The sequence below is a fragment of the Streptomyces sp. NPDC088097 genome, assembly GCF_044741845.1.
Lineage (GTDB): Bacteria > Actinomycetota > Actinomycetes > Streptomycetales > Streptomycetaceae > Streptomyces.
The window spans coordinates 818,255-872,798 of the sequence record NZ_JBIUTJ010000002.1 but is presented as its reverse complement, the minus strand read 5'-3'; the positions used below and the strand labels follow the sequence as shown (position 1 = coordinate 872,798).

Annotated in this window: 57 protein-coding genes and 2 pseudogenes (2 of these 59 cut by a window edge); 36 read left to right on the top strand and 23 right to left on the bottom strand. The window is 72.8% G+C overall.

Annotation, left to right across the window (positions count from 1 at the left end):
- Positions 1-580, bottom strand: partial view of an MFS transporter gene (locus ACIOD1_RS10010; RefSeq protein WP_401901410.1) — the beginning only. Its footprint begins 662 nt before the window's first position; only the first 580 of its 1,242 coding nucleotides appear in the window; it begins with the start codon at positions 578-580; the stop codon falls past the left edge of the window.
- Between the two features lie 271 nt (positions 581-851).
- Here ACIOD1_RS10010 and ACIOD1_RS10005 point away from each other — a divergent pair, with 271 nt between their 5' ends.
- From ACIOD1_RS10005 to ACIOD1_RS09970, 8 genes are all read left to right on the top strand, one after another.
- A complete protein-coding gene (locus ACIOD1_RS10005; RefSeq protein ID WP_365629095.1) occupies positions 852-1,787 on the top strand; it encodes a LysR family transcriptional regulator in 936 nt (311 codons plus the stop codon).
- Positions 1,788-2,004: 217 nt separating this feature from the next.
- Positions 2,005-2,616: a hypothetical protein gene (locus ACIOD1_RS10000; RefSeq protein WP_401901369.1), complete on the top strand. Its 612-nt coding sequence runs from the start codon at positions 2,005-2,007 to the stop codon at positions 2,614-2,616.
- A 107-nt stretch (positions 2,617-2,723) separates the two neighbouring features.
- Complete coding sequence (locus ACIOD1_RS09995; RefSeq protein WP_401901367.1) at positions 2,724-3,398, top strand: toxin-antitoxin system, toxin component; 675 nt, start codon at positions 2,724-2,726, stop codon at positions 3,396-3,398.
- Positions 3,395-4,726 (top strand): MAB_1171c family putative transporter, encoded by a 1,332-nt coding sequence (locus ACIOD1_RS09990; RefSeq protein WP_401901366.1) that lies wholly within the window; start codon positions 3,395-3,397, stop codon positions 4,724-4,726. Before ACIOD1_RS09995 ends, ACIOD1_RS09990 begins: the two co-directional genes overlap by 4 nt.
- A 40-nt stretch (positions 4,727-4,766) precedes the next feature.
- Positions 4,767-5,948: an MAB_1171c family putative transporter gene (locus ACIOD1_RS09985; protein WP_365629106.1), complete on the top strand. Its 1,182-nt coding sequence runs from the start codon at positions 4,767-4,769 to the stop codon at positions 5,946-5,948.
- A 67-nt stretch (positions 5,949-6,015) separates the two neighbouring features.
- A complete protein-coding gene (locus ACIOD1_RS09980; RefSeq protein WP_401901364.1) occupies positions 6,016-7,227 on the top strand; it encodes an FAD-dependent oxidoreductase in 1,212 nt (403 codons plus the stop codon).
- Positions 7,228-7,404: 177 nt separating this feature from the next.
- Complete coding sequence (locus ACIOD1_RS09975) at positions 7,405-8,667, top strand: NADH:flavin oxidoreductase/NADH oxidase family protein (protein WP_365629112.1); 1,263 nt, start codon at positions 7,405-7,407, stop codon at positions 8,665-8,667.
- A gap of 199 nt (positions 8,668-8,866) precedes the next feature.
- Complete coding sequence (locus ACIOD1_RS09970; RefSeq protein ID WP_401901362.1) at positions 8,867-10,297, top strand: NAD(P)/FAD-dependent oxidoreductase; 1,431 nt, start codon at positions 8,867-8,869, stop codon at positions 10,295-10,297.
- A gap of 444 nt (positions 10,298-10,741) precedes the next feature.
- On the opposite strand, the gene ACIOD1_RS09965 is transcribed toward ACIOD1_RS09970, so the two are convergent.
- From ACIOD1_RS09965 to ACIOD1_RS09955, 3 genes are all read right to left on the bottom strand, one after another.
- Complete coding sequence (locus tag ACIOD1_RS09965) at positions 10,742-11,074, bottom strand: hypothetical protein (RefSeq protein WP_401901360.1); 333 nt, start codon at positions 11,072-11,074, stop codon at positions 10,742-10,744.
- A gap of 27 nt (positions 11,075-11,101) precedes the next feature.
- Positions 11,102-11,875 (bottom strand): polysaccharide deacetylase family protein, encoded by a 774-nt coding sequence (locus ACIOD1_RS09960; protein ID WP_401901358.1) that lies wholly within the window; start codon positions 11,873-11,875, stop codon positions 11,102-11,104.
- A gap of 121 nt (positions 11,876-11,996) precedes the next feature.
- A complete protein-coding gene (locus ACIOD1_RS09955) occupies positions 11,997-12,998 on the bottom strand; it encodes an ROK family protein (protein WP_401901356.1) in 1,002 nt (333 codons plus the stop codon).
- Here ACIOD1_RS09955 and ACIOD1_RS09950 point away from each other — a divergent pair.
- The 3 genes from ACIOD1_RS09950 to ACIOD1_RS09940 all read left to right on the top strand — a co-directional run bounded on the left by ACIOD1_RS09950 (position 12,973) and on the right by ACIOD1_RS09940 (position 14,159).
- Positions 12,973-13,236, top strand: a complete 264-nt coding sequence (locus ACIOD1_RS09950; RefSeq protein WP_365629127.1) for a hypothetical protein — start codon at positions 12,973-12,975, stop codon at positions 13,234-13,236. The two genes, ACIOD1_RS09955 and ACIOD1_RS09950, sit on opposite strands and share 26 nt — an antisense overlap.
- 26 nt (positions 13,237-13,262) lie before the next feature.
- The gene (locus ACIOD1_RS09945) at positions 13,263-13,544 is read left to right on the top strand and encodes a DeoR family transcriptional regulator (RefSeq protein ID WP_365629130.1); all 282 of its coding nucleotides are present in this window, start codon (positions 13,263-13,265) and stop codon (positions 13,542-13,544) included.
- Positions 13,545-13,769: 225 nt separating this feature from the next.
- A complete protein-coding gene (locus tag ACIOD1_RS09940; protein WP_365629133.1) occupies positions 13,770-14,159 on the top strand; it encodes an ATP-binding protein in 390 nt (129 codons plus the stop codon).
- Between the two features lie 89 nt (positions 14,160-14,248).
- On the opposite strand, the gene ACIOD1_RS09935 is transcribed toward ACIOD1_RS09940, so the two are convergent.
- Positions 14,249-14,587: a hypothetical protein gene (locus tag ACIOD1_RS09935; RefSeq protein WP_365629136.1), complete on the bottom strand. Its 339-nt coding sequence runs from the start codon at positions 14,585-14,587 to the stop codon at positions 14,249-14,251.
- Positions 14,588-14,848: 261 nt separating this feature from the next.
- On the opposite strand from ACIOD1_RS09935, the gene ACIOD1_RS09930 reads away from it, so the two are divergent.
- Positions 14,849-15,202 carry a hypothetical protein gene (locus tag ACIOD1_RS09930; protein WP_365629139.1) on the top strand — a complete coding sequence of 118 codons (354 nt, stop codon included), beginning with the start codon at positions 14,849-14,851 and terminating at the stop codon, positions 15,200-15,202.
- Positions 15,203-15,254: 52 nt separating this feature from the next.
- Here the strand turns inward: ACIOD1_RS09930 and ACIOD1_RS09925 are convergent, their stop codons facing one another.
- Complete coding sequence (locus ACIOD1_RS09925; protein ID WP_401901352.1) at positions 15,255-15,695, bottom strand: hypothetical protein; 441 nt, start codon at positions 15,693-15,695, stop codon at positions 15,255-15,257.
- Between the two features lie 221 nt (positions 15,696-15,916).
- Here ACIOD1_RS09925 and hemC point away from each other — a divergent pair, with 221 nt between their 5' ends.
- Entirely contained in the window at positions 15,917-16,849 is a 933-nt protein-coding gene (gene hemC, locus ACIOD1_RS09920; protein ID WP_401901350.1) for a hydroxymethylbilane synthase, read from the top strand.
- A 58-nt stretch (positions 16,850-16,907) separates the two neighbouring features.
- The gene (locus ACIOD1_RS09915; protein ID WP_401901349.1) at positions 16,908-17,912 is read left to right on the top strand and encodes a hypothetical protein; all 1,005 of its coding nucleotides are present in this window, start codon (positions 16,908-16,910) and stop codon (positions 17,910-17,912) included.
- Between the two features lie 42 nt (positions 17,913-17,954).
- Here ACIOD1_RS09915 and ACIOD1_RS09910 read toward each other — a convergent pair whose 3' ends face one another.
- A complete protein-coding gene (locus ACIOD1_RS09910; RefSeq protein WP_401901347.1) occupies positions 17,955-18,527 on the bottom strand; it encodes a dihydrofolate reductase family protein in 573 nt (190 codons plus the stop codon).
- Between the two features lie 233 nt (positions 18,528-18,760).
- Here ACIOD1_RS09910 and ACIOD1_RS09905 point away from each other — a divergent pair, with 233 nt between their 5' ends.
- The 5 genes from ACIOD1_RS09905 to ACIOD1_RS09885 all read left to right on the top strand — a co-directional run bounded on the left by ACIOD1_RS09905 (position 18,761) and on the right by ACIOD1_RS09885 (position 26,738).
- Positions 18,761-20,050, top strand: coding sequence for a TerD family protein (locus ACIOD1_RS09905; protein ID WP_401901346.1), 1,290 nt, complete (start codon positions 18,761-18,763; stop codon positions 20,048-20,050).
- A gap of 206 nt (positions 20,051-20,256) precedes the next feature.
- A complete protein-coding gene (gene lanKC / locus ACIOD1_RS09900; RefSeq protein ID WP_401901409.1) occupies positions 20,257-22,941 on the top strand; it encodes a class III lanthionine synthetase LanKC in 2,685 nt (894 codons plus the stop codon).
- Positions 22,938-23,084, top strand: a complete 147-nt coding sequence (locus ACIOD1_RS09895) for a SapB/AmfS family lanthipeptide (RefSeq protein ID WP_365629157.1) — start codon at positions 22,938-22,940, stop codon at positions 23,082-23,084. The genes lanKC and ACIOD1_RS09895 overlap by 4 nt, the downstream gene beginning before the upstream one ends.
- Positions 23,085-23,151: 67 nt before the next feature.
- Complete coding sequence (locus ACIOD1_RS09890) at positions 23,152-24,945, top strand: ATP-binding cassette domain-containing protein (protein ID WP_401901344.1); 1,794 nt, start codon at positions 23,152-23,154, stop codon at positions 24,943-24,945.
- Complete coding sequence (locus ACIOD1_RS09885) at positions 24,942-26,738, top strand: ATP-binding cassette domain-containing protein (RefSeq protein ID WP_401901342.1); 1,797 nt, start codon at positions 24,942-24,944, stop codon at positions 26,736-26,738. Before ACIOD1_RS09890 ends, ACIOD1_RS09885 begins: the two co-directional genes overlap by 4 nt.
- Before the next feature lie 111 nt (positions 26,739-26,849).
- Here ACIOD1_RS09885 and ACIOD1_RS09880 read toward each other — a convergent pair whose 3' ends face one another.
- Positions 26,850-27,458 carry a response regulator transcription factor gene (locus ACIOD1_RS09880; RefSeq protein WP_365629166.1) on the bottom strand — a complete coding sequence of 203 codons (609 nt, stop codon included), beginning with the start codon at positions 27,456-27,458 and terminating at the stop codon, positions 26,850-26,852.
- Between the two features lie 371 nt (positions 27,459-27,829).
- Between ACIOD1_RS09880 and ACIOD1_RS09875 the strand changes: the two genes are divergently transcribed.
- The gene (locus ACIOD1_RS09875) at positions 27,830-28,576 is read left to right on the top strand and encodes a class I SAM-dependent methyltransferase (protein WP_365629169.1); all 747 of its coding nucleotides are present in this window, start codon (positions 27,830-27,832) and stop codon (positions 28,574-28,576) included.
- 417 nt (positions 28,577-28,993) lie between these two features.
- Here the strand turns inward: ACIOD1_RS09875 and ACIOD1_RS09870 are convergent, their stop codons facing one another.
- Entirely contained in the window at positions 28,994-29,893 is a 900-nt protein-coding gene (locus tag ACIOD1_RS09870) for a PIG-L family deacetylase (protein WP_365629172.1), read from the bottom strand.
- Positions 29,894-30,133: 240 nt separating this feature from the next.
- Here ACIOD1_RS09870 and ACIOD1_RS09865 point away from each other — a divergent pair, with 240 nt between their 5' ends.
- Genes ACIOD1_RS09865 through ACIOD1_RS09855 form a run of 3 tightly spaced genes read left to right on the top strand, consistent with a single transcriptional unit; the run spans position 30,134 to position 32,552 of the window.
- The gene (locus ACIOD1_RS09865; RefSeq protein WP_365629175.1) at positions 30,134-30,667 is read left to right on the top strand and encodes a hypothetical protein; all 534 of its coding nucleotides are present in this window, start codon (positions 30,134-30,136) and stop codon (positions 30,665-30,667) included.
- Positions 30,668-30,669: 2 nt separating this feature from the next.
- The gene (locus tag ACIOD1_RS09860; RefSeq protein WP_401901339.1) at positions 30,670-31,881 is read left to right on the top strand and encodes a sensor histidine kinase; all 1,212 of its coding nucleotides are present in this window, start codon (positions 30,670-30,672) and stop codon (positions 31,879-31,881) included.
- Positions 31,878-32,552, top strand: coding sequence for a response regulator (locus ACIOD1_RS09855; RefSeq protein ID WP_401901338.1), 675 nt, complete (start codon positions 31,878-31,880; stop codon positions 32,550-32,552). Before ACIOD1_RS09860 ends, ACIOD1_RS09855 begins: the two co-directional genes overlap by 4 nt.
- 40 nt (positions 32,553-32,592) lie before the next feature.
- Here the strand turns inward: ACIOD1_RS09855 and ACIOD1_RS09850 are convergent, their stop codons facing one another.
- A complete protein-coding gene (locus ACIOD1_RS09850) occupies positions 32,593-33,795 on the bottom strand; it encodes an erythromycin esterase family protein (protein WP_401901336.1) in 1,203 nt (400 codons plus the stop codon).
- A gap of 58 nt (positions 33,796-33,853) precedes the next feature.
- On the opposite strand from ACIOD1_RS09850, the gene ACIOD1_RS09845 reads away from it, so the two are divergent.
- Positions 33,854-34,585 (top strand): TioE family transcriptional regulator, encoded by a 732-nt coding sequence (locus ACIOD1_RS09845; protein WP_365629186.1) that lies wholly within the window; start codon positions 33,854-33,856, stop codon positions 34,583-34,585.
- A gap of 59 nt (positions 34,586-34,644) precedes the next feature.
- Here ACIOD1_RS09845 and ACIOD1_RS09840 read toward each other — a convergent pair whose 3' ends face one another.
- From ACIOD1_RS09840 to ACIOD1_RS09830, 3 genes are all read right to left on the bottom strand, one after another.
- Positions 34,645-35,256 carry a hypothetical protein gene (locus tag ACIOD1_RS09840; RefSeq protein WP_401901334.1) on the bottom strand — a complete coding sequence of 204 codons (612 nt, stop codon included), beginning with the start codon at positions 35,254-35,256 and terminating at the stop codon, positions 34,645-34,647.
- Between the two features lie 286 nt (positions 35,257-35,542).
- Positions 35,543-36,547: a HEAT repeat domain-containing protein gene (locus ACIOD1_RS09835; RefSeq protein ID WP_401901333.1), complete on the bottom strand. Its 1,005-nt coding sequence runs from the start codon at positions 36,545-36,547 to the stop codon at positions 35,543-35,545.
- An 18-nt stretch (positions 36,548-36,565) separates the two neighbouring features.
- Entirely contained in the window at positions 36,566-37,234 is a 669-nt protein-coding gene (locus ACIOD1_RS09830; RefSeq protein ID WP_401901331.1) for a HEAT repeat domain-containing protein, read from the bottom strand.
- Positions 37,235-37,372: 138 nt separating this feature from the next.
- Here ACIOD1_RS09830 and ACIOD1_RS09825 point away from each other — a divergent pair, with 138 nt between their 5' ends.
- The 4 genes from ACIOD1_RS09825 (at position 37,373) to ACIOD1_RS09810 (ending at position 40,188) form a co-directional block, all read left to right on the top strand.
- A complete protein-coding gene (locus ACIOD1_RS09825) occupies positions 37,373-38,182 on the top strand; it encodes an alpha/beta hydrolase (protein ID WP_365629198.1) in 810 nt (269 codons plus the stop codon).
- Positions 38,182-39,441 carry a SpoIIE family protein phosphatase gene (locus ACIOD1_RS09820; RefSeq protein ID WP_365629201.1) on the top strand — a complete coding sequence of 420 codons (1,260 nt, stop codon included), beginning with the start codon at positions 38,182-38,184 and terminating at the stop codon, positions 39,439-39,441. Before ACIOD1_RS09825 ends, ACIOD1_RS09820 begins: the two co-directional genes overlap by 1 nt.
- Before the next feature lie 154 nt (positions 39,442-39,595).
- A complete protein-coding gene (locus tag ACIOD1_RS09815; RefSeq protein ID WP_401901329.1) occupies positions 39,596-40,000 on the top strand; it encodes an STAS domain-containing protein in 405 nt (134 codons plus the stop codon).
- A complete protein-coding gene (locus ACIOD1_RS09810) occupies positions 39,997-40,188 on the top strand; it encodes a hypothetical protein (protein ID WP_365629207.1) in 192 nt (63 codons plus the stop codon). The genes ACIOD1_RS09815 and ACIOD1_RS09810 overlap by 4 nt, the downstream gene beginning before the upstream one ends.
- Before the next feature lie 76 nt (positions 40,189-40,264).
- On the opposite strand, the gene ACIOD1_RS09805 is transcribed toward ACIOD1_RS09810, so the two are convergent.
- The gene (locus ACIOD1_RS09805; RefSeq protein ID WP_365629210.1) at positions 40,265-41,116 is read right to left on the bottom strand and encodes a LysR substrate-binding domain-containing protein; all 852 of its coding nucleotides are present in this window, start codon (positions 41,114-41,116) and stop codon (positions 40,265-40,267) included.
- Positions 41,117-41,244: 128 nt separating this feature from the next.
- On the opposite strand from ACIOD1_RS09805, the gene ACIOD1_RS09800 reads away from it, so the two are divergent.
- A complete protein-coding gene (locus ACIOD1_RS09800) occupies positions 41,245-41,607 on the top strand; it encodes a DoxX family protein (RefSeq protein ID WP_401901327.1) in 363 nt (120 codons plus the stop codon).
- Positions 41,608-41,849: 242 nt separating this feature from the next.
- Positions 41,850-43,061, top strand: coding sequence for an alpha/beta hydrolase family protein (locus tag ACIOD1_RS09795; RefSeq protein ID WP_401901325.1), 1,212 nt, complete (start codon positions 41,850-41,852; stop codon positions 43,059-43,061).
- Between the two features lie 6 nt (positions 43,062-43,067).
- Here the strand turns inward: ACIOD1_RS09795 and ACIOD1_RS09790 are convergent, their stop codons facing one another.
- Together ACIOD1_RS09790 and ACIOD1_RS09785 are read right to left on the bottom strand one after the other, a co-directional pair.
- Positions 43,068-43,913, bottom strand: coding sequence for an NAD(P)H-binding protein (locus ACIOD1_RS09790; protein WP_401901324.1), 846 nt, complete (start codon positions 43,911-43,913; stop codon positions 43,068-43,070).
- A gap of 71 nt (positions 43,914-43,984) precedes the next feature.
- Positions 43,985-44,449, bottom strand: a pseudogene (locus tag ACIOD1_RS09785) (nuclear transport factor 2 family protein); the annotation flags it as partial.
- A 95-nt stretch (positions 44,450-44,544) separates the two neighbouring features.
- On the opposite strand from ACIOD1_RS09785, the gene ACIOD1_RS09780 reads away from it, so the two are divergent.
- A complete protein-coding gene (locus ACIOD1_RS09780) occupies positions 44,545-45,156 on the top strand; it encodes a TetR/AcrR family transcriptional regulator (protein WP_401901322.1) in 612 nt (203 codons plus the stop codon).
- Between the two features lie 80 nt (positions 45,157-45,236).
- Here the strand turns inward: ACIOD1_RS09780 and ACIOD1_RS09775 are convergent, their stop codons facing one another.
- Entirely contained in the window at positions 45,237-45,893 is a 657-nt protein-coding gene (locus ACIOD1_RS09775; RefSeq protein WP_365629261.1) for a helix-turn-helix domain-containing protein, read from the bottom strand.
- A 203-nt stretch (positions 45,894-46,096) separates the two neighbouring features.
- Here ACIOD1_RS09775 and ACIOD1_RS09770 point away from each other — a divergent pair, with 203 nt between their 5' ends.
- Entirely contained in the window at positions 46,097-46,972 is an 876-nt protein-coding gene (locus ACIOD1_RS09770; RefSeq protein WP_401901320.1) for an NAD(P)H-binding protein, read from the top strand.
- Between the two features lie 98 nt (positions 46,973-47,070).
- On the opposite strand, the gene ACIOD1_RS09765 is transcribed toward ACIOD1_RS09770, so the two are convergent.
- Complete coding sequence (locus tag ACIOD1_RS09765) at positions 47,071-47,772, bottom strand: DUF4232 domain-containing protein (protein ID WP_401901318.1); 702 nt, start codon at positions 47,770-47,772, stop codon at positions 47,071-47,073.
- Between the two features lie 224 nt (positions 47,773-47,996).
- Here ACIOD1_RS09765 and ACIOD1_RS09760 point away from each other — a divergent pair, with 224 nt between their 5' ends.
- On the top strand, positions 47,997-48,338 hold the full coding sequence (locus tag ACIOD1_RS09760) for a hypothetical protein (RefSeq protein WP_365629229.1): 342 nt from the start codon (positions 47,997-47,999) through the stop codon (positions 48,336-48,338).
- Between the two features lie 155 nt (positions 48,339-48,493).
- On the opposite strand, the gene ACIOD1_RS09755 is transcribed toward ACIOD1_RS09760, so the two are convergent.
- Positions 48,494-48,715 carry a ferredoxin gene (locus tag ACIOD1_RS09755; RefSeq protein ID WP_401901316.1) on the bottom strand — a complete coding sequence of 74 codons (222 nt, stop codon included), beginning with the start codon at positions 48,713-48,715 and terminating at the stop codon, positions 48,494-48,496.
- Between the two features lie 5 nt (positions 48,716-48,720).
- The gene (locus ACIOD1_RS09750) at positions 48,721-49,950 is read right to left on the bottom strand and encodes a cytochrome P450 (protein ID WP_401901315.1); all 1,230 of its coding nucleotides are present in this window, start codon (positions 49,948-49,950) and stop codon (positions 48,721-48,723) included.
- Positions 49,951-50,158: 208 nt separating this feature from the next.
- Here ACIOD1_RS09750 and ACIOD1_RS09745 point away from each other — a divergent pair, with 208 nt between their 5' ends.
- Positions 50,159-50,761, top strand: coding sequence for a TetR family transcriptional regulator (locus ACIOD1_RS09745; RefSeq protein WP_365629238.1), 603 nt, complete (start codon positions 50,159-50,161; stop codon positions 50,759-50,761).
- Positions 50,762-51,147: 386 nt separating this feature from the next.
- A complete protein-coding gene (locus ACIOD1_RS09740; protein ID WP_401901313.1) occupies positions 51,148-51,615 on the top strand; it encodes an SRPBCC family protein in 468 nt (155 codons plus the stop codon).
- 196 nt (positions 51,616-51,811) lie between these two features.
- On the opposite strand, the gene ACIOD1_RS09735 is transcribed toward ACIOD1_RS09740, so the two are convergent.
- Complete coding sequence (locus ACIOD1_RS09735) at positions 51,812-52,381, bottom strand: TetR/AcrR family transcriptional regulator (protein ID WP_365629244.1); 570 nt, start codon at positions 52,379-52,381, stop codon at positions 51,812-51,814.
- 104 nt (positions 52,382-52,485) lie between these two features.
- On the opposite strand from ACIOD1_RS09735, the gene ACIOD1_RS09730 reads away from it, so the two are divergent.
- Entirely contained in the window at positions 52,486-53,397 is a 912-nt protein-coding gene (locus tag ACIOD1_RS09730) for a chlorophyllase/cutinase-like alpha/beta fold protein (protein WP_365629247.1), read from the top strand.
- Positions 53,398-53,584: 187 nt separating this feature from the next.
- Here ACIOD1_RS09730 and ACIOD1_RS09725 read toward each other — a convergent pair whose 3' ends face one another.
- Entirely contained in the window at positions 53,585-54,070 is a 486-nt protein-coding gene (locus tag ACIOD1_RS09725; RefSeq protein WP_401901311.1) for a hypothetical protein, read from the bottom strand.
- Between the two features lie 88 nt (positions 54,071-54,158).
- A pseudogene (locus ACIOD1_RS09720) lies at positions 54,159-54,544 on the bottom strand (carotenoid oxygenase family protein) (it continues 842 nt past the right edge of the window).

The following is a 54,544-nucleotide window of genomic DNA, read 5'->3' as shown; positions in this document are numbered from 1 at the left end:
GCGGCTCGGGCCCGCCCGTCGCGCGGATGCCTAGGGCCGAGAGCAGGTAGCTGACCGCGTCGGCCACCACCGTCGCCACCGGGCCGAGGAGACCGATCGCCGCGCCGCCCAGCGGCGGTCCGACGATCGTGGTCGTCCAGGCCGTGGACTCGAACCGGGCGTTGGCGACGAGCAGATCCGCGGCCGGCAGCAGGGTCTTCAGGTACGCGCCGGAGGCGGCCCGGAACGTGATGTCGGCGGCCGCGACGACGACCGAGACCAGCAGGAGTTGGAGGAAGGTGAGCACGCCGAGCGCGAACGCGGCGGGGATCGTGAGCAGCGCCGCGAACCGGAGCAGGTCCGTCGCGATCAGCACCTGCCGCTTGCGGCGGAACTCCACCCACGGGCCGAGCGGCACCGCCACGGCCGCGCCCACCGCGGCCCCCACGGAGGAGAGGGCGGCGACCTCGGCCGGCCCGGCGTGCAGCACCTGGATGGCGATCAGCGGGAAGGCGCCGAAGGCGAGCCACGTGCCGAGCGCGCTGGTCCCGTACGCCGCCCACAGCCATCCGAACCGCCGCCCCAACCGGGGACCGAGCAGACGTCCGAGCGGACGCCTGCGGCGAGGCCCGCGAGGTCCGAGCCGAGGCCCGCGCCGAGGCCCGAGCAGGCCTCCGCGCCGAAGGCCGATCGGACGACGTCCCGGCCGGTCTCCGCCGCCCATGCCCGACACCCCCTCACCCCTCACCGTTCACCACTCACCCGTACAACCGATCCGCGACCGGAACCATCAAAGCGAGCGACAGTCCCTGGGCGCAAACAACCCAGCGGCCATCGAGCACAACCAATGGTTGTGGGCCTAGGGTGGCCGCATGGACTTGGACACCGTTCGGACCTTCGTCGCCGCCGCCGACGCGGGGCAGTTCCAGGAGGCCGCCGCCGAGTTGGGGGTCACTCAGCAGGCCGTCTCCAAACGGATCGCCGCGCTGGAGCGCAAGCTCGGGGTACGACTGTTCACCCGCACCGCGCGCGGCGCCGAGCTGACCATCGACGGGCAGGCGTTCCTGCCCCACGCGCGCGAGCTGCTGCGTGTCGCCGAGCGCGCGGTCGCGTCCGTACGGCCCGACCGCCGTCCGCTGCGCGTCGACATCCTCGCCTCACGCGGGGCGGCGTCGGGCCTGATGCGCGGCTTCCACCGCGCCCACCCCGAGGTCGAACTCGACGTCCTGATGCTGTTCGAGATCGAGACGGCCGTCGCCGCCATCCGTTCCGGCACGATCGACGCGTCCTTCCGCGCCGTCTCCGTGCCCGGCCGGCCGCTTCCCGAGGACATCGAGTCCGTCCGGGTTCTCGACGAGCGGCTCCAGCTCCTCACCGGCCCCGCCCACGCCCTGGCGGGTGCCCGGTCGGTGACCGTCGCGCAGCTCGTCGGGCATCGGATCTGGATGCCCGGCATCGTCCCGGGTACCGAGTGGGCCGCCTACTACGAGGACCTCGTCGCCGCGTTCGGCCTCACCCTGGAGGCGACCGGCCCCAACTTCGGCTCCGACGCGCTCCTCGACACGGTCGCCGACACCCCGGCCCTGGCCACCTTCATGGGCGAGCAGACCCGCCTGGTCTGGCCCGCCGACCACGGCCTTCGCCGCATCCCGGTGACCGACCCGACGCCCGTCTACCCGCACTCCCTCCTGTGGCACCGCGACAACCCCCACCCGGCGCTCGCCACCCTCCGCGCCCACCTCGCCGCCACCACGACCGGCCACGACGCCCCCGGTACCTGGCGGCCGGACTGGGTGGGTCCGCACTGAACACCGGGTGGGTCCGCACTGAACCCGGGCCGGGCGCGGGGGGCCCCGCGTAACGCCCCGCCTCCCGTTCCCACCGTCCGGCCACATCGCCTGTCGGGCGTCGCCCGCCGACCGCCGTCTCATGAAACGATCGTTTCATTGCACATCCGACCGCTTCCATGATCTAGTGACGGCGCAGGTCCCGGGCTGTGCGGACCCCAGACTTCCCGGAGGGTCCGTGGGCGACGCGTACGAGCAACTCGCCGATACCGTGAGGGCCGTCGAGGCGCTGCGCTCGCAAGCGGGGCTCGACAGGGCGTCGGTCTTCCACCCGACGGACCTCGCCTTCCACACCTCCCTCCCGGAGGCAGACATCCGGCGGCTGCTCGACGGCGGGCCAGTCGAAGCGCCGACCAGCGGTCCGGCCGAACTCGCCCGCCGCATCGCGTTCCTCCGGGAAACCCGTCTGACGGTGGACAAGGACACGGGCGGACGACGTCGGTACACGACCGCCGAAATCGCCGCCGGCAGCGGGATGACCACGCAGTGGCACGGGAAGTTGCTGAACCGGAGCACGCCGAACATCTGGCACGGCGCGGGCCTGGCCAGGTTCTTCGACGTCCCCATGGAGTACTTCACCCACACGCCGGCCGAGGCCGTGAAACGAGTCCTGGACAGCAAGGTCATTCCGGACCTCACGGCGTTCCTCAAGAACCCCTCCGAGGCCGTGACGAACCGTCACGCCCTGCAGATCCAGCTCCGCCTCAACGGCAAGCAGTTGTCGCCGGACCTGGAGAGGGCTCTGATGGCCTTCGTGGACGCGATCGCGCGCGAGAGCTCCGGCCCCTAAGGTCAGGCGGGGCGCGGGGAACCGACCCGACCCCGGGTCACTGGAAGCGGCACGGCGGGCCGAGGTTTCACCGCCCATCGGACGGAACGCAGAGTGGGGACATTCGGATGAACGAGCGGCAGAGGACCGACCTTCGCGAGGGGGTGCTCGCGGCTCTCGGCAGGCTGATGCCTCCCGAGGCCCTGCTCGCCGTGCCGAAGGCCCACCTGGCGCGGCGGTCCACCGGCCGGAGGATCGCGAAGTTCTGCGACGAGGTGCTGGCGGGCCTCGACCGGCCGATCCCCTCGGACCCGGACACCCTGTTCGAGGTCTTGAGGTCCGAGCTGGAGCGGCGTTTCAACGAGGACCGCGGGACGCTCCCGTTCCGCCCGGTCCACCTGTACTTCCGCGAGTTCCCCGAGGAGACCGCCAGCGGCCTCACCGCGAGGTTCGACGACCGGCTCGTCATCATCGTCGAGGCCCAGACGACCACGCTCCACCAGTTCGTGATCTTCGCGCACGAGATGTGGCACGCCCTGAGGGGCGAGTGCCTGGCGCACGAGTCGCACGGGGGTGTGGCCGCGGCGGCCGCCCGGTCGCTCGGTGGTGAGCTGGCGAGCGACGAACTCGTCGCCCTGGCCGCGCGGACCCACGTCAACACCCAGGAGGAGAGCGACGCGGAGGAGTTCGGGCTGCGGTTGGGAGCCCGCCTGCGGGAGTACCTGAGTGGTGGCGGCGCCGTCCCGATCACCGGCTTGGCGGGCCGGATCCAGTCCAGCATGGGCAGAGGCCACCGCGCATGAACGGATCGGACTACTACATACCCGCCGTCGCGCTGGCCGTCGCCCTGGTGGTGAAGTCGCCCTCGTTCTGGCGCACCTGGCACTCCCCGATGTCGAAGTCGATCTTCGTGATCCTCGCGGCCTCGGCCGCGGGCTTCGTGTTCGGTGCTCCGCCGACGATCGAGCGGGTCAACCGGATCACCGGCGTCCCGAACATTTCGGCGCTCATCGTCTACTGCATCCTGTCGTGCCTGTCGTGCGGCTCGCTGGTGCTCCTCATGCACTGGCGCGGCGGCCCCGAGGAAAGCGTCCGACGCCACACCAGGATGTGGATCGCTGCGACCGTCGCGGTGATCGCCACGTTCTGTGTCCTCTTCTCGCTCAGCGACGTGCCCGTCGAGCAGCAGCGCGACTTCGACACCTTCTACGCGACCACCCCGTACGTGCGGGAGATGATCGTGCTCTACCTGACCGCGCACACCGCGATGAGCCTGGTGGTGGTGACGAAGTGCTGGCGGTGGGCCCGTGAACTCCGCGCGCTCCGGGCGGCCTGGACCCATTGGGGCCTGCTCATCCTGGTGGCCGCGTTCGGCCTGACCCTGTCGTTCGCCCTGGTCAAGTTCGTCGCCGTCTGCGCCCGCTGGTCGGGTACGGACGCCTGGGACTCCCTCAGTACCGACGTCGCCCCTGGCCTGGCGGGCTTGGGGGCGGGGCTGACCACGGTCGGCTTCCTGGTGCCGGTCGTCGGGCCGCGGCTGGGGTCGATGTGGGTGTCCTGGCGGGCCTATCGGGCGATGGAGCCCCTCTTGCGCGCACTCGAACCGTTCGCGGGTCCCGGGACGCCGATGCGGATCCGCTCCACCTCGTCGCCGGAGATCCGGGCGATGGCCCGGTCCACCGAGATCGCCGACCGGCTGCTGAACCTGGCGCCCCACCTGGACAGCGGCCGGCGCGAGGCGGCCGAGCGGTACGCCTCCTCGCGGGGCTGTGAGCCGGAGGCCGCCGTCATCTTCGCCGAGGCGAGCGCGATCCACGCGGCGCTGGTCACCGCGCGGGCCGCCCGGACACCGGCGCCCGCGCCCGTGGCCGTGCCCGCCGTGCGACCCTCATCCGTGCCGGCCATCCGACCGGCGTCGGCGCCCGCGCCCGTGGCCGTCCCCATCCCCGCCTCCGCTTCCGTCCCCGTCCCCGTCCCCGTCCCCGTCCCCGTCCCCGTCCCCGACGGAGCGAGCGCCACGACCCCCACCCGCGTCTCCGGGACGACCGGCCTGGCCCGTCTGAGCATCCAGTTCTCCAAGATCCACGCCTCCGAGGTGCCCGTCGTCACCGCCCGGTCGGCGAGCGATTGATCATGCGCATCTCCGCCCGGCCGGCGCGCGGGAGCCGGCGGTGAACGCGGGAACGGCGTTCCTGTCCTCGGCCGCCGGCCTGTTCTTCGCCGCCCTCATCAAGCTGTGGGCGCTGCGCAAGGACCCGCGGGACCCGCTCCTGAGGGCCGTCACCGCGACCCTCTTCGTGGCCACGCTGCTGTTCGCCACCGCCGCTCCCCCGAGCCTCGCGGCCATCAACGCGCTGCTCGGCGTACCGAACATCGCGGCGCCCATCGTGTACTCGATCCTGACCGCGTTCGACGGCGTGAGCATCGTGCTGCTGATCCACTGGCGGGGGAACGACGACCCGCGCGTCACCCGGCGGCAGACCCGCGTGTGCCTGACCGCCTACGCCGCGGTGATCGTGGCCATCCACGTGCTGTTCGCCCTGGGCGACGCTTCGGTCGAGCGGCTCCGTGACCTGGACACCTACTACTCCGGTACGCCCTGGATCCGCGAGATGATCCTCCTCTACCTCGCGGCGCACAGTGTCGCGGCCGTGACCATGATGGTCCTCTGTTGGCGTTGGGCGAGGAAGGTCCCGGGCACCCTGAAGGTCGGGCTGCTGCTGATCACCGCCGGCGCGGCGTGCACGTTCGCCTACGACCTCTTCAAGTACACGGCGATCGTCGCGCGTTGGCTCGGCCACGACTGGGACTGGCTGAGCACCCACCTCGCCTTCGCCCTGGCCAGCGTCAGTGCCTTCCTGGTGTCCGCCGGTTTTCTGCTCCCGCCCATCGGACAGGGCATCGGCTCCCGGTGGCGGGCCCTTCGCCGCTTTCGACGGCTACGGCCGCTGTGGCGGGAGATCCGCCCGGAGATACCGGCCACCAGTCCACCGCCGATGCCCTGGTGGCAGCCCGTGGAGCACCGACTCATGCAACGCGAGAGGGACATCTTCGACGCCGTACTGCGGCTGACGCCCTGGCTGGACGCGACGACCGGTGCGCAGGCCTACGCCCGCGCCCTGGCCGAGCACTCCGTGCACCGCCGGGCCCGCGGCGAAGCCGACGCCTGCGTGCTGGCCGGCGCGGTCGTCCGCAAGGGTCGCTCCGCGCCGGCGCTCGCGCCCGAGCACCGATGGGCGGTCAGCTCCATCGAGGACTCCGACGACCTCGTCGACATGTCGACCGCCATGCTGCACTCCCCGCGCGTGGAGGTGGCACGGCGGTCCACGGGACCCGCCGAGCACGGTGCATGACCGCGGAAGGCCGGCAGAGCCCCCGCTTCCCGTCCGCCGCACAGAGGCCCCTCGCAGAGAGACGACCATGACCACCACACGCCCGAAGCACGTCGAAGCCCTGATCATCGGCGGGGGGTACGCGGGCCTGCTGGCCGCATCCGTGGTCGCCCTGGCCGGCTACGACGTACTCGTGCTCGCGGGCGGCCGGCCCGCCGCCCTCCCCCGGGACGCGGCCTGCGAACCCGCCGGGCACGGTGAGGTCCTCCACGTCGGCGGCATGTGGGACGTCAACGACCTGGCGTACGGCTCGGGCCCGATGCTGCGACGCCGCGGCGCCCGCACCTTCCCGCTGCCGGACGGCGATCCCCTGTCCCTGACCCGCTCGCAGAGCTGGGGGACGCACGAGCTGCTGACGTGCAGTCGGGGCCTCCTGACGGCCGTGCTGCGCGAGATCGTCCTCGCCAACCCCGCCCGCGAGCGCGGCACCACCATCGTGGACGGCGCCCGGGCCGTCGGGCTCATCGGCGACGAGTCGGCGGTGCTCGGCGCGCGCGTGCGCTGCGACGACGGGACGGAGCGGGAGGTCACCGCCCAGCTCGTCGTCGACGCGAGCGGCGCGGACGCGCGTACCGCGACCTGGCTGGGGGAGCTCGGCGTTGCCGCCGCGCAGGTCACCACGCGCGGCGCGGCCGGATTCTCGGCGGGCTGTCTGTTCCGGGCACCGCACGGACTGGCGGACGTCCCGCGCACCACGGTCACGGACGGCCCGCGCGGCGCGACGCTCGTCCCGGTCGAGGGCGGACTGTGGGCCGTCACCCAAACCGGCCCGGATCGCGAGCGGATCGCCGGCGCGGACGCCTTCGCCGCCGCCGCGCTGACCCTGTCGGACCCCGCCGTCGGACGGCTCATCGCCGTGGCGGAACCGGCGGGCGAGGTGATCGTCTCACCCGCCCCGGCTCTGCGCTGGCACCGCTACGAGCACGTCCGAGGGCCTCGGGGCATCGTCGTCATCGGGGACGCCCTGGCGACCTTCGGCCCTCTGGACCCGCGAGGAGCCCTGGCGGCCGAGGCCGCCGTACGGGCGCTGCGCGTGGCACTGGGACGGGGCATCAGCCACCCGACGGTGTCCCGCAGGTCTCAGCAGGCCATAGCCGAGGAGATCGGCCGGCTCTGGTCCGATCCCGGGACGGACCCGACGGCCGACGAGCACCTCGAACCCGTCGCCCCCGGCCCCTCCACCCGTCTCTCGCGCGCCCGGGCCGCGGCGGGCCGGGTGCTGAGACCACGCGCCCGCTGACCGGAACACCCGCCGAGGCCGGCCGGGCACGACGGGGCGCGACACAGCGACACAGCGACACAGCACGGCACGGCACGGCACGGCACAGCACGGACCGCGCACCGCACCGTTGCCCACGGCCCACGCGCACGGGCCACGCCCCGACTTCACTTGACGCATTCCAGAGGGGAAACCTCCATGCACCTGTCCACACCTCTCGTCCTGCGCAACGGCAGCCGCATTGCGAACCGGATCGCGAAGGCCGCGATGGAGGAGAGCCTCGCCCGCCAGCCCGGACAGTCGCCCGGGCCCGAGATCGAGCAGCTCTACCGCAGTTGGGCCCAGGGCGGGAGCGGACTGATCATCACGGGGAACGTGATGGTGGACCGACGGGCCCTCACCTCTCCGGGCACGATCGTGCTGGACGCCGACACCGATCTGGCCCCCTTCCGGCGCTGGGCCGAGGCGGCCGGATCGGCGGGCGGCCAGGTGTGGATGCAGATCAACCATCCCGGGCGGCAGGTCCGTTCGTACCTGCCCGGTGTCGCGTGGGCGCCGTCCGACATCGGTGTCAGCCTCGGGAAGCACACGAGCGCCTTCGCCCGCCCCACCGCGATGACCGAGGCGGACATCCTGGCCACGATCGGCCGGTTCGCCACGACGGCCCGCCTCGCGGAGGAGAGCGGCTTCCACGGCGTCCAGATCCACGCGGCCCACGGTTACCTCCTCAGTCAGTTCCTCTCTCCCCTGGTCAACCGCCGCACCGACCGGTGGGGCGGGAGCCTGGAGAACCGGGCGAGGCTCCTCCTGGACGTGGTCCGCGCCGTCCGCGCCGTGGTGTCCGAGGGCTTCACCGTGAGCATCAAGATCAACACGGCCGACTTCCAACGCGGCGGCTTCGACGTCGACGAGGTGGCGCGGGTACTCGGCTTCCTGACGGACCTCGGCGTGGACCTGGTCGAGCTCTCCGGCGGAAGCATCGAGAGCGCCGCGACCATGGGCCGTACGGCCGACGACAGGAAGCTCGAACGGGAGGCCTACTTCCTGGCCATCGCCGAGCGGCTCGTCGCCGCCGCGCCCATGCCGCTCATGCTGACGGGGGGCATCGGTCGGCGGGCGTCCGCCGAGCGGGTCCTCGCGAGCGGATTCGCGATGGTCGGGCTGGCCACCGCCCTCGCCCTCCGGCCCGATCTGCCCACGCGGTGGCAGGAGGGTGAGGACGTCGACGTCACGCCGCCACGGGTCGACTGGCGGGACACGGACATCGCCAGCGCGGCCGTCCTGGCCGTCGTCCGGGCCCACATCAGCCGCATATCCCGCGGCCTCCGGCCGCGTGCCCGGACCTCGGCGCGCCTCGCCCTCGTCCTCGACGACCTGCGGAACCGGGGAATGACCCGGGCCTACGGGCGGTGGCTCGCCCGCAACCCGGCGCCGGAGGCGCCCACACCTCCGCGCGGCTGAGGGACCGGACCAGGGCGGAGCGGCTCAGGAGGATCCGGCTCGGGACGACTCGGCTCGGGACGGCTCGGCGGGCCTCCATGCCCTCAAGAGGCTCTCCAACGAACCGCGGGATGATCATGATCCAATCCTGGAGTTCACCATCCGCGCACCACTCGACTTCCGCCCTGCCGGTCACCGCCGGGGCAGAGAGCAGACCCGCATGGCCACCACCCCCCGAACTCGTCCCCGAGTACTGGTCCTCGGAGGCGGGCTGAGCGGCACCCTGGCCGCAGCAGCCCTCGCTCCGCACAGCGAGAGTGTCGACATCGTCGAACGGCACGCCCTGCCGGACACCCCGCGACCCCGGCGCGGACTTCCCCAGGCCGGCCACGCGCACATGCTCTGGGCGGGCGGGGCCGACGCGATCGAATCGCTCCTACCCGGAACCACGCGGATGTGGCTGGGCGCCGGCGCGCACCGGGTGTCCATTCCCAACGGGATGGTCTCGCTCTCCCCCGGCGGCTGGTACCGGCGGTGCTGGCCCGAGGCGCAGTACCTCATCAGCGCCGGCCGCGACCTCGTCGACTGGGCGGTGCGCAGCCAGGCCCTGGCCCTCGCGGGGGTCCGTCTGCGGGCCGAGACGGAGCCGGTCCGTCTCCTCGGCACCCGCGCCCGGGTCACGGGCGCGGTCGTCCGGCACCGGGACGGCACGGAGGAGGCACTCGAAGCCGACCTGGTCGTGGATGCGACGGGCCGCTCCTCGCGCGCCCCCGACTGGTTGGCCGAGCTGGGCGCCCCCGCCGTAACCGAGACCGTCGTCGACGCGGGAGTGACCTACGCGAGCCGCCGTTACAAGGCCCCCATCGACACCGCCGGTTGGCCCGTCATCAACGTCCAGGCCGACGCCCGACTGGAGGGGGCCGGCACGGCCGGCACCATTCTCCCCGTCGAGGGCGGTGAGTGGATGGTCAGCCTCTCCGGTACCCGGGGCGGGGAACCCACCAGCGACGACGACCGGTTCACGGAGTTCGCCCGCGGGCTGCGAAGCCCCCTCATAGCCGAGTACCTGGACCGGGCCGAGCCCCTCGGCCCCGTGACGGTCGCCCGGAACACGGCCAACCGTCGTCGCCACTACGAGAAGAGCCGCGTCGACGGCTTCATCGCGCTCGGGGACTCCGCCACCGCCCTCAACCCGCTCTACGGACACGGCATGTCCGCGGCCGCCCAGGGCGCGCTGGCCCTGCGCGACCTGGCGGCGAGCGGCGACATCACCGCGCCCGGGTTCGCGCGGCGCGCACAGCGCGCGATCTCCCGCCCCGCGGCCGCCGCCTGGCTCCTCGCGGTGGGCCAGGACGCCCTCTTCCCCGGGGCGATCGCCAGGAAGCCCCGCTTCGCCGACCGCCTCACCTCCCGGTACGTCAACCGCCTGATCACGACGGCCTGCTCGGACTTCACCGTCGTCGCGGCCCTCACCGACGTCATGACCCTCCAGACGACCGGCGCGGCCCTCGCACACCCCCGGGTCCTCCTCGCCGCGCTCCGCGGCCCGAAGCTGCCGCCCCTGGACGGACCCGCCCTCAATCCCGCCGAGGAGGCGGTGCTGCTAGACGGCCCGTCGCCCCGCGCCGACGACGCCGGCCGTCGCCCGTGATGTGCCGCCGCCTCGCCGGACGGCCCGTACCCGGGCCTCCGGCAGGGCCCCACGTTCCCATCGAACCTCAACCTCACCTTTAGCTTTAGTCTTGGCCTCGGACGGTCGGCGGTTCGCGGTGCCGGCGGATCCGACGGCGCACCCGGCGATCGACGGCGCCGGCTGGGTGCGGGCGGCCGTGGACCCGGCGCCGCTGGTCGGGGTGGGGCAGGTCTTCCGGATGGACATGTGCCACCCCGACCATCCGGACGGGGACCACCAGGTGGTCAACAAGGTCCAGCTCCTCGAAGCTCCGAGTGCCCTCGGCTGCCGGGCTGCCGCGCCGACGAGGGTCACCTGGAGTTCGGCGGCTGGACCGGGCGTGACGACCTGGAAACTCGCCGCAGCACCCGGCCGTGATCCGGCCCCGATCCGGGCCTTGATCCCAACCCTGCCCCTGCGGTCTCAGAACCGGTCCACCCTCACCCGGCCGTCGGGCTCCACGGACAGTGCGACCCGCTCCGTCGTGCGGGTCACCGCGAAGGTGATCCAGACAAGGGCCCAGAACCACGTGAAGACGGTCAGGATCGCGTGCAGGGCGTGGTTCACGTCCTTGGGCCGGACCATGACCACCTGCCCGGGTGATCGCGACCGGAGCCTCCAACCGTGGTGTTCGTACTGCGCGATGGCCCAGTCCAGGATCGCCACGCGCTCGGCCTCTCCGGGAGCGCCCGCGTCCGGCGAGCGGACCGGCTCGGGGCCGGTGGCCGCGTTCCACCGTTCGGTGGTGGTCGTCACGAGGATCCCCTTACGTGCGCGAGCCGGCTAGCCGGTGGTGCGTACGGGGAAGGTGAACGCGTAGCCGTGCTGCGCGAACCAGGGCAGGAGCGTGCGCAGGGCCTCCACCGTCTCATCGCGGTTGCCGCCCCCGTCGTGGAAGAGGACGGTCGGCTCGCTCGGCAGCGCGCCCTCCACCGCGGACACGATCGACTGCGTGCCGGGGCGACTCCAGTCCTTGGGGTCCACGCTCCAGCCAAGCGGGCGCATGCCGTGCTCACCGGCGATCTGTCGGCTCGCGGGGGTGAAGGCGCCGCCGGGCGCTCGGTAGTAGTCGACGTCCGCTCCCGGCACCGCCCGCTCGATCATGGTCTGCGCGTCGAGGATCTGCTGCGCCTGGTACGCGACGGGCTTCTTGTCCATGGTCATGTCGTGGTCGACGGAGTGGTCGCAGAGCCGGTGCCCGCCGGCCACGACGTCCCGGACGAGTCCGGGGTACCTCTGGGCGTTGGTGCCGATCATGCAGAAGGTCGCCTTGACCCCGTACGTCTTGAGTACGTCGAGGACCTTCGGGGTCCAGACCGGGTCCGGGCCGTCGTCGATGGTGATGGCGACGTCGTGGGCGCCTCCGGAGGCCGTACGGGCGATGCCGAACGGCACCGTCGAGGCGGCCGGGGCGGCCGGGCCCGCGCCGGGCGAAGCCGGTGGGGTGGCGGCGGAGGCCGTGGTCGCGCCGAGGACGGAGGCGAGGCCGAGTGCCGCCGCGGTGAGCGCGGCCCGGGTCGTACGGCGCCTGAACTGCCTGCTGGTGGTGGTGCTCATGGGACCCGCTCTCCGGTGGTGATGAGCCGGTGCCCCTGCGGACCAGGGGCACGCGCTCAGGCTAGGAAGCGGAAGGCGCGGCCCTCTTCCTCCCTTCGGTCATTCCCCGCCCGGGCCGGCCTCAGGAGTCCGCGGCGGCCGGTGCGGCGTCCCCCGCTTTCCCGCGCCAGGTTCCCGGGTCGTCGAGGAGCGGTTGGAGGGCGAGCTGCGCGGCTCCCGCCCGGCAGGCGTCGCCCACGCTGCCGGTACGCCAGCGGGTCCCCCGTACCCGGGCCACGACCGAGGCGTCCAGGGCCGCGTCGATGTGCGCGGGCGCCGCGCGGGCCAGCAGCCCGAGCAGGCCGGTGAGCACCACCTCGTCGGGCCCGAGCGCGTTGACGGTGCCGGTGATCGCGACCCCCAGGAGGTCGGCGAGCCTGCCGGTCTCCTCGGACGTGGCGAGCGCGTCCGCGAGGGCCCGGTGGAGTGCGGGTTCCTCCAGGCGGTCGACCGCGTCCACGCCGAGCGCGGCGGTCAGCGCCGGGCCGCCGAGATACAGCTCCAGGCAACCCCGCGACCCGCAGGGGCAGCGCGGACCGTCGGGAGCCACGCTCAGGTGCCCGATCTCCAGGGCTTGGGCGCGGCCGGCGCCGCCGATGAGCGCCGCGCCCAGACCGTGCCGTTCGCCGCTGATCGCGAGCAGGCTGTGCGGGCGTACGGAGTCCTCGAACGGGTCCTCGCCGCGGCCCCCTGGGAGGTATTCGCCGAGCCCGATGGCGGTGGCGTCGCGCACCAGGCGGACGTGGAGGCGGTCCGTGCGCGCGGCGAGTCCGGGAAGGCGGCGGACCAGAACCTCGTGCAGCGCGGTGGTCACCTCCAGCGGTTCGGTCCGGTCCAGCACGAGCGAGGCCAAGACCGTGCCGCGACTCTCGTCCAACATGCCGGGGTACGCCACGGCGACGCCCACGCACCGCACGGCGTCCGCTCCCAGGACGTCCGCGACGACCTGGGCGACCTCCTCGAAGAGGACCTCGGGAGCGACACCGACCAGCCGGCCGCGGCGATCCGCGGTGGCGTGGCGCCGGTTGCCCAGCCCGTACGCCCCGGCGGAAAGGCCGGTGGGCTGCGGCCACCTTCCGGGCACGCACGCGGCGGCCCTACGGATCATCGGCGCACGCCCCGGGGACCGCGTCGTCCTGACCTGCGAGGCCGAGGTCGCGGCAGCGGCGGCGGAAGCGGACCTCGCCCCGATCACGCTGCGCCGGATCCCCTCCGCCCCCGCCCTGCCGGCCGCCGCAGCCCTGGCCTCCTTCGACGGTTTCACTCCCTGCCCCTCGACGTGGCGCACCCCGTTCACCGGGCCCGCGCCGGCCGCCGCATGACGTGCCCCGTACCCAGCGGGGAGGCCGTGACCGGGGGGCCGGACGTACGCGGTCCTGCGGGAGCGATCAGTCTGGCCACCGGCAAACTCACGGCGGACGCCCGGCGCGCCCACATCCTGGCCCGAGCACTACGGCACGGTCACGTCTCTCGTACCGAACTGGCACGTGACCTGGAGGTCAGCGTGATGACCATCCACCGCGACCTGGGCCTGCTGTCCGAACAGGGCCGTGTGCGGCGCGTACGCGGCGGAGCGGTCATCCGGCACGAGAGCGGCCTCTGGCCCACCGCCGTCGCCATCGCTCGGTGAGGCGGGGGCGCGGGGCCGCCGGGGCCCACCGGCGGGGTGGCCCACGGCCGCCCTCGACCCGGCGGCGGCCGTGCGCGGCCCGCCTCCACCGAACGGCCGACACCTTTCGACTCTTCGGCCGTGGTGGGACCGGGCCCGCCTTTCCTACCGTGGGAAGTGAATCCAGGCGCCGGGCTCGAACCGCCCGCCCTCGGTGACCCCCACACAGCCGGAGGAGATCCCGCCATGCCCGCCCAGCTGATCGACATCTCGCTTCCCGGCACCCTCCAGGCCGCCGGCCAGGCCCGCCGTGCCCTCGGCGCGTGCGTCACCGACCCCGCGATGTCGGACGACGGACAGCTCCTGCTGTCCGAGGCCGTCGCCAACGCGGTCGAGCACACCGACAGCGACCGGCTCCGCCTCGTCATCCGTTACGAGGCGGAAACCGGCACCCTGATGTGCGCCCTGCACGACGAGGGCGCCGACTTCCGGTCACCCACGGCCTCCGACGCCCCGCACGACACGGCCGAGTCCGGCCGTGGCCTGGCGATCACCGCCGCGCTCAGCACGCGGTGGGGGTTCAGCACCGACGGCTTCGGCAAGTGGCTGTGGTTCTCCCTCAGCGCCACCACCTGAGCCGGCCCGCTCCGGCCGCCACCTGAGGTGGCGGCGACGGCGCGCACCGCCCGGCTCTCCGGACGGTCTCGCGCCCACGGGGATCGGCCCTACCGCGCGCTGCTCTGCCCCGCCGCCGGGTCCGCGCTGCTCTTCCCCGCAGCCGGGTCCGCCTCGGAGCGAGGCGCCGGTACGGGCACTCGGGCCGCGCCTCCCGCCCGCAGCGCGTCGAGGGCGCGCTCGTGGAGGCCGGCCAAGGCCGCTTCGGGAAGGGGGACGGGGCTGCCGGTGAGCGTGTACCACTCCTCCGCGCCGGTGTACTGGACGGTGAGGGCGGCCGTGCCGTCGCCGAGGTCTTCCGTGGCGAGGCTGAGGTCGCCGGTGATGACGCCGACCTCGTCCGTCATCGCGCCTCCCGGACCGGCCGTGACGAATCCGACCAGCTTCACACCCCCCTCCCCGACCCCGGGCGCCTGCACGGCGCGGGACGCACCATCGGGCTGGAACGGCGGAAAGGGCTGGGGCTGCTGGTATGTGGTCATGAACGACGGGTACCCGGTAATCCGCCGAACTTGCGCCCCCCGCGCCGAGCTGTCCACCAGCCCACACCACGATCACCGGACCGGCGGAACCGTGGCCGCCTCCCTCACCCCCCGACGCCTGCGCCGCCCGGGGCGGCCGGCGGTCCCGTCCGGCGGGCATCCGTACGGATGCAACCCGCGCGAGCGGCCCTCTCCGGGGCGGTCCTGGAGACGGTCGCCGCGTGGGGGCACCGCGCTCTCGACCCGGGTGACCTGGTGTCCGCCGTAAGGCAGTTGGCCGAACTGGCCGTCGACGGGGGCGGGAAACGGATCAGCGTCCACCTCGCCGACCGCGGCGAGCAGGTCATCGTGACCGCGCTGGGCCACCTTCCCGGAGACGACGGGGAAGCCCGCGCCCTCGACCGGGTCGCGGCCCTGGCCACCGTCGCCGAATGCGGAATCGACCTCGGTGCGGGCGGCCGCCAGGTGTGGGCCCTCCTCGGTCCCGCCCGCCGTCGACCGTCCTACGTCCCGGTCTCCTGAGCAACGGGCGCCTGTGAGGCCGCCATCGGGCGCCGGCTTCGACGGGAGAGGATCATTCTGACGGCACATGGCGGCCGACCATGCGGCCGTCGAGCACGACCTCCAGCCAGGTGTGACAGTCGCCGATCCACAGCCCGACCTCCGTGCCGCACCCCGCGCAGGCGAGGTTCGGCCCGTCGTGCCCGCCCGGCCCGCAACAACCGTGCAGGCGGGTCGGGATCTTCACGGTGCCCACCAGGTCGCCCGGGCTCAACACCATATCCACGCCCGGCTCGTGTCCGGCCCGGGATTTCCCGAAGCCCTTGGGCGGCGCGCCCCAGGCGATCCGTCCGGGCTCCGGATCGCGGGCGAAGGTGCCGGCCGCCATCCTGGGCGGGCACGGGTCCACGGGCGAGTCGAGCGGTGTCCAGGCCTCGCCCTCCCCCGGCGGACGTACCTCCCGCACCGGGACGGACAGTCGGCCGTCGCACACGGCGCAACGAAAGACGATCACGTGGCCATGATGCCCTGCCGACAGGACGGAAGGGCGACAGAACGGGAGGGCGACAGGACGGAGGGGCGACAGGGCCACCGACAGGGCTCGCCCTCCTCAACCCCGGTGCTCTCCACCTCGGTCGAACACTCCCCCGGGGACCCCGACTTCCTTGCGACACGCGCACGAGGGGCCTACGGCCCGGTGCTCGACGTCACGCGCGGAGGGCATATCGTGCCCCCATGCCCGCCGATCTGATCCGCATCGTCTCCCGCGATTCGCCGATGGCCCTCGCCCAGGTGGCGCGCGTCCGCGCCGAACTCGCCGCGATCCACCCGGAGATCAGGACCACGGTCCTGCCCGTGAAGACCACCGGCGACAAGTGGATGGGCGACCTCTCCCAGGTCGAGGGGAAGGGGGCGTTCACCAAGGAGGTCGATGCCGCGATCCTCGCCGGTGAGGCCGACCTCGCCGTGCACTGCGTCAAGGACGTTCCGGCCGACCGCCCGCTGCCGGCCGGGACCGTGTTCGCCGCGTTCCTCGAACGCGACGACATCCGCGACGCCCTGGTCCACCCCGGCGGGCTCACCCTCGAAGCGCTGCCGCCCGGCACCCGGATCGGAACCTCCTCCGTACGTCGGGTCGCCCAACTCGCCGCCGCCTACCCGCACCTGGAGTGCGTGCCGATCCGCGGCAACGCCAATCGGCGCCTCGACAAGCTCGCCGCCGGCGAGGCCGACGCCCTCCTCCTGGCCGTGGCCGGTCTGCACCGCATCGGTCGCGCCGACGTCATCACGCAGATCGTCCCCGTGGAAACCCTGATGCCGCCCATCGGCGCCGGGGTCCTCGCCCTCCAGTGCCGTCAGGACGACACCGGGCTCATCGACACCGTCAGCGCCCTCGGGCACCCCGACACGCATCGCGAGACCCTTGCGGAACGCATGCTGCTCCACGTCCTCCAGGGCCACTGCAACTCCCCCATCGCCGGCTACGCGCGAGCCGAACGCGGCGGAGACCTCTCGCTGCGCGCCTGTGTGTTCTCCCCCGACGGCAAGACCGTCCTGAACGCCCACGAATGGGCGGGCCGCCTCGACCCGGCCACCCTGGGCACGTCGGTCGCCGTCGCGCTCCTGCGCCAAGGCGCCCGCGAGCTCATCGACAGCATCCCCCACTGACCGCGATAGCCTCGGCCGTCGTACAGGTGGGCACGCGTGTGCCGCGAAGTGGGGAGTCGTGTCGATGGTGGAGCGGGCGATGGGGCCGGCGGAGCGGGCGGCCGTCGAGGAACGCGTCCGGCGGGACTGGGGGTTGGAGCTGCCGGACTCGATCTTCCGGTTCTGGACGTTCCTCGGCTCCTTGGACCCGGCGGGGCAGTCGGCCTTCCGAGACCTCGACATGAGCCCGATGGGCGTCCTGGACCTCTTTCCGGACGCCTCGCTCGCACCGCGCGACGGCATCGACGTACGCGTGCACGGCCGTTACTACCGCGACCCGCCGGAGTTCCTGACCTTCCTGCACGGCGGCTCCGACGGCCTTCACCACGGTTTGTGGTTCGACGACGGCCGCACCTGCCGGGGCGTCGCCTCGTACTACAACAACGACGGCGGCGAGATCGACACCTGCGCGAGGACGCCGCTGGAGACGGTCCGCGCGACCCTCGAACACGTGTGGCGCGACCTCGATGACGACCCCGACGGCTACGGCGATGACGTCGGCGCCCGGCTGACCCGACTGGGCGGGCTGCGCGATGCGGTGACCGCCTTCGAGACCGGCGACCGCCCCGAAGTCGGCCACGCGTACTCCTCCACGTACGGACGGGCGTTCGAGCCGGTACGGCCCGACCGCATCACCACCCTGGACGGGGCGGGCGCCCTGGCGTCCGGGGAGTCCGTACTGGGCCGACCCGCGCACGACGCGGCCGACCCGTACAAGTTCGGGACGTACATGTACGCCCTCTTCGACGATGCGGAGGCCCTGCGGGAGTCCGTGGCGCAGGCCCGCCGGCGTTGCGCCGCGGGCGACCCGACGGAGGCCCTCCTCCTGGGCCGTGACCTGCACTGGGCGTCGCGAGGCGACCGCGCCGTCGAGGACTCGGCCCACGAACTGCTCGTATCGGCCTACCGCGCCCTGGACCGCCCCGCTCTGGCGGGAATCACCGAAGCCCACCACCGGCACCGGTCCCTGGCGCAGGTGGACGTACTGGACACGAGGAAGGCCGAGTCGCCCCGGCCGGCTTGACGTCGTGCCCGTGCGCGGCGGCGCGTCCCGCGCGCCGGTGGGTCAGTGGATGACGTCGAAGACGTTCTTCTGGAGGCCGTTGGCGTAGGCCTCGTGCTCGACCAGCTTCAGGTGCTGGGTGTCCTTGTCGGTGGCGCTGAAGAGCCGCTTGCCCCCGCCGAGCAGGAGCGGGAAGACGAGGAGGTGGTAGCGGTCGATCAGCCCGGCGTCGGAGAGGGCCTGGTTGAGGGAAGCGCTGCCGTGAAGGATGATCGGGCCGCCCTCGGTCTCCTTCAGCGCGGCGACCTCGTCGAGGGAGCGCAGGATCGTGGTCTCGCCCCAGTTAGAGACCAGGTCGTCCCCGGTGAGCGTGGTGGAGACCACGTACTTCGGCATCACCTTGTAGTCGGCGAAGTCGGCCATGTCCGGCCACACCTGGCTGAACGCCTCGTAGCTGGAACGGCCCAGCAGCATCGCGGCGGCCTCCTTCTGCTCCCGGCCCTTGATGTCGAAGGCTTCGGGAAGGAACTCGACGTCCTTGAACGTCCATCCGGAATTGCGGTAGCCGGGCTCGCCGCCCGGTCCCTCCACGACGCCGTCGAGCGAGATGAAGGCGGTGCTGATCAGGGTGCGCATCAAGGTTCCTCGTTGACTCGGTTCCGGCATTCGACGGTTCACTCACGCGGCGGCCTTCGACCGTCGTCTCGGCCTCCGCGCATCCCTCATGATGAATGACTGGTGATCTTGAAGGAACTCATCGGTCCTGGCGGACCACGTTTTTCTTCGCCGACGACCCCGAACCGAATGACAGGCCGTCAAAGCCTCGTACCCTGCCGGAAGGTGGGAGACGTCTCGTGAGGGGGAGCCGCATGTCCATGCGCAAGGGTGGCAACGTACCGGTGCCGAGTGCCAGTGTCCGGGTGGAGGTGGGTTGGCGGGGAGGTCCCGGGGCGCCGGGCGTCGACGTGTCGGCGCTGCTGCTGACGGCAGCGGGCAAGGTGCGGTCGGACGACGACTTCGTGTTCTACAACCAACCGGTCCACCCCGGCGGCGCCGTGCGCCACGAGGGGAAGCGCCAGGACGGCGCGGACGAGCGCGAGAGCCTCGCGGTGGCGTTGTCCTCGGTGGACCCGGAGATCGCGACCGTGGTGGTCGCGGCCTCCACCGACGGCACGTTCGGGCGCGTGTCCGGCCTGTTCGTACGCGTGTTGGACGCGCGGAGCGGGGTCGAGACGGCGCGGTTCGACACCTCGGACGCCGACTCGGAGACCGCCTTCGTGCTCGGGGAGCTGTACCGGCGCGAGGGCGCGTGGAAGTTCCGGGCAGTGGGGCAGGGGTACGCCTCCGGCCTGGCGGGACTCGCCACCGATTTCGGGATCACGGTCGACGACCCCGCACCGACCCCGCCGGCGCCCGTGCGGCCGGTGGCGCGGCAGGAGGCCCGGCAGGAGGCCCCGCCGGCCGTACGTGCGGACGTACGGCCGGACGTACAGCCGGAGACGCGGTCGGAGACGCGGCCGGTGCGGCTGTCGAAGATCACCCTGACGAAGGCGTCGCCCGCCGTATCCCTGACCAAACAGGGCGCCACCTCCGGCGGCATGCGGGTCAACCTCACCTGGAGCGCCCCCGCGCCGCCGCGCGGCTGGATGCGGAAGGGACAGGACGCCGTCCGACTGGAGGACGTCGATCTGGACCTCTCCTGCCTGTGGGAGTTGAAGGACGGGACGAAGGGGATCGTCCACCCCATCAACGACCAGTTCGGCTCCTTCGAGGAGCCCCCGTACGTCCTGCTGGACCACGACGATCGGACCGGTGCGAGCGAGGCCGGCGAGAACCTCATGATCAACCTCGACCACACGGCCGACATCAAGCGTCTTCTGGTCTTCGTGGCCATCTACTCCGGGGCCACCAGCTTCGCGGGGCTCCAAGGGGTCGCCACCCTGTACCCGCCCGTCGGTCCGCCGATCGAGGTGCGCCTGGACGAGTGCACCGTGCCCTCGCCGGTGGCCGCGATCGCCCTGATCGAGAACGTGGGCGGGGAACTGATCGTCCGGCGCGAGGCGAGGTACCTCGTCCTGGCCCCGGGCGTCTTCAAGCAGCAGGCGCCCGATCTGGAGTACGGCTGGGGCATGAGCTGGGACGCGGCGAGCAAGGACTGACCACGCTCCTCACCTCTCGTCCCCGCCCCCGGTCCGCCGCACACGTGCCTCGGACCGGGGGCGGGGTGCGGCGGGGGCGGGGCCGCGGACGGGCTCCGGCGGCTCGTGACTCGTGCGTACTGCACACCCCATCGGTGACAGCCGTGACTGTCGCGGCCCTCGACCCGCGTGACAGCGTGGACACGTCACCGACCGAGGGAGCAGGAGTGAACAAGGGGTACGCCGCCTTCTGCGACGCCGACCGCTGGTTCTACGACGCGCCGTACAGGCGGGTCGAGGAGAACTACCCGGCCGCGCTCGCCCCCGTACCGGCGGGGTGGCAGACACACCGCAGCGGGGACTGGCTGGCGCTGCGCCCCCTGGACACCCAACTGCCCTCCCAGGGTTGGAAGATCCACGTCTCGGCGGGCCTGGACAACGCCGAGTCCGTGCTCGAACGGGTCCACCGCTACTGCGTGGACCGCCGGATCGCCTTCAAGTTCGTACCGAGCCGGTACCTGCTGCACCTGCGCAACGCGAAGTACGCGGACCGCGCGGCGAGCGGCAAGTTCCTCACCGTGTACCCGGCGGACGAGGAGCAGTGTCGGCGCATCGCCGAGGACCTCGACGCGTTGCTGGCGGGCGAGGCGGGCCCGTACATCCTGAGCGACCTGCGCTGGAACGACGGTCCCGTGCACCTGCGTTACGGCAGTTTCACCCTGCGGCACTGCTACGACGACCGCGGCGACCTCGTCCCCGCGATCGAGACTCCGGACGGCCGGCTGGTTCCGGACCCGCGCGGGCCGGTGTTCCAGCCGCCCGAGTGGGTCGAGTTGCCCGCGTTCCTGGCGCCACACCTGGCCCGGCGGGCCTCCATCACCCTCGAAGGTCTGCCCTACACGGTCGAACGGGCGCTGCACTTCTCCAACGGGGGCGGTGTCTACGCCGGCCGTGACGTCCGCACCGGTGAGGCGGTCGTCCTCAAGGAAGCGCGGCCCCTGGCGGGACTCGCGGCGGACGGGGCGGACGCCGTGACCCGCCTGCACCGCGAACGCCGGGCCCTGGAACAACTCGCCGGTCTGGACTGCGTGCCCGCGGTCCACGGCACCTTCACCGTCGGAGACCACCACTTCCTGGTGATGCGGTACCTGGAGGGCAAGCCCCTCAACACCTACTTCGCCCGCCGGCACCCCCTGATCGAGGCCGACCCCGAGCCCGCGGAGCTGGCGGAGTACACCCGGTGGGCGCTGGACATCCACCGACGGGTGACGGAGGCCCTGGAGGCGGTGCACGCCCGGGGCATCGTCTTCAACGACCTGCACCTGTTCAACATCATGGTGGCGGAGGACGAGGAGACCGGCGAACCGTCGGTCGCGCTGCTCGACTTCGAGGCCGCCGCACACGTCGACGAGGGGCTCCGTCAGACCGTCGCCAACCCGGCGTTCGTCGCCCCGGCCGGTCACCGCGGGTTCGCCGTCGACCGGTACGCCCTGGCCTGCCTGCGCCTGGCCCTGTTCCTGCCGTTGACCAGCCTGCTGGTGTTGGACCGGTCCAAGGCGGCGCACCTGGCCGACATCGCCGCCGAACAGTTCCCGGTACCCCGCGCGTTCCTCGACGAGGCCGTACGGGAGATACTCGCCGATCCAGATGCCAATGCCGATCCCGCGGGCGGGGCCGGGGCCGGGGCCTCGTCCGAGGCCCGCGTCGACGCCGGCGTCCCCCGGGGGCGGCGCCCCTACCTGCCGGTCGAGCCGGGTGACTGGGAAGCGGCCCGCGTCTCGATGACGGGGGCACTGCGGGCGAGCGCCACCTTCGACCGCGACGACCGGCTCTTCCCCGGGGACACCGCCCAGTTCGCTTCCGAGGGCGGGGGCGCCGCCTTCGGCTACGGGGCGGCCGGCGTCCTCTACGCGCTCGCCGAGACGGGAGCCGACCCCTGGCCCGAAGCCGAGGAATGGCTGCTGGCCCGGACGAAGAAGCCGGCCTCCGGCATGCCCCTGGGCTTCTACGACGGCCTCGCCGGCCTCGCGTGGACCCTGGAGCGGCTCGGACACCGCGACCGCGCGCTCGCCCTCGCCGAACAACTGCTGGGCCAGCCCTGGCAGTCGGCGGGCCCGGACCTGCACGGCGGTCTGGCCGGCATCGGGCTCGCCCTGGACTCCCTGGGCTCGACCACCGGAGAGGGCGCCCTGCACACCGCGGCCCTGCGCTGCGCCGACCTCCTCGCCGAGGACACGGCCGCGCCGAAGCGTGCCGGTCTGCTCCACGGCCACAGCGGCCCCGCACTCCTCCACCTGCGCCTCTACGAACGCACCGGCGACCGCGAGGCTCTGGTCCGGGCGGGCCTGGCACTGCACCGCGACCTCGACCGGTGCGTGACCAGCGCCTTCGGCACCCTCCAGGTCGACGAGGGGTGGCGCACGATGCCCTACCTCGGAGGCGGCAGCGTGGGGATCGGCGCGGTGCTGGACGACTGGTCGGCGCACGCTCGGGACGACCGCTTCGAGCGGGCCCGCCCGGAGATCGTCCGCGCCGCCCAGGCCACCTTCTACGTGCAGCCGGGCCTGTTCCGCGGCACTGCCGGAATGATCCTCCACCTGGCGCGCACCACGACGCCGGGCCCGGGCTCCGCCCCCGAGGACATCGCCCGGCAGGTCGAGGCCCTCGCCCGGCACGCCGTCCCGTACCAGGGCTTCCTGGCCTTCCCCGGCGAGCAGATGATGCGCCTGTCCATGGACCTGTCCACGGGCACGGCCGGCGCTCTCCTCGCCCTCGGCAGCGCCGCGCCCGGTGGGCGCGCGCACCTGCCGTTCCTCCCGCCGCCGCGGTCGCACGCGACGGCCCCAGAGCCGGTCCCCCTCGCGGGGGCCGTGACCCATCGGAACACCACAGTGAAGAGGGATCAGACATGACGCTTCTCGACCTGCAGTCGATGGACACCCCGAAGGAAGAGACCGAGGCCGCGAACCTGCACGGTGGCGGCGGTGGTGGCGGCAGCCGCGCCAGCCTGCTCCTCTGCGGCGACAGCAGCCTGAGCATCACGACCTGTAACTGATCAGGTCATCCCGGGCCCGGGCGGTTCGCCGCCCGGGCCCGCACCACACCCCCTGGAGCCCGCGCCCATGACTGCGTCCGATCCCGCCGGCGAGGCGGCGGCCGCCCGCGGCGCCGACCGGGCCTTGCGGGCGGCCGCACGACACAGCGCGGGCCGCCTCGTCGCCACGTCGGTCTGCTCGGTGGCGGCCGCCGGAGCGGCCCTGGCCGAACCGGCCGTCCTCGGCCACACCCTCGACCTGCTCCTGCGACAAGACCCCGCCGGCGCCCGCTGGACCGCCTGGTGCGCCGCGGTGATCGCCGCGGAGGTCCTGTTCGACGCGGCGACGGCCCGACTCACCGGCGGCGTCGACGGCCGCTCCACCGCCTGGCTGCGGCGCCTGGGACTCGTCCGGTTGCTGCGCGCCGCGCCGCACCACGCCGCACGCCACTCCCCCGGCGAGCTGTCCGCCCGACTGACCTCGCAGGCCACCACCGCCGGCGCCGTACCGTCGGCCGTCGTCGGCGCGGCCGTGGCTCTCGTACCCCCGCTCGGCGGACTCGTGGCGCTGGCCCTGATCGACGTGTGGACCGCGCTCGCGTTCCTCGCCGGACTCCCCCTGCTCGCTCTGCTGTTGAGGTCGTTCGCCCGCGAATCGGGCGTCAGCGTCAGCCGCTACCAGGAGGTGCAGCTCGCGATGGCCGGCCGCCTCGTGGAAGCCCTCGCGGGCGCCCGTACCATCGCCGCCGCCGGCACCGCCGCACGCGAACAGGCTCGTGTGCTGGCCCGGTTGCCGGAGCTAGGCGACGAGGGGCGACGGACGTGGCGGATCTACGGTGCGACCATGGCCCGCACCAGCGCCCTCATGCCCCTGTTGCTCTACGTGGTCCTCGGCGTGGGCGGGGTCCGCCTCGCGGACGGGGCCCTCGGGGTCGGCGGTCTCCTCGCCGCGGTCCGCTACGCGGGCCTCGCGGCCGGGGCCGGAGCGGTGACAGGGCGACTGGCGGCCGTGGTGCGCGGCAGGGCCGCGGCCCGCCGCACGGCCACCCTCTTCGAGCTTCCCGAACTCACGCAGGGCGAGCGCCTGTTGCCGGCTTCGGGGCCGGGCACGCTGGAACTGCGCGGCGTACGGGTCCTGCGCGCGGGCACCCCCGTGCTGCGCGACGTCGACCTGCGCATCCCCGGCGGAACGACCACCGCCGTCGTCGGCCGCTCGGGCTCCGGCAAGACGACCCTGGCGGCCGTGGCGGGCCGGCTCACCGCGTGCGACGAGGGCCGCGTACTGCTCGACGGCGTACCGCTGGACGAACTGTCCGCCGAGGAGCTGCGCCGCGAGGTCGGCCACGCCTTCGAACGGCCGGCCCTCTTCGGGGAGGACGTCGGGGCCGCCATCGCGTTCGGCGGCGGCCCCGAACCGGACCCGGAGACCGTGCGCGCCGCCGCGCGGGCTGCCGGCGCCGACGCCTTCGTCCGCCGGCTGCCCGAGGGGTACGGCACGGCCCTCCCCGACGCTCCGATGTCCGGCGGTGAACTGCAACGACTCGGGCTGGCCAGGGCGTTCCACCGAGTGGGGCGGCTGCTGGTGCTGGACGACGCGACGTCGAGCCTGGACACCCTCACGGCCCGGGAAGTGGAACGGGCCCTGGCCCGCGAGGTCCGGCCGGGCACCCGCCTGGTCGTGGCCCACCGGGTCTCCTCCGCCGCCCGGGCCGACCTCGTCGTATGGCTCGACGCGGGACGGGTCCGGGCGACCGGTACGCACGCGGAGCTGTGGCGGGACCCCGCCTACCGGGCGGTGTTCGGCAACGGGTCGGCGCCGGCCACGGAGCCCGGCCTGCGGGAGACCGCGCAGGAACCACCGGACCGGGAGGCGGTCCGGTGAGCGAGTACGGCACCTGGCGCCGGGTGTCCCGCGAGGGCCGCCGCTTCCTGCGCGGCCACCCCCGTTCGCTGCGCCGGCTCGCGCTCTGGTCCCTCCTGGAGTCCGCGCACACCTTCCTCGGCGGTTACGCGGTGGCCCGCGCCCTCGACGACGGCTTCCTCGCCGGCCGAACCGGTACCGGAATCCTCTGGCTGGCCGTCGCCGCCACGGGCGCCGTGGTCGGCGCCCTCGCCCTGCGTGGGGTGTTCGGCGGGCTCGCGGACCTGGTCGAACCGTTGCGGGACGGCCTGGTGCGGCGCTCCGTCCGCCAGGCCATCGGACGCGCCGTCGCCGATCCCGGGCGGGCCGGTTCCGGTGACGCGGGCGCGGTCTCCCGGCTCACGCAACAGACCGAGATGGCCCGGGACTCCTTCGCCGGACTGGTTCTGATCGCCCGGTCGTTCGTCTTCACGGCGTTGGGAGCACTGCTCGGGCTGGCCGCGCTGGCCCCCGTCCTGCTGGTCCTCGTCGCGCCGGCGTTGCTCCTGGGGGCGGCCGGCTTCCTCGCCACCCTGCACCCGATGGCCCGCGTACAGCGTGCGGCCCTGGACACCGACGAGGCGCTGTCCGCGCACGCCGGTGAACTGGCGGCGGGGCTGCGCGACGTCGTCGCGTGCGGCGGCGGAGCGGACGCCGGGGCCCGGGTGGAGGCGCTGATCGCCGAGCAGGAGCGGCTGACCGGGCGCCTCGCGCGGTGGACCGCCCTGCGCACCCTGGCCCTCGGCGTCGCGGGCCGGTTGCCCGTCGTCGCGTTGCTGGCCGGTACGCCCTGGCTGCTCGGGCGCGGGGTCAGCGCGGGGGCGGTGGCCGGGGCGCTCACCTACCTCCTCCAGTCGCTGCTCCCCGCCCTGGACGCGCTGATGACAGCGGTCGGCGCGGCGGGCACCCGGCTCCTGGTCGTGCTGGACCGGTTCTGCGAGCCGGAACCGGTCGAGGGGAGGGACCCCGAGCCGGCGGGGACGGAGGCCGCGCGGACGACCTCGGCAGCCGGGGCGCCGGGCCCGCACGCACCGTCGGCCCGGCCCGCGCCGAGGGCGCCCGCCGTCGAACTCCGGGGGGTCCGCTTCGCCTACGGTCCCCGCGCGCACCCGGTGATCGACGGCCTCGACCTGGTGGTCGGCCCCGGCGAACACCTGGCCGTGGTGGGGCCGAGCGGGATCGGCAAGTCCACCCTCACCGCGCTGATCGCCGGCCTGCTGCCGCCCGGCGGCGGATCCGTCCGGGTGGGCGGCGCGCCCGCGCGGGGCGTCCCGGGGCAGGGCCCCGACGTCCGCCGGACCCTGCTGCCCCAGCAGGCGTACGTCTTCACGGGGACGGTCCGCGAGAACCTGACCCACCTGTGCCCCGGTCCGGTGTCCGGGCAGGAGGTCGAGCGGGCCACGACCGCCCTCGGGTCGGACCGGCTCGTGGACCGGCTCGGCGGGCCGGACGCCGCCGTCGACCCGAGCCGGCTCACCCCGGGCGAACGGCAGCACCTCGCCCTGACCGCCGCCTACCTCTCCCCCGCCCCGCTGTTGCTGCTGGACGAGGCCACCTGCCACCTCGACCCGCGTACCGAGGAACGGGCCGAGCGCGCGCTCGCCGAGCGCCCGGGCACCCTGGTGGTGGTCGCCCACCGCATCTCCTCCGCCGCCCGGGCCGACCGGGTGCTCGTGCTCGACGGGACCCGGGCGGTGTGCGGCACGCATGCGGAGCTGCCGGCCAGGTCGCCCTTGTACCGGGATCTGGTGGGCCTGTGGAACGCGCACGGCTGAGCTGCGTGCGGCTGAGGTGCGTTACGGGCGAGGGCGTAGCGCGCGAGGTGTCGGCGGCCGGGCTGGAGGCGCGCCTGCCGTCGCGGGTGCGGGCGGGACCGGGGGGGCGGATCAGACCCAGCCGGCCCGCCGGGATATCCGGATGGCGTCTATCCGGTTGCGGGCGCCGGTCTTTCGCGTCACGGCGGCCATGTAGTTGCGTACGGTGCCGCTGGCGAGGTGCAGGGCGCGGGCGATCTCCGCTATCGAGTCGCCCTCGGCGGCGCGGGCCAGGACGCTCAACTCGCGGGGGCTGAGCGGCATGGGGTCGGCCTCCATGAAGGCCGAGGCGAGCGTGGCGTCGATGAAGCGTTCCCCGGCCGCGACCTTGCGGACGCCTCGGACCAGCCGGGCGGGCGAGCCGTCCTTGTCGACGTAGCCGAGGGCCTGGGTCCGGAAGGCCCTTCGCAGCGAGCCGGGCGTGTCGGCCCGGGCGAGCACGAGCAGGGGTGCGGACGAAAGGGGCAGCAGGCGGGCATCGCCCGCGTTCGCCAGGAGGGCGGCCGACACCTCCGGACAGTCAAGGTCCACGACCACCAGGTCGGGTCGTAAGAACTCCGCCTGGCGAGCCGCAGCCCGCCAGCCGGAGGAGGTGACGTCGAATTCCCCTTCGGATCTCAGCAACGCGGCCAGGGCGGACCTCACGAGGCACACGCTGTGCAGCACCAGGACCTTGGTCATCGGGCTTCCCCTCACGTAACGATCGATCAGCATCAAGCGGCTGCCCAGCTACCGCCGTGCGGGAACGTCCCCACGAGAGGCGTACGGGGGCTCATGGCCAAAGACCGGCGCTCCTCCCGTGCCACCCCCACGGCCCGCGCGGCCGTCCCACCTCGGCGGGCCTCCGGGATGCGCCGTGGACGTCCTCGGAAAACCAACAACCGGATGGGCTGATTCCGCGCACATTCGACCGGATCTCCGCGGGGCCGCGTTCGTACGACCATGGGCCCGACCCCGTGATCTTTGTGGGTTCTGCCCGTACGGGTCCGCCGCCGCGTATGGAGAGACTGCCGGTGTCCAGGGCGAGAACACCACGACACGGGGAGTACGCGATGAGCGCGCAGCAGACGTACGACGAGATCGGTGAGGCATTCGAGGGCTTCAAGGCCCTGCCGTTGGCCCGGTACGTGGAGGCGCCCAGCTTCCTCGGCATGGTCGGGGAGGTCACCGGCAAGAAGGTGATCGACCTGGCCTGCGGCACCGGCTTCTACACCCGTGAGCTGAAACGGCGCGGAGCGGCGGACGTGTTCGGCATCGACATCTCCGGCGAGATGATCCGCGCCGCCGAAGGCATCGAGCAGGCCGAGCCGCTGGGCGTGCGCTACGGGGTCGGCAATGTGGCCGACCTGTCGCCCACGGAGGCCGGCTTCGATGTGGCGACCGCGGTGATGCTGCTCAACTACGCGGAGACCGTGGCCGAGTTCGAACACCTGTGTCGCAAGGTGCACGACAGCCTGAAGAGCGGCGGCGAGTTCTTCATGCTCCACCAGACGCCGGACTACGACTTCTCCGGCCCGTCGCCGCGCCCGTACGGCTTCCTCACCGAGCTGACCGGCGAACAGGCCGACACCGGGCCCCGGGTGAAGGTCACCGCGTTGCTGGAAGGCGCGCCCATCTCGTTCACCTCAGGCCTGGCCCGCCGCGAGGTGTTCGAAACGAGCCTGGCCAAGGCGGGGTTCAGCGAGATCACCTGGGTACCGACGGAGGTCTCGCCGGCCGGGATCGCCGCGTACGGCGACGCCTTCTGGGGGGACTACCGCGTCAACCCGGCGTTCGAAATGCTCCACTGCCGCGCCTGACCCCTGACCCCGTCCCCCTCGCTCCGAACCGGCATCTGGAATCATCGAAGGATGAGCGGAACGAGCGGGGAGGACGAGGGTCTGTTCCAGCGCGAGACGGAGCGGATCGTCAACGAGGCCGCCCAAGGACTGCGCACAAGCCCAAGGCCAACCCCTCGGTGATGATCTGCATGAACCCGCCCCGCCACGGTTTCGCGTGGCTCCCAGCCGACGAATTCGTGAAGGCGTCCACGGTCAACACGCCAGCCGCCTCGTCGAGTTGTTCGGCAGCCTGGCCCTCCGGGGCATCGTGAGAGGCGTCGGCATGCCGGCGGCCCTTGAGCTTAGGTGGTGCAGACCGTCGGGGGTGGCGGGGACGGCGTACTCGGCGAGCTGTAGGCCGTTGACCAGCAGGAAGACTAGAGTCCGGCTGGAGTGCTAGACCTTCCCCGGCTTGTAGTTCTTGGGGAGGGTGTAGACGAACTCCCGCGGATCGGCGTACGCCGGTTCCAACCAGTCGGACACGCTGTGGTAGCCGAGGCTGTGGAGGTTCCGGCTGGGGTCCCAGGTGTTGTAGGCCAGGATCGAGGCCCGCTTCTTGGCCATCTGGGCCGCCGGGATGTTCAGCACGTAGTCGGCGCCGCGACCGCGGTCCGCGGGGTTGGTGAAGTGCTTGTACGCGTAGATGTAGTTGAAGCGGACGTCGGTGAGCTCACCGTTCTTCATCAGCCAGTAGGCGGCGTCGCTGCAGGCCTTGTGCGTGTCGGTCCCGTCCAGCCAACCGGCCGCGAACTTGTGGGAGGCCCCGGGGTATTGCTGGGCGAGCGCCCGGACCTTGGCCATCACCTTCTTGACGAAGTTGTCGTAGTCGCCGAAGGCCTCGTCGGAGAGCTTGAAGTTGATGACCTTGTCGACGCCGAGGGCCTTGGCCGAGTGGTTGAACTCGGCGGTGCGGCTCGCGACGACCTCCGGGGTCGGCCAGGCCTCCTGCCATCCGAGGTTGTGGGTGTGCCCGGGGGCGGAGCACTTGGCGCCCAGCGTCTGGCAGTTCCCCTGGTTCATGTACTGGGCGAGTCCGCCGTTCTCGCCCTTGCTCACGAGCACCAGGTACACGGGCCGGCCGGCCGCCTTGTGCTCCAGGATCGAACCGGCGAGCCCGATCGCCTCGTCGTCCTGGTGTGGCGAGTAGAAGATCGCCGGTGCGCCCGCCGCCGACGCGGCGGGAGCACCCACGGTGGTGTCCAGGGCCATGCCCGCGGCCACCAGACCGGCGGTCGTCAGCACGGACCTCCTGGAGGGGCCGGACGGCACGAAACGGTTCGGGACGGGGGCGGGCATGCGACGTCTCCTCGCACTCGACGGATGAACTGCCGCGAGCGCGCGCCCGGGAACGGGCACGGCGCCGGGGCACGCTGTCGACCCTGCCGGCCGGCCCTAACGTTTCCCTGTCGTTCCCCTGTCGCCGCGCGGCGACCTCGGCACGCACGGCGCGCACGGCAGGTGGAGCGGGCGAACTCCACCCCCGTTTCCACCCCTGGGTGCAGGTGCCGCGAGCCGCTCCGGAGCAGTCTTGGGGACATGACAACGACCGAGTGGATCACCGACATCGCACTCCTCCTGATCGTCTTCCGGCAGTTGCGGGAAGGACGACTCGACCTCAAGACCTTCCTGATCCCGCTGGGGATCGTGGCCTTCGTGGCCTACTCGTACCTGGACACCATCCCCACCGCGGGAAATGACCTGGTGCTGATCGCGGCGCTGGTGGGCGTGGGTGCCGTTCTCGGCATCGCCGGCGGCGTCCACACCCGGGTCCGGGCCGTCGGCGAGCACGTCCTGATCAAGGCCGGTGTGGTGGCGGCGATCCTGTGGGTCGTCGGCATGGGCGCCCGGATGGGCTTCCAGCTGTGGGTCCAGCACGGCGGCGCCGCCGATGTGGCCCGGTTCAGCGTCACCCACCAGATCACCAGCGACAAGGCATGGGTGGCGGCGTTCGTCCTGATGGCCCTCACCGAGGTGGTCACGCGACTGGCCACGATCTTCATCCGCAGCCGGACCCTCGCGGTGACCGGCCCCGCGACCGTGCCCGCGCCCGTCCTCGACCGCACGGCCTGACCGTGCAGTACGTTCTGCCCATGCCCACGACCGAGAGCGCTCCGCCCCCCGGAAAGGCACCGCCCCGGGGGGCGGTCCCGCATCCGGTCCCCGGCCAGGACCCCTGGGTCCGGTGGGCACTGACCCTGGCCGTCATCGTCGTCGGCGTCGTGACGATCCGGCCGATGGGGTTCAGCGGCCGGGGCCTGGCCGTCGCCGCCCTCTTCGTGGTCAGCTCGGCCGCGCTGCTGGCCCGGGGCCTGCCCGAGAACGCCGCGACCCAGCGTTTCGCCCCTGTCTGGCTGAGCGGCGGTGTCATCGCGGCGGCCGCGCTGATCGGCGTCAGCAGCAGTGGGACGGGGTACCTCTTCGCCTTCTTCCTGGCCGGTCACATCGGATACCGGCTGAGCACCGGGTGGGCCCTGTCCCTCGCGTCGCTGTGCAGCGTGCTCTGCGCGGGCGTCATGTACCTGGACCTCGTGCCGGGGCAGCAGTCGTTGCCGTGGGCACTCGGCCTCGCCACCGGGGCGCCGGTGCTGATCGGCATCGTCAACCGCAGCCAGCGCCAGGCCGTGCGGGCGGCGATCGCGGCCTCCGAGTCGGCTGAACGCGCCGCGCGGGCCGAGGCGCGGACGGCCGTACTGACCGAACGCGGCCGGATCGCCCGGGACGTGCACGACGTACTGGCGCACTCGCTGGCCGGGATCAACATGCAGCTCGAACTGGCCGACGCGTTGATCGACACGGGTGACCTGGAGAAGGTCCGCGAGGCCAACGCCAAGGCTCACGCCCTGGTCAAGGAGAGTCTGAAGCAGGCCCAGTGGACCGTGCACACGCTGCGCGAGGACGCGCTCCCGCTCGTGGAGAGCCTCATCTCGATGGTCGAGTCCTCGGGCCACCACGACGCCCTCACCCTCACCGGTACGGTCCGTGAACTCCCGGCTCAAGTGACCCAGAACCTGCTGCGGATCGCCCAGGAGGCGCTGACCAACGCCGCTCGGCACGCGCCCGGAGGGGAGGTCGGCGTGGAGCTGACGTTCGCCGCCGCATCGACGACACTGAAGATCAGGAACCGCCCGGGCACCCGTAAGGTGACCGCAGGGCTCGGTAGTGGGATGGGGCTGATCGGAATGCGCGAACGCGTCGCACTGCTGGACGGGACCGTGACCGCGGGCCCGGTCACCGAAGGGCCGGACCGGGGCGGCTGGCACGTGGAGGCAGTGATCCCGGGATGAGCGAACCGACCGAGAACCAGCGGAAGTTGAGAGTGGTCGTCGCCGATGACCAGGCCGCCGTCCGGGAACCGCTCGCCGCGGTGCTCGCACTGTCCGAGGACATCGACGTCGTCGCGGCCGCCGCGGACGGCACCGAGGTGTTGACCGCGGTCGCGGCCGGACCGGTGGACGTCGTACTGATGGACCTGAGGATGCCCGTCATGGACGGGATCGAGACGACCCGCCGACTGGCCGAGCAGTACCCGCAGGTGGCGGTGGTCGTCCTCACCACCTTCGCCGACGACGAGTCGATCCTGGGCGCACTGGGCGCGGGAGCCCGCGGGTACCTGACCAAGAACGCCGGACGCCAGGACATCACCCGGGCCATCCGCGCCGCCGCCGCGGGCCAGTCCGTACTCGACCGCGAGGTGCAGGACCGGCTGCTCGCCACCGCGAGGACCACGGCGGCGAAGACCCCCGTGTCGGGAGCGGCCCTGCCCGAGGACCTCACACCACGTGAACGCGAGGTCCTGACGCTGATCGGCCGGGGCCTGCCCAACCGGGGCATCGCCGAGAAGCTCTTCATCAGCGAGGCCACCGTCAAGACGCACATCAACAACCTGTTCGCCAAAGCCGGCATCCCCGACCGCGCGGCGGCCGTCCGCCGCGCCATCGAGGCGGGCCTCGCCTGACACGGGGCGCCCTACCGGAACCTGACCGGCTTCCCCCTACCTAGATCTGCGGGACGTCCTTGACGAAGACGAGGGCGTCGCCGGCGGCCAAGTGGGCCGGATCGAGGGGGGCGTAGCCGAACCAGGGGGATTCTCGGGGTGCGGGCCGGGTGTCGCCGAGGGCGGCGGCCAGCCGGGGGGCGTCGATGACGCAGCGGTCCTCCGGGAGGGCGTACAGGAGTCCTTCGACGGTGTCCGGCGGCGGTACGTCCACGCCCCGGTGCCGGATCGTGCCGAGGGCCGTGGCCACGAAGGCGTACTCGCCGCCGAGCCGGGCGCTCACCAGCGCGCCGGCGCTCCACCACTCCACCGGCCCCTCCCACATCCGCATCGTGCTCTTCTCCCTCTGGAGGTGGGAGTTGTGGGCGTGGACGAGTGCCGGGCCCCGGGCGGCGACGGCGAGGAGGTTCTGCGCCATCATCAGGTCCCGCTGCGCGCACAGCCGCGTCATGCGGGCCGTTGAGGTGTCGGCCATCGCGTGGTGGTAGCGCAGCAGCCCGGTCGCGGTGCGCCCGTAGAGGCGGGCCCGGTCCCAGTCGTCCCGCGAGGTCGCCGCGAGCAGGTGCGGCGTCTGCGCGTCGAGCAGCGCCACCAGGTCGTCGGCGAGCAGCCGCAACCGGTCGGCCTCGGCCGACCGCCCCACCGACCGGCCTGGGTCCGTCATCGCGGCGGGTTCCGTCCACCGTTCGTCGCTGCCGAGCAGGCGGTCGAGGGTGTCCCCCGTACAGGGGAGCAGGGCCGCGTCCACCCGGGCCGCGAGGTGGCCGTGGAGTGCGGTGAGGGTGTGCCGGGGGCTCGCGGCGCCGGTCATCTCCAGGGGGCCGTCGAAACCCGCGAAGCGGAGCCGGTCCGTGGCGGGCCTGCCTTCGTTGAACTCCCGGATCCAGCGTACGAGTTCGCGGTTGGCCGCGGAGGCGCCCCACCCGTGGCTGAACCCGCGTTCCATGACCTCGTCGAGGGTGCCCGTGCCCGAGGTGACGTACGCGTCGACGACCAGGCCCGTCACGCAGTCGCTCTCGATCGCGATCGTGCGGTAGTCCTCCTGTTCGACGAGCTGCCGGAAGAGCCCGTTGCGCAGGTCGAGCAGGGCGTCCTCGCCGTGGGTGGGCTCACCCAGGGCGAGCAGCCGCGGCCGGACCGGGAGCAGCCTCATGAGGGCGGCCGCCTCGACGGGATGGGTGGTGTCCTTGATGTCAGTGACCATGACCTCAACCGTATCGCTGAAGCCTCGGTTGAAACTTTTGCGCGATATCGTCGTGGCCATGGGACGAAAGCTTAAAACCGGTGGTCACCTGCGGCCGGTCGATCTGGCGCGCGGGCACGGCCTGTCCACCCAGGCGGTGAGGAACTACGAGGAGGCCGGCATCCTTGCGCCCGCCGAGCGCACGCCCCACGGCTACCGCACCTACACGCCCCTGCACGCCGTGGCCCTGCGCGCGTTCCTCGCCCTGGTGCCCGGCCACGGGCACCGGACGGCGACGTCGATCATGCGGGCCGTGAACGAGGACGCGGTCGACGAGGCGTTCCGCCTGATCGACGAGAGCCACGCCCAACTCCTCGACGACCGGCGGACCCTGGGCGCCGTGGAAGCCGCCCTGCGCGACCTCGGGCCCGTCTCGGGGGTCGAGCCGGCCGCTTTGCCGGGGCCCGGCGGTACGTTCATCGGTCCGCTGGCGCACGAGCTCGGCATCCGGCCCGCGACCCTGCGGGCATGGGAGCGGGCCGGGCTGGTACGCCCTCGCCGCGACCCGCTGACCGGTTACCGCGTCTACGACGGGGCCGACGTCCGGGATGCCCGGCTGGCGCGTCAACTGCGTCGGGGCGGCTACCTGTTGGAGCAGATCGCCCCGTTGATCACCCAGGTGCGGGCAGCCGGCGGACTGGAGCCGCTGGAGGCGGCGCTGCGCGACTGGAACGGCAGGTTGTCGACCCGGGGGCGGGCGATGCTGACCGGGGCCGCCGAACTGGAGGCGTACCTCGGCGAGCGCGGATGAGCCTCCGGGACGAGGGCCTCTTCCCAGGCGCCGTCCACCCCGGACGGGCGCCCCGGCGGTCAGGCGGCGCGGCAGAGAACCGGCGGGGCTGCCTGCGCCTCGGCGCGGGCCACCGTGGTGAGTGCGGGGCGGGCGGTGCGGACGGCGGGCCTTGCCGTGATCGTGGTCACGACCGCAGAAGTGGTCGCGTTCACGATCGTGTTCGTGTGTGTCGTAGCGGTCGTGTTCGTGGTCGCGGCCTGCGACCGGTTCCGGGCGAAGACGACGAGGCGCAGCACCGCGAACCGCGCGACTCCGGCGAGTGCGGACGCGGACAGGTAGACGACCTGCTCAAGCACCGCGCCGGGGGTCGCCACCAGCTGCTGGAGGACCACCATCGCCAGGCAGGTGACCCCGTACGCGACGGCCGCGGATCCGGCCGACTGGCCGTGCTGGCGCCAGGTGGCGCGACTGCCCGTGCCGAAGGCGAAGCGGGCGTGCAGTTCGGTGGTGAGGAGCGTGGAAGCGGCGGTGATCAGGGCGTTGGCCAGGCCCCAGGGGATCCGGGTGGCGAGGGCGGCCACCGCGAAGCTGGAGGCGAGCCCCACTCCGCCGCCGCAGAGCACGAAGCGCGCGAAGGCGGTGAAGGCGCCGGGTGCGGCCTGCTGCCTGCGGCTCTGCTCTGCCTCCATGATCCGGCCCCTTAGATCGCTCCCCTTGTGAAACGCGCACTTACCGGCCCGTGAGTGAGGCCTTCCGTCCGCTGTTTCCGATGAGTGAAACGCTACGTTGCATTCATAAATCTAGCAACGCTGTCGTTGCGCAAACACCTCATCACCCCAGGTAGAGGCCGTGAAATCATTGCAATGCTCTCGAATCTAACGCAACAACACCCCCTACCCTCATTGCAATAGACTGATGGTGAACGCTATGCCGACCGACGACGGCCGCCCCGCCCCAGCTCCCGGAGGGGGACCGTCATCGCCCGTCGCGCATACCGAGGACGTAGGCCGCCGTGCGCGCGACGACGCGGTCCTCGTCGTGCGCCAGGTCCGCGAGGGCGCGTGCCGCCGCGGGTCCCGGGACCTCGGCGAGCGCCTGCGTCAGACGTCGGCGAGCGGGCGATTCCACGGGCGCGTGGCCGAGGCACGCGACGAGCGCGGCGGCGATCCGATCGGCGAGTGCCGGATCGCTCGCCAGCGCGCCCAGTGCGTCGCCCGCGTCAACGTCGTTCGTCCCCTCGACGACCATGTCCACGAGCGTCGGGATCGCGTCGGCGACTCCGCGCGCCCCGAGCGCCAGCGCCGCGTACCTGCGGACCACGACGTCGGAGTGCGCGAGGGCGCCCCGCAGCACCGCGGTCGCCTGGCCGTTCGGGATCTCGGCGATGGACCGGACGGCACGTGTGCGCACCTCGGCCAGCGGTGAGCCGAGCCCCTCCGCCAGCAGCGCCCATCCGCCGTCGCCCGACTGCGCCAGGGCCCACCGCAGGGCTCCGGCCACGTTCGGGTCGGACTCGCTCAACGCGGCCTCCACGAGGGCTTCCACCGGCACCGGAACCCCGTCGACCGAGGACAGGGCCGCGCGCTGGCGCTTCCCGGCGCTCTCCGACCCCAAGGCCTGGAGGAGTGCGACGATGCGCAGGACGTCCTCCCAGCCGGTGGGCTCGGCGGCGCCGATCCGACTCAGTCGCGTGAGCAGCTCCGTCTCGCCGGCGATGCGTTCGCGCGTCTGGCGGATGAGGTCCTCGACGAGTTCCGACGGCGTGAAGCCGGGATCGTCCAGCGCGGCCCCGACTTCGCGCAGCGAGAGCCCCAACGAGCGCAGGCTCTCGATGTGGAAGATGCGCCGGATGTCCTCGTCGGAGTACTCGCGGTAGCCGCCCCGGGTACGCCCCGTGGGCCGCACCAGGCCGAGCGAGTCGTAGTGCCGGAGCATGCGGGCGCTGACCCCGGACCGTCGGGCCACATCACCGATCAACACTGCCTGTCACTCTTCCCGTCACTCCTCTTGGCCGGTCGCGCCGAGGGCCATGATGCGCTTCGCCTCCTCGATCGCGAACTCGAATCCGGCATCCGGGTCGCGCGACAGCCGTTCCGTGGCGATCGCGTGTCGCCGCACGCCGGGGTCGGCGTCCGTCATCGCGGCCCGCAGGCTCGGCATGATCACCTCTCCGAGCGCGATGAGCGCCCTGCTCAGGCTGAGCTGTGTCTCCCGTTCGCCGCGCCCGAGCTGTGTCGCGAGCGCTCCGGCCAGCACGGGCCGCGCGTCTTCGGGTACGAGGACGACGGCCGCTCGCCAGGCCGTGCGCGCCACCTCGTCGTCGGCGTCGGCCAGGAGCGTACGGGTGATCGCCGGCCACGCCCGCCGGTCCCCGATCTTGGAGAGCGTGTGCAGCGCCTGGCTCCGTGCCTGGGCGGCCTCCGAGCGGAGCTCGTCGACGAGCCTGGGCACCGCCAGTGAGGGCGCGTGGCGGGTGAGCGCCCAGGTGAGCGTCTCGCGGACGGAGAAGTCGGGCTCGATCGCGCATCGTGCGACGAGCGGCTCGACGAACCGCGGGTCCGGGTCCGTACCGACCGCCATCGCCGCCCGCAGTCGCACCGACGGGCGGCTGTCGTCCAACCCGTCAAGGACTCGCGTCGTATCCGTGTCCCGTTCTTGCGTGGTCATAGGGGCCACCTCCTCGACCGGAGTCTCGACCTTGTCACCGTGTCAAGGTCAAGGGGCCCCCGCGATCACAGGACCGCGTCGTGCGGGGCCCCGGCTTCGGCGGGGTCGGTCCTCCGTCTCTCTGCGAAGATGGGCCGTATGGACGTGCGGGGCAGGAACCGAGTGAAGGTGAGCGGCCGCGCCGGCGCGCCGGTGCTGATGCTGGCGCACGGTTTCGGGTGCGATCAGAACATGTGGCGTCTGGTCCTGCCCGCGCTGGAGCGCGATTTCACGGTCGTCCTCTTCGACCACGTCGGGGCGGGCCGCTCGGACCTGTCGGCATGGACCAAGGAGCGGTACTCCAGCCTGGAGGGCTACACGGAGGACGTGCTGGAGATCTGCCGCACACTGGATCTCGGGCCGGTGACGTTCGTCGGGCACTCGGTGAGCGCGATGATGGGCGTGCTCGCCGCCGCCCGGCACCCCGAGCACTTCGCGAGCCTGGTGCTGCTCGCCCCCTCCCCGTGCTTCATCGACGATCCCGAAGCCGGCTACCGCGGCGGCTTCAGCACCGAGGACATCGAGGAACTCCTCCAGTCCCTGGACGCGAACTACCTCGGGTGGTCGGGCGCCATGGCCCCGGTCATCATGGGCAACCCCGACCGCCCCGAGCTGGGCGAGGAGCTGACCAACAGCTTCTGCGCCACCGACCCGGACATCCAGCGGGTCTTCGCCCGCGTGACGTTCCTGTCCGACAACCGCGCCGACCTGGCCCGGGTGACGGTGCCCACCCTGGTGGTCCAGTGCTCCAGTGACGCCATCGCCCCGCCCGAGGTCGGCACCTTCGTCCAGGAACGGATCGAGGGCAGCCGCCTCGTCACGCTGAACGCCACCGGGCACTGCCCCCAGCTCAGCGCCCCCGAGGAGACCTCCGCCGTGATCGCGGAATTCGCGGGAACGTCACGCTAGTGCGCGCGAGCGACGGTGTCGGCGACGCCGGGCGGGACCGCGACACGGAGGGGTACGCGAACGATGACCCGGCGTTCTCCTCGCTACTGGAAGACAGCGCCGAGGACCTCTACGAGCACGCCCCCTGCGGGTACCTGTCCACGCTGCTGGACGGGCAGATCGCCAAGGTCAACACCACCCTGCTGAACTGGCTGGGCTACGAGCGGCACGACCTGGTGGGTCGCAGGAGGTTCTCCGACCTCCTCACCGTCGGCGGCCGCCTCTACCACGAGACGCACTTCGCACCACTGCTCCGGATGCAAGGAGAGATCAGCGGCATCGCGCTGGAGATGAAGGCGACCGACGGAACCCGGATCCCGGTCCTGGTGACCTCCACGGTCAAGACCGGCAGCGACGGCCGGCCGCTGCTGATCCGCACCACCGTCTTCGACGCCCGCGACCGTCGCGCGTACGAGGAGGAGCTGCTGCGGGCCCGCCGGGAGTCGGAGCGCGAACGCGAACGCCTCCAGCAGCTGGCCGGCACGCTCCAGCGGACCCTGCTGCCGCCGACCCTGGCGAACGTGCCGGGCCTGGACGTGGCGGCGTACTACCACGTGGCGTCGAGCGACGAGGTCGGCGGCGACTTCTACGACCTGTTCCCCCTCGCCGACGGCACCTGGGGGCTGTTCCTGGGCGATGTGTGCGGCAAGGGCGCCGCGGCGGCGGCCGTCACCTCCCTGGCCCGCTACACCCTGCGCGCCGCCGCGGTCTACGACCCCGATCCGGCCGCCGTCCTGCGCAACCTCAACACGGTCCTCAACCACGAGTACAACGGCACCGACCCCCGTTTCTGCACCGTCATCTTCGGCCTGCTCACCCCCGACGGCGACCGGGGCGGCTTCCACATCACCCTGGCCGGCGGGGGCCACCCCCCGGCCCTGCTGATGCGCGCCGACGGCACCGCCGACTACCTGCCGACCCCCGGCGGACAGCTCATAGGAGTCCTTGCCGACGCCTACATCGCCACCACCACCTTCCGCCTCCGTCCGGGCGACACCCTGCTCCTGCACACCGACGGGCTCACCGAGGCCAACACCCCCGCCGGTGGAGACCGCTACGGCGACGAAGCCCTCCTCGACTTCGGTCGCGCCCTGGCCCCCACCACCGCCGAGAACACCGTCACCGCCATCCGCGGGGTGCTCGACGCCCTCGGCACCGGCGTGGACGACGACACCGCCGTCCTGGCCGTCAGCGTGCCCCGCCTCGACCACCCCGCCTGACGCGTCCGGTGGCCGGACGCCACGGCCGAGCGGGGGTCCACGTTGGCTCGTATGGGTGGCCGATTTCCCTCGCATTGGTGATCACGCCTCTCACGGGGGTGAAGTGCCGCCGTGGCGCGTTCCCCGGAGGCGGGGTGGCGGTGTTGATGGAGGCGTGAGCACACAAACCACCAGCCCGATACTGTCCCCCACCACCCCCACCCCCACCACCCCCACCTCCGCCGTCTGCCGGCGTGACTCGGGCGCGGACTCCGCGCCCTGCCCGATAGTCGTACACTCCTGCACCGGCCAGGGCGTCACCCTGACCGTGCACCTCACGGGCGAGGTCGACCACCTCAGCGCCGTTCCGCTCCGGGTGATGCTCGCCTCGGCCGCCGCCCTCGGCCACCTCCACCTGGTCGTGGACACCTCCCGCGTCACCTTCGCCGACTCCGCCCTGCTCCGCGCCCTGGACACCTGGCTGCGCCACGGTCGGACACTGCGCCTGGAGAACAGCTCCCGGTCCGTGCGTCGCCTGTTGGACGCCGCGGCCGTCGCGAACGGGAGGGCCCGGTCATGACGTTCGCCCTGCTGACGGTGGGTCCGATACTCGCCGCGGTGGCGCTCCTGGCGTGGGAGCCCGGCCGGCCCGGTCGCCGGGGCCGCCCCCGTATGAGGTCTGCCGGGTGGAGGAGCGCCCTGCGGTGCGGCTCCCCGCTGCGGCCCATCGCCGCGACCGCGGCGGCCGGCCTCCCCCTGACCCCGTGACGGCCTGAGGGTGGCCGGGCGGGGGCTCCGGATCCGTCCGGCGCCCTCGCCCGGCCGCCGGCGGGGCCTCGGACGCTCAGTGGCGGTAGGCGGCCGTCGCGATCCCCACGAACGAACGGATCAACGGGTTGGTGTCGCCGTCGTTCCACACCGCGACCACCCGGCTCGGCGCCATGTCGACCAGCGCGACCGCGGCCAGGTTCGCGGGCAGGTCGTGGCCGAGCGGGGCCACACCCACCGTGCTGTTCCAGAGCACGGCGTGCAGGCATTCCTGGACGACGCGTACGACCGGCCCCTCGCGCTCCTCTCCACCGTTCCAGTAGGACTGCCAGGCCGGGTCGGTTCCTTGCGGGAACTGGAACCAGCGGCGGTCGGCCAGGTCCGCCACCGCCAGGTGGTCCCGCCGGGCCAGCGGATCATCGGCGCGCAGCACCGCCCCGACCGGATCGGCGCGCAACTCACGCACCGTCAGAGCCGTGTCGTCGAACGGCGCACGGGTGAGGGCGACGTCGACCAGGCCGGTGCGCAGACCGCAGGTGGGATCGGTGAGGTCGGCGTCGCGGACGCGGACGTCGACCCCGGGGTGGCGTCGGCGGAAGGCGGCCGCCAGCCTGGCGACACCGGGGTCGGTGCCGTCGCCCAGGATGCCGACGGTGAGGGTCGCGGCGCCGGCCGCGGTGGTCACGCGGACGCGGAGGAGGTCGGCCCGGTCGAGCAGGGCCCGCGCTTCGTCGAGCAGCACCTCCCCCACGGGGGTGAGCGTGACGCCGGCGGGTGAGCGGACGAACAGCGGGGCGCCCGTCTCCGCCTCCAGCCGCTGGATCGCCCGGCTCAGCGGCGGCTGGCTCATGTGCAGGCGTGCGGCGGCCCGGCCGAAGTGCAGTTCCTCGGCGACCGCGACGAAGTAGCGCAGGGTACGTAGCTCCACGCTGCGACGATACCCGCAGGGTATCCGCCGGGCGGAACAGGTCTTGGACGGGCGAGGGCCTCCGGCGGTGCACTCGGAGCACGAACGCTGCACGGACGGTGCACGTACGCTGCCCACGAAGGAACACCATGACCCTCGCCTACTGGATCGTCGCCGGGCTGCTCGCCCTCTTCTCCCTCTACTCCGGTGTGATCAAGGTGGTCCGCGACCCCGATCTGCTCCGCCCGATGATGGCCTGGGTGGACCGGATACCGCTGCCCGCCGTCAGGGTGCTGGGAACGATCGAGGTCCTGGGCGCCGTCGGCCTGCTCCTGCCGCCCGCGACCGGCATCGCCCCCTGGACGGCCTTGGCCGCGGCCCTCGGCCTCGTACTCCTGCAGATCGGCGCGATCGCCGTGCACCTCACGGGCGCGGACCGCCGGATCACGCTCAACCTCGGCCTCCTCGCCACGGCGGCCGTGACCACCTGGCTGGCCACCGGCCTGCTGTGAGCGGACGGGACCGCCCCACCGGGACCGGTACGCCCCCCGGCGATCGGCGGCATGGGCCGGTGGGCGTAGTCCCACGGGCCCATGCGTGCGCCAGGGGGATCATCCGGTGGCCGGGTGTGCCCGCCCGCGCCGCATGACAGCGTTGCGGCCATGTGCGGGACGAGGGTCGGATGGACCGTCAGAGACGGTTCCACACAGGGTGGTTGACATCCGGCCTCGTCCGCGAACCCTGGGGAGGGCCCATGACAGCCACGCCGTCGAGGAACCACGACGCCACCACGATGACACGCCGCCGCGCGCTGGGAGCCGCGCTGGCGGCCGGGGCCGCCGTACCGTTCGGCCTCGGTCTCCCCGCACGGGCTGCCGCGGCGGCCACGGGACCGGCCCGACTGACGCTGCCCGCGCCCACCGGACCGTACCCCGTGGGCACGGTGGCGCTGCACCTCGTCGACCGTTCGCGTCCGGACCCCGTGGCCGGTCCCGGGCACGGCCGGGAGTTGATGGCCAGCGTCTGGTACCCGGCCCGGGACGTCGAGCGGTATCCGCTCGCGCCGTGGATGCCCGCCGGCGCCATGCGGGCCCTGCTCACCTCCTTGGATTTCCCGGCGGAGGCCGTGGTGGCGCCGATCACGAGCGGTCACGTAGGCGCTCCGGTCCGGCGAACGGGATGCGCGTTGCCCGTCGTCGTCTTCTCGCACGGCGCGCACGACCACCGCGCCGACACCACCATCGTGGTCCAGGAACTCGCCAGTCAGGGGTACGTGGTGGTGACGGTGGACCATGCGCAGGACGCCGTCAGCGAGTTCCCCGACGGTCGGGTGATCGTCCCGATGTCGGGTCCGCAGTACGCGCTGGGACCCGCCGACTTCGCCACGGACATCCGCTTCCTCCTCGACCGCGTCGAGGACCTCGACGCCGGACGCAATCCCGATGTCGGGGGGCGACCCCTGCCGGCGGGCCTGCGCGGCGCTCTCGACCTGCACCGCATCGGGATGTTCGGCTGGTCGAAGGGCGGGACGGCGACCGCCCGCGTCATGATCGAGGACCGGCGCGTGCGGGCCGGGCTGAGCCTCGACGGGCCGATGTTGCCGGAGATGTCCGCCGATCTGGACCGGCCGTTCATGATGATGACCGCCCGGTTCACCAGGGCGCAGGCGCCCGGTGTCGCCGCGTTCTGGCCGCGCCTGCGGGGATGGCGGCTCGACGTCCAGGCCGACGGGGCGGTGCACGGGTCGTACGGCGACACCCAGGTGCTGGCCCCGCAATTGGCGAAGGTGATCGCGCTGAGCGACGAGCAGCTCCGGAGCCTGATCGGGACCCTCGATCCGGGCCGCGCCGTGCGGATCCAGCAGGCGTACCCGCTCGCGTTCTTCGACCGGCACCTGCGGCAGCGTCCGGGACGCCTCCTCGACGGCCCGTCCCCGGCCTTCCCGGAGGTGCGGTTCCTTCCGTAGACGGCGCTACGCCTCTCGTTCGACCACCCTCCGGAAGGAGTGCGGGGCGCGGCCGGTGACGCGACGGACGGTGTCGGTGGTGCGGTCCTCGGACCCGCCCGCGATGGCAGCGTCCATCCCGGCCAGCATCGCGGCGAACTCCGGCGGCATGACGGCGGCCAAACGGTCCCGCATGGCGTCGTGGGTCAAGCGCTGGTGGACCACCGGACGGCCGGTGACCTCGGCGAGGACCGCGGCGACGTCGTCGTGGCTGAGCGCTTCCGGCCCGGTGATGACGAGGTCGGTACCCGGCGCCCGCTCGTCGGTGAGGGCCCGTACGGCGACGGCGGCGATGTCGTCGGCGTCGACGAATCCGACCCGGCCCGAGCCGGCCGCGGTCCGGACGACGCCCTCGTCGCGGATGCTGTCGGCGTGGGCGTGCGCCCCGGTGAAGTTCTGCATGAACCAGGAGGGCCGCAGCACCGCCCACTGGTCGAACAACCCCGGCAGCGCCTGATGCACCTTCCCCACGGCGGGGCCGCCGGCCGGGATCGCCGAGGAACCGAGCAGGACGGCGCGGCGCACTCCGGCGCCGCGGGCCCGCTCCAGGAAGGGCAGCATCACTCCGGCCGGGTCCGGGTCGCCGACAGGAGGGACGAGGTAGAGCCGGTCGGCGCCGACGAGTGCGGCGTCGTAGGTGTCGGGGTCGTACCAGTCGAAGCGGACCCGCTCGGCGCCCGGTAGCGCGGTGGCCCGACGGCTGGCGGCCTTGACGCGCCTCCCGGCCGCGACGAGCTGCGCGGTGGTGCGGCTGCCGGTGGTCCCGGTGGCGCCGATCACCAGGGTGGTGCCGGTGGTTGTGGTGGTGGTCATCGGGCGGTGCTCCCTCGGGGGTCCGTGGCGACTGCGGTGTCGGTGGCGACTGCGGTGTGGGAGGTGGCTGTGGTGGCCCCGGTGAAATCCGCCCCGGGTTCGTGGACGGCGAGCGGGTTCCAGTAGTCGCGGTAGGAGGTGAACCGCCCGTCCCGGACGGTCACGACGGCGATGTAGGTCATGTCGAAGGGACTTCCGGTCGCGACCACACGGCCCACACCGCGCATCTCGACCACGATGACCTCCGGGTCGACGGTCTGATGGATCCGCAGGTCGGGGAAGTCGTGCAGGTCGATGTGTTCGGGATAGTCGCGCATGTAGGCGGCGATCGCGTCGCGCCCCTCCAGGCGCCGGGGCCATCCCGGTGGGGCGAAGGGGAATTCCAGGACACCGTGCTCGGCCCACAGGTCGACCCAGGAGGCGATGTCCTTGTCGAGGAGCACGCGCAGGCTGCGGCGGTACAGATCCGACGGTGAGACCGGTAGGGCCGGCGAGTTGGAGGAGGCGGGTGAGGTGGGTGGGGTGGCTGCGGGCATCAGGAAGCTCCGTCCCGTACGATACGGACCAACGGTCCGCTTCTCTCCACCGAAGATACGGACCGCCGGTCCACATTGCAACCGGAGGAAACCGCATGGCCGAGCGCAAGCCGCGCAAGGACGCAGTCCGCAACCGGGCCGCCGTCTTCGCCGCCGCCGACGATCTCTTCACCCATTGCCGGAACGCCGACGACGTGACCATGGCGGACATCGCGACCGCGGCCGGCGTCGGCAAGGCCACGCTCTTCCGTGCCTTCGGCGACCGCACCGGCCTGATCCGCTCGCTCTACGAGGCGCGCCTCGAACCGATCAGGGAAGCCGTCGAGCAGGGCCCACCGCCCCTGGGGCCGACCGCCTCACCACGGGAACGCGTACCGGCCGTGCTCGACGCCGTCCTGTGCCTGAAGTTCGACAACCGGCACCTCGCCCTGGCCCTGGAGTCGACCGGCTCGGACAGTCCCTACCGGACGGAGCACTACGCGGGCTGGCACGCCCTGATCCGAGACCTCCTCCGGCGCATCCCCGGCCCGGCCGACAGCGACTTCACGGCGCACGCGCTCCTGGCCGCGACCCGGGCCGACCTGGTCACCTACCTGGCCGGGGACGAGGGCTTGTCCCGCGAGGAGATCCGCGACCGGCTGGCGAGCTTCACGGCCGCGGTCCTCGACGCCCGCGCGCGGCAGGCGGCGCCGGCCTCCGAAGGCTGACGTCGCCCGGGGCCGCGAACCCGGCCCGCTGCCGCCGGACCGGTTCGCCCCCCGACCGGCCCCTCCTGCGGCCCACCGCCTCAGCCGTCGGCCACGACCCGGTCCAGCCACTCCCGGAGCAGGTGCCGCTCCGCACTGCTGAGGGTCGTCTGCTCGGGCAACCTCGCGCGCAGGGCGCGGGCGGCGCCGGCCGGACCCTCGTCCGCCGCGAGGGGCTCCTGGTGGGTGACGGCGGCGACCATGGCTTCCCGGAGCACGGTCAGCAGGGCCGGGTCGCGCCGCTCCTCCGGCTGGGACAGCCACGTGAGTACGGCGCCGCGAGCCGTGGCGTGGATGACCTGGGCCGCCAACTCCTCGTCGACCCGCAGCCAGCCGCCGGCGGCGAGGCGCCGGACGCGGCCCATGAGGATCTCCATGCCGGCCTCGAAGGCGGCCGACGCGGGCCTGGTGGGCTCGCCGTACATCAGGGCGTACAACGCGGGGTTGGCCAGCCCGAACTCGACCGACAGGTCCCAGCCGTCCCGCAGGTCTTCGATGGGGTCCGGCGGATCCGGGTCGACGTGCTTGGCCGCCAGGAACGTGGCGAACCCGTGCTCGGCCACGGCGTCGAGCAGTCCGTCCTTGTCGCCGAACAGCCGGTAGATGGCCGGAGGTTGAAGGCCCGCCGCCTCGGCCACCGCGCGGGTGGTGACCGCGTCGCGACCCCCGCGCTCCAGGAGATCGACGGCGGCTTCCATGATCCGCTGCCGCGGGTGCTCGCGACCGGTGACGACGGGGTCGACCCCGGCATCGGGGGCGCCCTTCCCGTCACGTGAACGTGGTGTCATGAATCAACGATATCGCGCTTCCGATTCCACCGATAGTTTCAGTGTTATCGTCGATAGGGTTCCAACGGAATCGCGTGCGTTGGGACGCGGACCCCCCACCCCAGGAGAATCCCATGATCGTCATCACCGCCCCGACCGGTCAGATCGGTCACCACGTCCTCGACAACCTCGCCGGCGGCTCCGACCCCGTCCGCGTGATCGTCCGCGATCCGGGCCGGCTCCCGGCAGCGGTCCGTGACCGGGTCGAGGTCGTCCGGGGCTCGCACAACGACCCGGCGGTGCTGGCCAAGGCGTTCGACGGGGCCGACGCCGTGCTGTGGCTGGTGCCCCCGAATCCCGGCACCGACGACCCCATGGAGCACTACCGCGCCTTCACCCGCCCCGCCTGCGAGGCGGCCGAGGCCCGGGGCGTCCGTCGGATCGTCGGCATCTCCAGTCTGGGGGCCGACTACGGCAAGGACGCGGGGCTGCTGACGCCCGCCTTCGCCATGGACGACCTGTTCGCGAAGACGGGCGTGGCCTACCGGTCGCTGCGCATGCCCTACTTCATGGAGAACTTCCTCACCCAGGCCGAGTCCCTCAGGAACCAGGGGATGTTCTTCCTGGCCAACGACGCCGACCGCCCCCTGCGCCTGGTTGCCACCCGGGACGTCGCCTCCGCCGCGACCCGGCTCCTGCTCGACGACGGCTGGACCGGCCAGGAGGACGCTCCGGTGCTCAGCCCCGACGAACTGACTCCCGTACAGATGGCACAGACGGTTTCGGAGGTCCTCGGCAAGCCGGTCACCTTCCGACAGGTCCCCATGGCCGACTACAAGGCCACGATGACGGGATACGGGATGAGTGACGCCTGGGCACAGGGGCTGGTCGACATGGCCCGGGCCCAGAACGACGGCATCTACGAGGCCGAAGCGGCGGCCGCCACCCCGTCCCCCACCACCTTCCTCCAGTGGTGTCGGGAGGTCCTCGCGCCCACCCTCCAGGGCTGACGCCACCTCTCCGCCCCTCCCCCCTCCGCCCCTCTCGGCAGGTCGCCGGGCGTGGCCGGGCGCGGCCGGACCCGACCTCGCCCGGGGCGGTTCGGCCCTCAGGTGGCCAGCAGGTACTTCTCGACCACCTTGACGTCGGTGTTCCAGTAGGTGACCCCGGCGGCGGCCTCGATGTTGAGGCCCCCTCCCTGGTCGGCCAGCGACACGTCGAGCGGCTTGCCCGTGTCCGCGTTCTCCCGGTCCCGGAACCCGACGGTCATCGACGTCACGACGTCGAGCCGCTGTCCCACCCGGTAGAGGCGCACGCCCGCGTACGCCGTCCCCTTGGGTGCGATCGTCGCGACCGCGTGCCAATCGGACTCCAGCGGACCGATCGGATCGGCGCCGCCGAAGCGCACCGACGGGTAGAGGTAGAGGGTGCAGGGCTTGTCGCCGGTGTTGGTGGCCGTGAGGAGGACGTGCTTGGTGGAGTCCTGGCGGTAGTACGTCGTCGCGAGCGAGATGTTCGCGTCGGTGCAGGCCGCGGTGGCCCCCTTGCCGTCGCCGGCGCCCCCCGAGCCGCCGGGCTGGGCGGGCGTCGGCACGGTGGGGGTGGTGGGCTTGGCGGTGGCCGTCCTGCTCGGGGTGGCGCTCGGCGATCCGGGCGCGGCGGAAGCCGTCGCGCTCGGGGTGGCGGGCGCGGGGGTGGAGCCCGCCGCGTCGTCCTTGTCGGCGGGGCCGCAGGCCGTGGCCGACAGGAGCCCGGCGACGGCCAGGCCGCCCAGGATGTGGATCTTCCAGCTCTTGTGCGTGGTGCTCATGGTGGTCCCCCGTATGCGATCACGTGCTCTTGGTTGCCTCGGCTGACCATTCGGTTATTGCTCCGGGGCGACCCCCGTACGCCCCGGAGGGGGGATCGTTACGGACCGCGCACATAGGGGGTCGGGCCTCCGTTTCGGCGGTGGCCTAGGGTGACCCGAACGGCCCCCACCGGCCCGTCGCGCGGCCGAGCCGGCCGCGGGCCGCCTTCCTCCAGGAGTCACGCATGGCACGCTCCCTCGACGGCCTCGTCTTCGTCCCCGTGGCGGACCAGGCGCCCGGCCAGGTGGGGCGTCAGACCCGGTTCGAGTATCGCGAGCAGGACGGCCGCGTGTGGGCCGAGTACTCCGGTGGAGACGTGGTCCGGGGCCACCTGGTCGGCACCCGGACGCGGGACACCATCGAGTTCCGCTACGTCCAACTCCGCCCGGACGGCACGACCGCCTCCGGGCACTGCGTCTCCGTACTGGTCGAACTCCCCGACGGGCGGCTCCGCTTGGAGGAGACCTGGACCTGGGAGTCCCAGGAGGGCAGCGGCACCAGCGTGGTCGAACAACCGTCGAGCTGAGTCACCGGCCACCGCCCGGCCACCGCCCCGGTCGGACGGCCCCCTTGCCGCCCGGTCGGATGGATCCGGGCCGGACGGCGTTCAGCCGGGTCGAGGCGCACCGGCGCGGGACGACGGGCTGTCGACCGTGCCCCCTCGGGGGCGCCGCACGCCTTCTAGCGGCGCGGGGCGATGAGCGTGGTGCCTTCGTGGACGGTGATCGCCTGGGCCGGGCAGATGTCCGCGGCGTCCAGGACGCGCGGGTCGCCGTCGGGGTCCGGCCGACGGACCACGGCGTGCTCGTCTTCCAGGGCGAACACCTCGGGGGCCACCGCGGCGCACATGCCGGAGCCCATGCACAGCCCTCGGTCCGCCCGCACCGTCCATGTCCCGGGCACCGCCGTCACCAGCCGATCGGCATGACGCGCGGGCCCCGGACCAGCATCTGGGACTTCCAGGTCACGTCCCCGGCGAGCCGTAGGCCCGGGAAGCGGGTGACGAGTGCGCCCAGCGCCTCCTGGAGTTCGAGCCGGGCCAGCGGAGCGCCGAGGCAGTGGTGGACCCCGTGCCCGAAGCCGAGGTGCTGGACGCCTTGGCGGGTGATGTCCAGGACGCCGGGGGCGCTGAAGCGCAGCGCGTCACGGTTGGCGGCGCCCGTCGCGACCAACACCGGGGTTCCTGCCCGAACCAGCGTGCCGCCGACCTCGACGTCCTCGGTGGCGTAGCGCGGTTGACTGGCGCCGCTGCCGAGCGGGACGAAGCGCAGCAGTTCCTCGACCGCGCCCGGGAGGAGTTCCGGACGAGCGCGGAGCAGGGCGAGCTGTTCGGGGTGGTCGAGGAGGGTGAGGGTGAAGTTCGGGATCTGCGAGGCGGTGGTCTCGTGGCCCGCGACCAGGATGCCGACGCACAGGTCGACGAGTTCGAGTTCGGAGAGGCGGTCGGAGCCGTCGCGGGTCTCGATGAGAGCCGTCATCAGGTCGTCCCGCGGTTCCTCGCGGTGGTGGTGGATCAGGGTCCGCATGTAGTCGCGCAGTTCCTCGCGGTTGGCCTCGAACTCGGCCGCGCTCAGGGAACTCGTCGACAGCGCGGCGTCGCTCCAGACGCGGAAGCGCGGGCGGTCCTCGGCGGGGACGCCGAGCATGCGGCAGATCACCGCGACGGGGAGGGGCAGGGCGAAGCGGTCCACGAGGTCGGCGGGGGGTCCGGCCGCCTCCAGGTCGTCGAGCAGGGCCGCGGTGAGCTCGCGCACGCGGGGCCGGAGCTTCTCGACCTGGTGGACGGTGAAGGCACGGGCCACCAGGGAACGCAGCCGGGTGTGGTCGGGCGGGTCCATGGAGAGGATCCCGCTGTCGGAGCGCCCTTCGGACTGGCGGGGCTCGTCGTGGCGCGCGCCCTCGGCGCGGCTGAAGCGATGGTCCCCGAGGACGAGGCGGGCGTCCGCGTAGCGGGTGACCAGCCAGGCCGGCTCTCCGTAGGGCAGTTGGACGCGTAACAGGCCGGGCCGGTCACGGACCTGTTCGTAGGCCTCGGCGAGCTGGAGACCTTCGGCGGAGTTGAAGGGGTAGGCGAGGGGTGCGGGGGTTTCGGTGTCGACGCGGGTGTCGGTGACGGTGTCGATGTCCGGTGCGGTCACGGTGGCCTCCCATATGTAAGCGACTGCTTACAAAGCTAGGTCCGTGCACCCGGGCGGTCAACGGTGCCTCGCCGTAGTTATCCTGACGGGCCGCCACCGGGCCCCCGGGCGCGGCCTGACGACGACGCACGGACGGCCCTGGTCGGACGGCGACGGACGGTACGACGGACCGCACGACGGTCGGCACGACGGACGAGGGACCTCGACGATGGACGAAGCCACGGGCCCGCAGGCGGCCGAGCGCCGCCGTGACGCCTCCGCCACGCGCGGGCGGATACTCGACGCGGCCCGTGACCTGTTCGCGGAACGGGGCTACGAGCGGGCCACCGTACGCGACATCGCGGAGCGGGCCGGCTCCAACCAGGCGTTGCTGTTCCGCTACTTCGGGACGAAGCAGGGGCTGCTCACCGAGGTGCTCGCGCGGGGCGGCCTGGAGCAGGTGCGGGCCACCGCGCCCGAGGAGCTGTTCGAGACGGCCCTGCGCGCGATGCTCACCACCAGCGCCGCCGGAGCGAGCGACCGGACCCTGGAGGTGTACCTGCGGTCGGTGGGGCGCGGCGAGGAGGCCGCCGGGACCCTGCGCGAGCTGGGCGAGGAGTACCAGCGCGCCTTGGCCTCGCTCTCGGACGCACCGGACGGGCCCTTGCGGGCGGACCTGGCGATGGCGTGGCTGCTCGGCATCGGTCTGATGCGGACCGTCGTCGCCCGGGAGCCGCTGGCGGGGGCCGACCCGGACGAGGTCTGCCGTCTCGTCCTCGCCACCCTCGGCCACCTGTGGACCGCACCGACGCCCGGGGAGGCCGAGGGGTAGGGGTGGAGCTGCGCGGGACTCCCCCGCGAGCGGTGGCCCCTCAGACCTGGCGTACCACCACCGGTACCTCGGGGGATCCCGTCCCGGCGACGCGGCGGGCCAGGCCCGGGGCGGGGCGGGGCGGGGCAAGGGTTCAGAGGTCGGCAACGCCCGCCGCCACGACGGCGAGCAGGACGTCGGTGACGATTCCGTCCAGCGGCAGCCCGGTTCCGCCCCGCCGTCTTACCGAGCAACAGGGCTGACCCCGGCCCGGGTTCGCCGAACTCGGCGAGGTTGACGGGCCGGGGCCGGGAAGATCCGAAGGAGGCGGCCTAAGGGCTGTCCCGTAATCCCTGGTGGGCGCGCGGATCCACCACGGATGACGGCACAGCCCTTAGGCTCGGCCCATGGACAGGATCGACCGTGCCGGACGGGTGATCGCGGCACCGCCGGCGACCGTCTACGGCGCCCTCCTCGACCGGGGGGCCCTTGAGGCCTGGCTGCCGCCGGACGGCATGCGAGGGCGGGTCGAGCGGTGGGATCCGCGGCCCGGCGGAGGGTTCCGGATGGTCCTCACGTACCTCGACCCCACCGGCGCCCCCGGCAAGACCTCGGGCGCGACGGATGTCGTCGAGGTCGCCTTCGCCGATCTGGTACCGCCGGAGCGCGTGGTGCAGCGGGCGGTGTTCGAGGCGGACGACCCCTCGTGCGCGGGCACCATGACGATGACCTGGGACCTGACAGCCGCCGGCGACGGGACCGAGGTGACGGTCACGGCCACGGACGTGCCGCCCGGGATCGACCGGACGGCGCACGAGGCCGGCATCGCCTCCTCCCTGGCCCACCTGGCCTCGTACGTCGAGGGGCCCGGCTGACTTCAGGGGCCCCGGGGCAGTCGCAGGGCGGAGCACCCCCGCCGCGTCGGGCAGCCCGGCGGCATGAACCCGGCGACTCCGTTCCCCCACCAGTTCCCGCCGCCGATCGATCTCAACGGTTCGTGTGCCCCGCATCGGGTGCCGGGCCGACCACGCGCCGCCCCCATCGCGCGCGGCGGGCGGCCTGGTCCTGTCGCTAACCCGTGCGACGGCACCCGGCGAGGAGGGTCGCGACCATGTGTTGGGCGTCGGCCTGGTCGTAGTCGGGGCCGGTGATGCAGAGGTTTCCGATGGCGCGCATGAGCGTGTAGGCGGTGATGCCGGGGTTGAGTTCGTCGGCGGTGGCGCAGGCGTCGAGCAGCGTGGCGCAGGCCGGGACCAGGGTGTCGAGCATGAGGGCGTGGAGGTTCTCCAGCCCTGGATCACCGGACCCCAGGGCCGCCCCGAGGCCGTGCTTGGTCACCAGGAACTCCACGAACGCGTCCGCCCAGCGGGCCAAGGCAGTGAACGGGGAGGCCGACTCCGCCAGGAGCTGGGGGGCGAGTGCGGTGCAGGAGTCGATCTGGTGCCGGTAGACGGCGGTGACGAGGTCCGCCCGTGTCGGGAAGTTCCGGTAGATCGTGCCGACGCCGACGCCGGCGCGTTCGGCGATGTCGCGGATGGGGGCTTGGACTCCCTGATCCACGAAGACCGCCGACGCGGCCGCCAGCACGCCGCTACGGGTGCGCTGCGCCTGTGCTTGGCGCACTCCCACCGCTTCGGACACGAGGCCCTCCCTTTACTCGCGGAACAATGTTCCGCTAGATTGGCGGAACGTCGCTCCGCCAAAGTATGACAGAGCGAGCCTATGGCGAAAGTGCAGGTCCCCCCATGTCTTCGCGCCACCTCGACCAGCGGATCGTCGCGGTCAAGCCCATCACCGTTCCCGCGCCCGGCCGCAGCATCGACCTCCAGGTGAAGGTCACCGCTCCGGTGTCAGGGCAGAACCTTCCCGTCATCGTGTTCTCCCACGGCAACGCATGGTCCATGGACGGATACGAGCCCCTCGTCGACCGGTGGGCCGCAGCCGGATTCGTCGTGGTGCAGCCCACCCATCCGGACTCGCGCCGCAATGGCATCGGGTGGGACGACCCGCGCTTCGCCACCATCTGGCGCATCCGGATCGCCGACCTCCATGCTGTCCTCGACGGCCTCGGCGACATCCTTCTCCAGGCCGGCGGCCTGGAGACTCGCGTCGACCGTGAACGCATCGCGATCGTCGGCCACTCCTGGGGCGCCCAGACCGCCGGCGCGGTCCTCGGCGCGCGCGTGCTCGACGCCGACGGCATTCCCGGAGAGGACTTCTCCCACTCTGCGGTCTCTGCCGGCGCGCTGATCGCCGCGACCGGAGCCGGCGACACCCTCACTCCGTTCGCCGCCGAGCACCTGCCGTTCATGAGGCCGGACTACTCCACGATGTCCACCCCGACCCTGGTCATCGCGGGCGGTAGGGACCAGTCGCAGCTCTCCACCCGGGGCCCCGAGTGGTTCACCGACGCCTACCACCTCAGCCCGTCCCCGAAGAGCCTGCTCACCATCGCCGAGGGCGAACACACCCTGGGCGGCATAGCCGGTGAGACGGCCGCCGAGACCACCGACGAGAACCCCGCCCGTGTCGCTCTCGTCGCCGACGCGATCTCTGGCTACCTCCACGACGTCTTCAAGCTCGACGACGCCGCGTGGACCACCCTCAACAACGCCGCTGCCGCCGGCGACGGCACGTGGAGCATCGCCGGCAAATGAACGCGGTCGGACCGCGCCATCGCCGAGCCTGGGCACCTTCGATGCACGGCCCCAGGCTCTGACCGCTTGGGCGATGTTGCTGCCGGACTCCGCCGGCGGAAACCGCGTGCCGGATTCGCTGCTGACGAGCCGGCCGAGCCGCCTACCCGGCAGCGGCCAGGCGGCCCTTCGGAGGGGCTGCCTTCGATCAGCGGGTCGGGAAGGGAGCCAGGGCAAGGTCCCAGTCGTCTGCCGCGCGAATCAGCGCGGCCGCATCGACCGTGAACTCCACGAAGTACTGGTAGATGTCCGCCCTGTCCTCACCCTGCTGCCATGGAGGTGACGCTTCCAGGGAGAGGTGAAGACGGACCACCGCCCCGGCCTCATTTCGGTCGGCGAGGCTGAAGGCCAAGACCGGCTCCGTGAACCACGTGTCCGGAGACACATAGCCTTCGTCATCAGGTCGGGTCAGGGGCACCGTCCCCGCGGCTACCGCACGCAGCCAAACGGCGACCCGGCGCGCTTCATGGGTCAGTAGAGAGGGGTCGACGAAGGACCAGCTGCCCTCCGCGGTCGTCACCGTGCCACCGATGTCCAGCCAGTTGCCGTCGTCACCGTCGCTTTGCTGGGCTGCGGCGAACTGATAGCCGATCGGGCGAAGTTCGACGGTGTTCGCATGGTCGCTCAAGAACATCGCGACAGGATGTCACGGGCATGCCCGGCGGCTATCCGGCGGTCGTGGTCGCCCTGCAGTTGCGGGGACGGGAGGTCGGTGACCCTCCTCATGCGCGCGGGCCCCCCGGCTCGGTCGGCAGCCAGGTTCCGTGGAGGCCCAGGGGGACGCGGACCGGGATGCGGATGCGGGCGCTCGGGCCGGAGGTCGGGGCGCCCGCCGGGATGACCAGCAGCCAACTGGCGCCGTCCGTAAGGTCGGTGGCGAAGGTGAGCCAATGTCCCTCGCCGTCGGCGCCGCCCGGTGTCGGTGCGAAGACCGGCTCCCCGACGGACAGGTCACCGGCCGGCCACAGTTCGCTGCCCCCGCCCTGGACGTCGTACCAGCGCAGGGCGTCGTGTTCGCCGGGAAGGAGGTCCCCGTTGCCCGAGCCCGCCGCCGCGGCCAGCCGTCGGTGGCGGCGCCCGATGAGGCGGTCGTCGATCCTCGGCAACT

Excerpts from the sequence above, each read along its gene's own strand:
- ACIOD1_RS09810 (WP_365629207.1), top strand. The coding sequence starts at position 39,997 with ATGACGTTCGCCCTGCTGACGGTGGGTCCGATACTCGCCGCGGTGGCG.
- ACIOD1_RS09760 (WP_365629229.1), top strand. The coding sequence starts at position 47,997 with ATGGCACGCTCCCTCGACGGCCTCGTCTTCGTCCCCGTGGCGGACCAG.
- ACIOD1_RS09850 (WP_401901336.1), bottom strand. The coding sequence starts at position 33,795 with ATGGTCACTGACATCAAGGACACCACCCATCCCGTCGAGGCGGCCGCC.
- ACIOD1_RS09870 (WP_365629172.1), bottom strand. The coding sequence starts at position 29,893 with ATGCCCGCCCCCGTCCCGAACCGTTTCGTGCCGTCCGGCCCCTCCAGG.
- ACIOD1_RS09880 (WP_365629166.1), bottom strand. The coding sequence starts at position 27,458 with ATGACCAAGGTCCTGGTGCTGCACAGCGTGTGCCTCGTGAGGTCCGCC.
- ACIOD1_RS09895 (WP_365629157.1), top strand. The coding sequence starts at position 22,938 with ATGACGCTTCTCGACCTGCAGTCGATGGACACCCCGAAGGAAGAGACC.
- ACIOD1_RS09780 (WP_401901322.1), top strand. The coding sequence starts at position 44,545 with ATGGCCGAGCGCAAGCCGCGCAAGGACGCAGTCCGCAACCGGGCCGCC.
- ACIOD1_RS09930 (WP_365629139.1), top strand. The coding sequence starts at position 14,849 with ATGCAACCCGCGCGAGCGGCCCTCTCCGGGGCGGTCCTGGAGACGGTC.
- ACIOD1_RS09845 (WP_365629186.1), top strand. The coding sequence starts at position 33,854 with ATGGGACGAAAGCTTAAAACCGGTGGTCACCTGCGGCCGGTCGATCTG.
- ACIOD1_RS09775 (WP_365629261.1), bottom strand. The coding sequence starts at position 45,893 with ATGGAAGCCGCCGTCGATCTCCTGGAGCGCGGGGGTCGCGACGCGGTC.
- ACIOD1_RS09910 (WP_401901347.1), bottom strand. The coding sequence starts at position 18,527 with ATGCGCACCCTGATCAGCACCGCCTTCATCTCGCTCGACGGCGTCGTG.
- ACIOD1_RS09790 (WP_401901324.1), bottom strand. The coding sequence starts at position 43,913 with ATGACCACCACCACAACCACCGGCACCACCCTGGTGATCGGCGCCACC.
- ACIOD1_RS09725 (WP_401901311.1), bottom strand. The coding sequence starts at position 54,070 with ATGTTCTTGAGCGACCATGCGAACACCGTCGAACTTCGCCCGATCGGC.
- ACIOD1_RS09865 (WP_365629175.1), top strand. The coding sequence starts at position 30,134 with ATGACAACGACCGAGTGGATCACCGACATCGCACTCCTCCTGATCGTC.
- ACIOD1_RS09830 (WP_401901331.1), bottom strand. The coding sequence starts at position 37,234 with ATGACCACGCAAGAACGGGACACGGATACGACGCGAGTCCTTGACGGG.
- ACIOD1_RS09825 (WP_365629198.1), top strand. The coding sequence starts at position 37,373 with ATGGACGTGCGGGGCAGGAACCGAGTGAAGGTGAGCGGCCGCGCCGGC.
- ACIOD1_RS09990 (WP_401901366.1), top strand. The coding sequence starts at position 3,395 with ATGAACGGATCGGACTACTACATACCCGCCGTCGCGCTGGCCGTCGCC.
- ACIOD1_RS10005 (WP_365629095.1), top strand. The coding sequence starts at position 852 with ATGGACTTGGACACCGTTCGGACCTTCGTCGCCGCCGCCGACGCGGGG.
- ACIOD1_RS09980 (WP_401901364.1), top strand. The coding sequence starts at position 6,016 with ATGACCACCACACGCCCGAAGCACGTCGAAGCCCTGATCATCGGCGGG.
- ACIOD1_RS09940 (WP_365629133.1), top strand. The coding sequence starts at position 13,770 with ATGCCCGCCCAGCTGATCGACATCTCGCTTCCCGGCACCCTCCAGGCC.
- ACIOD1_RS09960 (WP_401901358.1), bottom strand. The coding sequence starts at position 11,875 with ATGAGCACCACCACCAGCAGGCAGTTCAGGCGCCGTACGACCCGGGCC.
- ACIOD1_RS09875 (WP_365629169.1), top strand. The coding sequence starts at position 27,830 with ATGAGCGCGCAGCAGACGTACGACGAGATCGGTGAGGCATTCGAGGGC.
- ACIOD1_RS09970 (WP_401901362.1), top strand. The coding sequence starts at position 8,867 with ATGGCCACCACCCCCCGAACTCGTCCCCGAGTACTGGTCCTCGGAGGC.
- ACIOD1_RS09765 (WP_401901318.1), bottom strand. The coding sequence starts at position 47,772 with ATGAGCACCACGCACAAGAGCTGGAAGATCCACATCCTGGGCGGCCTG.
- ACIOD1_RS09740 (WP_401901313.1), top strand. The coding sequence starts at position 51,148 with ATGGACAGGATCGACCGTGCCGGACGGGTGATCGCGGCACCGCCGGCG.
- ACIOD1_RS09975 (WP_365629112.1), top strand. The coding sequence starts at position 7,405 with ATGCACCTGTCCACACCTCTCGTCCTGCGCAACGGCAGCCGCATTGCG.
- ACIOD1_RS09855 (WP_401901338.1), top strand. The coding sequence starts at position 31,878 with ATGAGCGAACCGACCGAGAACCAGCGGAAGTTGAGAGTGGTCGTCGCC.
- ACIOD1_RS09840 (WP_401901334.1), bottom strand. The coding sequence starts at position 35,256 with ATGGAGGCAGAGCAGAGCCGCAGGCAGCAGGCCGCACCCGGCGCCTTC.
- ACIOD1_RS09995 (WP_401901367.1), top strand. The coding sequence starts at position 2,724 with ATGAACGAGCGGCAGAGGACCGACCTTCGCGAGGGGGTGCTCGCGGCT.
- hemC (WP_401901350.1), top strand. The coding sequence starts at position 15,917 with ATGCCCGCCGATCTGATCCGCATCGTCTCCCGCGATTCGCCGATGGCC.
- ACIOD1_RS09800 (WP_401901327.1), top strand. The coding sequence starts at position 41,245 with ATGACCCTCGCCTACTGGATCGTCGCCGGGCTGCTCGCCCTCTTCTCC.
- ACIOD1_RS09745 (WP_365629238.1), top strand. The coding sequence starts at position 50,159 with ATGGACGAAGCCACGGGCCCGCAGGCGGCCGAGCGCCGCCGTGACGCC.
- ACIOD1_RS09905 (WP_401901346.1), top strand. The coding sequence starts at position 18,761 with ATGTCCATGCGCAAGGGTGGCAACGTACCGGTGCCGAGTGCCAGTGTC.
- ACIOD1_RS09795 (WP_401901325.1), top strand. The coding sequence starts at position 41,850 with ATGACAGCCACGCCGTCGAGGAACCACGACGCCACCACGATGACACGC.
- ACIOD1_RS09770 (WP_401901320.1), top strand. The coding sequence starts at position 46,097 with ATGATCGTCATCACCGCCCCGACCGGTCAGATCGGTCACCACGTCCTC.
- ACIOD1_RS09730 (WP_365629247.1), top strand. The coding sequence starts at position 52,486 with ATGTCTTCGCGCCACCTCGACCAGCGGATCGTCGCGGTCAAGCCCATC.
- ACIOD1_RS09890 (WP_401901344.1), top strand. The coding sequence starts at position 23,152 with ATGACTGCGTCCGATCCCGCCGGCGAGGCGGCGGCCGCCCGCGGCGCC.